Source organism: Cysteiniphilum marinum (assembly GCF_014857925.1).
In the GTDB taxonomy this organism is placed as follows: domain Bacteria; phylum Pseudomonadota; class Gammaproteobacteria; order Francisellales; family Francisellaceae; genus Caedibacter; species Caedibacter marinus.
The window spans coordinates 1-57,671 of sequence record NZ_JACYVZ010000005.1 but is presented as its reverse complement, the minus strand read 5'-3'; the positions used below and the strand labels follow the sequence as shown (position 1 = coordinate 57,671).

Annotated in this window: 51 protein-coding genes (1 of these 51 running past the window's edge); 19 read left to right on the top strand and 32 right to left on the bottom strand. The window is 39.5% G+C overall.

The features are described from left to right. The 5 genes from IE867_RS04350 to IE867_RS04330 form a co-directional block, all read right to left on the bottom strand. Nucleotides 1-1,496, bottom strand: the 5' portion of a protein-coding gene (locus IE867_RS04350) for an ABC-F family ATP-binding cassette domain-containing protein (RefSeq protein ID WP_192483555.1). It extends 460 nt beyond the left edge of the window; only the first 1,496 of its 1,956 coding nucleotides appear in the window; its start codon is at nucleotides 1,494-1,496; the stop codon falls past the left edge of the window. Beyond that, entirely contained in the window at nucleotides 1,493-4,711 is a 3,219-nt protein-coding gene (gene carB, locus IE867_RS04345) for a carbamoyl-phosphate synthase (glutamine-hydrolyzing) large subunit (protein ID WP_192483554.1), read from the bottom strand. The genes IE867_RS04350 and carB overlap by 4 nt, the downstream gene beginning before the upstream one ends. A gap of 184 nt (nucleotides 4,712-4,895) precedes the next feature. Next, nucleotides 4,896-6,086 carry an acetyl-CoA C-acyltransferase gene (locus IE867_RS04340; RefSeq protein WP_192483553.1) on the bottom strand — a complete coding sequence of 397 codons (1,191 nt, stop codon included), beginning with the start codon at nucleotides 6,084-6,086 and terminating at the stop codon, nucleotides 4,896-4,898. 17 nt (nucleotides 6,087-6,103) lie between these two features. After that, nucleotides 6,104-8,803: an acyl-CoA-binding protein gene (locus IE867_RS04335; RefSeq protein WP_192483552.1), complete on the bottom strand. Its 2,700-nt coding sequence runs from the start codon at nucleotides 8,801-8,803 to the stop codon at nucleotides 6,104-6,106. A 174-nt stretch (nucleotides 8,804-8,977) separates the two neighbouring features. Beyond that, a complete protein-coding gene (locus IE867_RS04330) occupies nucleotides 8,978-11,284 on the bottom strand; it encodes an acyl-CoA dehydrogenase (protein ID WP_192483551.1) in 2,307 nt (768 codons plus the stop codon). A 389-nt stretch (nucleotides 11,285-11,673) separates the two neighbouring features. On the opposite strand from IE867_RS04330, the gene IE867_RS04325 reads away from it, so the two are divergent. Beyond that, nucleotides 11,674-13,371, top strand: a complete 1,698-nt coding sequence (locus tag IE867_RS04325) for an AMP-binding protein (RefSeq protein WP_192483550.1) — start codon at nucleotides 11,674-11,676, stop codon at nucleotides 13,369-13,371. 16 nt (nucleotides 13,372-13,387) lie between these two features. On the opposite strand, the gene coq7 is transcribed toward IE867_RS04325, so the two are convergent. From coq7 to IE867_RS04310, 3 genes are all read right to left on the bottom strand, one after another. Next, nucleotides 13,388-14,026, bottom strand: coding sequence for a 2-polyprenyl-3-methyl-6-methoxy-1,4-benzoquinone monooxygenase (gene coq7, locus IE867_RS04320; protein ID WP_192483549.1), 639 nt, complete (start codon nucleotides 14,024-14,026; stop codon nucleotides 13,388-13,390). 324 nt (nucleotides 14,027-14,350) lie between these two features. Further along, on the bottom strand, nucleotides 14,351-15,229 hold the full coding sequence (locus tag IE867_RS04315; protein WP_192483548.1) for a LysR family transcriptional regulator: 879 nt from the start codon (nucleotides 15,227-15,229) through the stop codon (nucleotides 14,351-14,353). A 193-nt stretch (nucleotides 15,230-15,422) separates the two neighbouring features. Next, nucleotides 15,423-16,613: a thioester reductase domain-containing protein gene (locus IE867_RS04310; RefSeq protein WP_192483547.1), complete on the bottom strand. Its 1,191-nt coding sequence runs from the start codon at nucleotides 16,611-16,613 to the stop codon at nucleotides 15,423-15,425. A 571-nt stretch (nucleotides 16,614-17,184) separates the two neighbouring features. On the opposite strand from IE867_RS04310, the gene IE867_RS04305 reads away from it, so the two are divergent. The 4 genes from IE867_RS04305 to clpA all read left to right on the top strand — a co-directional run bounded on the left by IE867_RS04305 (nucleotide 17,185) and on the right by clpA (nucleotide 21,838). Further along, complete coding sequence (locus IE867_RS04305; protein WP_192483546.1) at nucleotides 17,185-17,823, top strand: alpha/beta hydrolase; 639 nt, start codon at nucleotides 17,185-17,187, stop codon at nucleotides 17,821-17,823. Continuing rightward, a complete protein-coding gene (gene hemF, locus IE867_RS04300; protein ID WP_225629957.1) occupies nucleotides 17,820-18,740 on the top strand; it encodes an oxygen-dependent coproporphyrinogen oxidase in 921 nt (306 codons plus the stop codon). The genes IE867_RS04305 and hemF overlap by 4 nt, the downstream gene beginning before the upstream one ends. Nucleotides 18,741-19,154: 414 nt before the next feature. Next, nucleotides 19,155-19,478, top strand: coding sequence for an ATP-dependent Clp protease adaptor ClpS (locus IE867_RS04295; RefSeq protein WP_192483545.1), 324 nt, complete (start codon nucleotides 19,155-19,157; stop codon nucleotides 19,476-19,478). 125 nt (nucleotides 19,479-19,603) lie between these two features. Continuing rightward, complete coding sequence (gene clpA, locus IE867_RS04290) at nucleotides 19,604-21,838, top strand: ATP-dependent Clp protease ATP-binding subunit ClpA (protein WP_192483544.1); 2,235 nt, start codon at nucleotides 19,604-19,606, stop codon at nucleotides 21,836-21,838. 59 nt (nucleotides 21,839-21,897) lie between these two features. Here the strand turns inward: clpA and cyoE are convergent, their stop codons facing one another. The 12 genes from cyoE to IE867_RS04230 all read right to left on the bottom strand — a co-directional run bounded on the left by cyoE (nucleotide 21,898) and on the right by IE867_RS04230 (nucleotide 34,839). After that, nucleotides 21,898-22,782 (bottom strand): heme o synthase, encoded by an 885-nt coding sequence (gene cyoE / locus IE867_RS04285; RefSeq protein ID WP_192483543.1) that lies wholly within the window; start codon nucleotides 22,780-22,782, stop codon nucleotides 21,898-21,900. After that, a complete protein-coding gene (gene cyoD / locus IE867_RS04280) occupies nucleotides 22,740-23,078 on the bottom strand; it encodes a cytochrome o ubiquinol oxidase subunit IV (protein ID WP_192483542.1) in 339 nt (112 codons plus the stop codon). The genes cyoE and cyoD overlap by 43 nt, the downstream gene beginning before the upstream one ends. A gap of 1 nt (nucleotide 23,079) precedes the next feature. Further along, on the bottom strand, nucleotides 23,080-23,685 hold the full coding sequence (gene cyoC / locus IE867_RS04275) for a cytochrome o ubiquinol oxidase subunit III (RefSeq protein WP_192483541.1): 606 nt from the start codon (nucleotides 23,683-23,685) through the stop codon (nucleotides 23,080-23,082). After that, nucleotides 23,682-25,712, bottom strand: coding sequence for a cytochrome o ubiquinol oxidase subunit I (cyoB, locus tag IE867_RS04270; protein ID WP_192483540.1), 2,031 nt, complete (start codon nucleotides 25,710-25,712; stop codon nucleotides 23,682-23,684). The genes cyoC and cyoB overlap by 4 nt, the downstream gene beginning before the upstream one ends. 23 nt (nucleotides 25,713-25,735) lie before the next feature. Continuing rightward, nucleotides 25,736-26,602: a ubiquinol oxidase subunit II gene (cyoA, locus tag IE867_RS04265; RefSeq protein WP_192483641.1), complete on the bottom strand. Its 867-nt coding sequence runs from the start codon at nucleotides 26,600-26,602 to the stop codon at nucleotides 25,736-25,738. A gap of 298 nt (nucleotides 26,603-26,900) precedes the next feature. Next, nucleotides 26,901-27,800: a LysR family transcriptional regulator gene (locus tag IE867_RS04260; protein WP_192483539.1), complete on the bottom strand. Its 900-nt coding sequence runs from the start codon at nucleotides 27,798-27,800 to the stop codon at nucleotides 26,901-26,903. A gap of 120 nt (nucleotides 27,801-27,920) precedes the next feature. Then, entirely contained in the window at nucleotides 27,921-28,838 is a 918-nt protein-coding gene (locus tag IE867_RS04255) for a LysR family transcriptional regulator (RefSeq protein ID WP_192483538.1), read from the bottom strand. Between the two features lie 99 nt (nucleotides 28,839-28,937). Then, nucleotides 28,938-30,071, bottom strand: coding sequence for a fimbrial protein (locus IE867_RS04250; RefSeq protein ID WP_192483537.1), 1,134 nt, complete (start codon nucleotides 30,069-30,071; stop codon nucleotides 28,938-28,940). Nucleotides 30,072-30,129: 58 nt separating this feature from the next. Continuing rightward, nucleotides 30,130-30,954: a fimbrial biogenesis chaperone gene (locus IE867_RS04245; protein WP_192483536.1), complete on the bottom strand. Its 825-nt coding sequence runs from the start codon at nucleotides 30,952-30,954 to the stop codon at nucleotides 30,130-30,132. Between the two features lie 103 nt (nucleotides 30,955-31,057). After that, nucleotides 31,058-31,684, bottom strand: a complete 627-nt coding sequence (locus IE867_RS04240; RefSeq protein WP_192483535.1) for a fimbrial protein — start codon at nucleotides 31,682-31,684, stop codon at nucleotides 31,058-31,060. 31 nt (nucleotides 31,685-31,715) lie between these two features. Further along, nucleotides 31,716-34,163 carry a fimbria/pilus outer membrane usher protein gene (locus IE867_RS04235; protein WP_192483534.1) on the bottom strand — a complete coding sequence of 816 codons (2,448 nt, stop codon included), beginning with the start codon at nucleotides 34,161-34,163 and terminating at the stop codon, nucleotides 31,716-31,718. 136 nt (nucleotides 34,164-34,299) lie between these two features. Continuing rightward, complete coding sequence (locus tag IE867_RS04230) at nucleotides 34,300-34,839, bottom strand: fimbrial protein (RefSeq protein WP_192483533.1); 540 nt, start codon at nucleotides 34,837-34,839, stop codon at nucleotides 34,300-34,302. Between the two features lie 447 nt (nucleotides 34,840-35,286). Here IE867_RS04230 and IE867_RS04225 point away from each other — a divergent pair, with 447 nt between their 5' ends. Beyond that, nucleotides 35,287-36,552 carry a hypothetical protein gene (locus tag IE867_RS04225; RefSeq protein WP_192483532.1) on the top strand — a complete coding sequence of 422 codons (1,266 nt, stop codon included), beginning with the start codon at nucleotides 35,287-35,289 and terminating at the stop codon, nucleotides 36,550-36,552. 176 nt (nucleotides 36,553-36,728) lie between these two features. Here IE867_RS04225 and IE867_RS04220 read toward each other — a convergent pair whose 3' ends face one another. The 5 genes from IE867_RS04220 to IE867_RS04200 all read right to left on the bottom strand — a co-directional run bounded on the left by IE867_RS04220 (nucleotide 36,729) and on the right by IE867_RS04200 (nucleotide 41,699). Beyond that, a complete protein-coding gene (locus tag IE867_RS04220) occupies nucleotides 36,729-37,202 on the bottom strand; it encodes an efflux RND transporter permease subunit (RefSeq protein WP_275403207.1) in 474 nt (157 codons plus the stop codon). A 70-nt stretch (nucleotides 37,203-37,272) separates the two neighbouring features. Next, nucleotides 37,273-38,532 carry a FlxA-like family protein gene (locus tag IE867_RS04215; RefSeq protein ID WP_192483531.1) on the bottom strand — a complete coding sequence of 420 codons (1,260 nt, stop codon included), beginning with the start codon at nucleotides 38,530-38,532 and terminating at the stop codon, nucleotides 37,273-37,275. A 591-nt stretch (nucleotides 38,533-39,123) separates the two neighbouring features. Then, nucleotides 39,124-40,764: a CTP synthase gene (locus IE867_RS04210; RefSeq protein ID WP_192483530.1), complete on the bottom strand. Its 1,641-nt coding sequence runs from the start codon at nucleotides 40,762-40,764 to the stop codon at nucleotides 39,124-39,126. 149 nt (nucleotides 40,765-40,913) lie between these two features. After that, nucleotides 40,914-41,129, bottom strand: coding sequence for a helix-turn-helix domain-containing protein (locus IE867_RS04205; protein ID WP_192483529.1), 216 nt, complete (start codon nucleotides 41,127-41,129; stop codon nucleotides 40,914-40,916). 9 nt (nucleotides 41,130-41,138) lie between these two features. Further along, on the bottom strand, nucleotides 41,139-41,699 hold the full coding sequence (locus IE867_RS04200; RefSeq protein ID WP_192483528.1) for a DUF2975 domain-containing protein: 561 nt from the start codon (nucleotides 41,697-41,699) through the stop codon (nucleotides 41,139-41,141). A gap of 407 nt (nucleotides 41,700-42,106) precedes the next feature. On the opposite strand from IE867_RS04200, the gene IE867_RS04195 reads away from it, so the two are divergent. After that, on the top strand, nucleotides 42,107-42,745 hold the full coding sequence (locus IE867_RS04195) for an outer membrane protein (protein WP_192483527.1): 639 nt from the start codon (nucleotides 42,107-42,109) through the stop codon (nucleotides 42,743-42,745). Nucleotides 42,746-43,018: 273 nt separating this feature from the next. Next, nucleotides 43,019-43,516 (top strand): DUF4442 domain-containing protein, encoded by a 498-nt coding sequence (locus IE867_RS04190; RefSeq protein ID WP_225629954.1) that lies wholly within the window; start codon nucleotides 43,019-43,021, stop codon nucleotides 43,514-43,516. Nucleotides 43,517-43,535: 19 nt separating this feature from the next. Here the strand turns inward: IE867_RS04190 and IE867_RS04185 are convergent, their stop codons facing one another. Then, nucleotides 43,536-44,021 (bottom strand): WbuC family cupin fold metalloprotein, encoded by a 486-nt coding sequence (locus IE867_RS04185; protein WP_192483526.1) that lies wholly within the window; start codon nucleotides 44,019-44,021, stop codon nucleotides 43,536-43,538. 29 nt (nucleotides 44,022-44,050) lie between these two features. Next, nucleotides 44,051-44,518 carry a peroxiredoxin gene (locus IE867_RS04180; protein ID WP_203249604.1) on the bottom strand — a complete coding sequence of 156 codons (468 nt, stop codon included), beginning with the start codon at nucleotides 44,516-44,518 and terminating at the stop codon, nucleotides 44,051-44,053. A gap of 71 nt (nucleotides 44,519-44,589) precedes the next feature. On the opposite strand from IE867_RS04180, the gene IE867_RS04175 reads away from it, so the two are divergent. From IE867_RS04175 to IE867_RS04145, 7 genes are all read left to right on the top strand, one after another. Then, nucleotides 44,590-45,123 carry a YceD family protein gene (locus IE867_RS04175; protein WP_192483525.1) on the top strand — a complete coding sequence of 178 codons (534 nt, stop codon included), beginning with the start codon at nucleotides 44,590-44,592 and terminating at the stop codon, nucleotides 45,121-45,123. A 30-nt stretch (nucleotides 45,124-45,153) separates the two neighbouring features. Further along, nucleotides 45,154-45,339 (top strand): 50S ribosomal protein L32, encoded by a 186-nt coding sequence (gene rpmF / locus IE867_RS04170; protein WP_117002212.1) that lies wholly within the window; start codon nucleotides 45,154-45,156, stop codon nucleotides 45,337-45,339. A gap of 48 nt (nucleotides 45,340-45,387) precedes the next feature. Beyond that, nucleotides 45,388-46,422 carry a phosphate acyltransferase PlsX gene (gene plsX, locus IE867_RS04165; RefSeq protein WP_192483637.1) on the top strand — a complete coding sequence of 345 codons (1,035 nt, stop codon included), beginning with the start codon at nucleotides 45,388-45,390 and terminating at the stop codon, nucleotides 46,420-46,422. Nucleotides 46,423-46,432: 10 nt separating this feature from the next. Then, a complete protein-coding gene (locus IE867_RS04160; protein ID WP_192483524.1) occupies nucleotides 46,433-47,398 on the top strand; it encodes a beta-ketoacyl-ACP synthase III in 966 nt (321 codons plus the stop codon). Beyond that, a complete protein-coding gene (locus IE867_RS04155; RefSeq protein ID WP_192483523.1) occupies nucleotides 47,385-47,819 on the top strand; it encodes a GFA family protein in 435 nt (144 codons plus the stop codon). The genes IE867_RS04160 and IE867_RS04155 overlap by 14 nt, the downstream gene beginning before the upstream one ends. Before the next feature lie 73 nt (nucleotides 47,820-47,892). Then, nucleotides 47,893-49,107 carry a signal recognition particle-docking protein FtsY gene (gene ftsY, locus IE867_RS04150; RefSeq protein ID WP_192483522.1) on the top strand — a complete coding sequence of 405 codons (1,215 nt, stop codon included), beginning with the start codon at nucleotides 47,893-47,895 and terminating at the stop codon, nucleotides 49,105-49,107. 56 nt (nucleotides 49,108-49,163) lie between these two features. Beyond that, nucleotides 49,164-49,907 (top strand): tRNA threonylcarbamoyladenosine dehydratase, encoded by a 744-nt coding sequence (locus tag IE867_RS04145; protein WP_192483521.1) that lies wholly within the window; start codon nucleotides 49,164-49,166, stop codon nucleotides 49,905-49,907. 170 nt (nucleotides 49,908-50,077) lie between these two features. Here IE867_RS04145 and pssA read toward each other — a convergent pair whose 3' ends face one another. The 3 genes from pssA to fkpB are packed head-to-tail and all read right to left on the bottom strand — an operon-like array spanning nucleotide 50,078 to nucleotide 52,312. Beyond that, nucleotides 50,078-50,842 carry a CDP-diacylglycerol--serine O-phosphatidyltransferase gene (gene pssA / locus IE867_RS04140; RefSeq protein WP_192483520.1) on the bottom strand — a complete coding sequence of 255 codons (765 nt, stop codon included), beginning with the start codon at nucleotides 50,840-50,842 and terminating at the stop codon, nucleotides 50,078-50,080. Between the two features lie 52 nt (nucleotides 50,843-50,894). Continuing rightward, nucleotides 50,895-51,869: a 4-hydroxy-3-methylbut-2-enyl diphosphate reductase gene (ispH, locus tag IE867_RS04135; RefSeq protein ID WP_192483519.1), complete on the bottom strand. Its 975-nt coding sequence runs from the start codon at nucleotides 51,867-51,869 to the stop codon at nucleotides 50,895-50,897. After that, a complete protein-coding gene (fkpB, locus tag IE867_RS04130; protein ID WP_192483518.1) occupies nucleotides 51,869-52,312 on the bottom strand; it encodes an FKBP-type peptidyl-prolyl cis-trans isomerase in 444 nt (147 codons plus the stop codon). Before fkpB ends, ispH begins: the two co-directional genes overlap by 1 nt. 102 nt (nucleotides 52,313-52,414) lie before the next feature. Here fkpB and IE867_RS04125 point away from each other — a divergent pair, with 102 nt between their 5' ends. The 4 genes from IE867_RS04125 (at nucleotide 52,415) to IE867_RS04110 (ending at nucleotide 56,607) form a co-directional block, all read left to right on the top strand. Next, nucleotides 52,415-53,215, top strand: a complete 801-nt coding sequence (locus IE867_RS04125; protein WP_192483517.1) for a hypothetical protein — start codon at nucleotides 52,415-52,417, stop codon at nucleotides 53,213-53,215. Continuing rightward, nucleotides 53,205-54,278: a DNA-processing protein DprA gene (gene dprA, locus IE867_RS04120; RefSeq protein WP_225629953.1), complete on the top strand. Its 1,074-nt coding sequence runs from the start codon at nucleotides 53,205-53,207 to the stop codon at nucleotides 54,276-54,278. The genes IE867_RS04125 and dprA overlap by 11 nt, the downstream gene beginning before the upstream one ends. Before the next feature lie 9 nt (nucleotides 54,279-54,287). Next, entirely contained in the window at nucleotides 54,288-54,770 is a 483-nt protein-coding gene (locus IE867_RS04115) for a DUF494 family protein (RefSeq protein WP_192483515.1), read from the top strand. Between the two features lie 124 nt (nucleotides 54,771-54,894). Next, nucleotides 54,895-56,607: an NAD-dependent malic enzyme gene (locus tag IE867_RS04110; protein WP_192483514.1), complete on the top strand. Its 1,713-nt coding sequence runs from the start codon at nucleotides 54,895-54,897 to the stop codon at nucleotides 56,605-56,607. 7 nt (nucleotides 56,608-56,614) lie between these two features. On the opposite strand, the gene IE867_RS04105 is transcribed toward IE867_RS04110, so the two are convergent. Together IE867_RS04105 and IE867_RS04100 are read right to left on the bottom strand one after the other, a co-directional pair. Beyond that, the gene (locus IE867_RS04105; protein WP_192483513.1) at nucleotides 56,615-57,472 is read right to left on the bottom strand and encodes a hypothetical protein; all 858 of its coding nucleotides are present in this window, start codon (nucleotides 57,470-57,472) and stop codon (nucleotides 56,615-56,617) included. Further along, the coding region (locus IE867_RS04100; protein WP_225629952.1) for a hypothetical protein at nucleotides 57,450-57,671 on the bottom strand (222 nt) is incomplete at its 5' end. The genes IE867_RS04100 and IE867_RS04105, both read right to left, overlap by 23 nt.

Here is a 57,671-nt window from a genome sequence, read left to right as displayed (position 1 = left end):
CAATACTCATCAACCGTGCTTTCTAGCAAATAACGATCATGCGATATTAACACTAAAGCACCATCAAAAGATTGTAATGCGAATGCCAAGGCTTCGCGCACTTCAATATCTAAATGGTTTGTTGGTTCATCTAGAAGTAGAAAGTTAGGCTTCTGATAAACGATTAATGCAAGTGCCAAGCGCGCCTTCTCACCACCTGAGAAACCACCGACTGCCGATAAAGCCATGTCATTACTAAAGTTAAATCGACCTAAAAATTTGCGTGCCTGCTCATCGGTAATTTTCGCATCCAAACGCTTCATGTGTGTTAAAGCAGAGGCTGTAAAATCAAGCGCATCTAACGAATGCTGCGCAAAGTAGCCGATCTTGAGATCTGGGTGTTTTTTGCTCTGCCCTTGTAATAATGCTAAATCGCCGACTAAGCCTTTAACAAAGGTTGATTTACCGGCGCCATTTTTACCCAAAAGCCCAATACGCATCTCTGGCAAAATCATGGTATTAAGATCACTTAAAATAACCTTATCGCCATAGCCTAACACGCCGTTTTCAAGTGTTAACAAACTACCTGTGGGCATTTTGACATTCTCAGCAAAACTAAAACTAAAGCTTTGCTTATCATGTACCGCTTCAATACGCTGCATTTTCTCAAGCATTTTAACGCGCGATTGCGCTTGCTTTGCTTTGGATGCTTTGGCTTTAAAGCGATTAACAAAACTTTCCAAATGGGCAATTTTCTGCTGTTGTTTAACATGTGCTTTTTGTTGCAACAAGCGTTTTTCATGATATTGCTTTTCAAAAGATGAATAGTTACCTGTGTAACTATCAATGCCTTTATTTTCAATATACAACACTCGCTCAACGACATTATCGAGAAATATTCGATCGTGTGAGATAAGGACAATCGCACCTTGGTAATTTTGTAAATAACGCTCAAGCCACATTACCGCATCTAAATCTAAATGGTTTGTGGGCTCATCTAGCAGCAATATTTCAGCTTGTTGTAATAAAGCTTGCGCTAAATTCAAGCGAATACGCCAACCACCTGAGAGCGATTTCACTGGTTCATGCAACTGCTTTGGTTCAAAGCCTAAGCCATCTAACAATTGCGCGGCTTGTGACTCCAGTTGATAACCACCTAATGCTTCAAAATCAGCATGCAATCGCGCATGCTCTTCATAAGCCTCATCAGCGAGCGCTTGCTCCATTGCCACCGTTAATCGATGTAACTCGGCATTGCCTTGCATAACATAGCGCACAACCGAAGCCTCTAAATCATCGACTTCTTGTTTGACCGTCACAATACGCGTGCCCTTAGCAATCTCAAGTTCACCTTGATCAGCCTGCAAGCCTTGAGCTAAGAGCATAAATAATGAGGTCTTGCCAGCACCATTCGCACCAACAAGACCGATTTTTTGCTTATCATAAATTGCGAAGCTCACATCATTAAATAATGTCTTTAAGCCACGCTGTAATGAGATATTTTGTAATGTAATCAAGCACGAGTCTCCATAAACTCTCGCCACGATTTCACGTGAATTGGCGCATCATGCAATTCAGCCAATGAACGCAACGTTAACTCAGCAATCTGCAAATTAGTAATCAATGGGATATGGTGATCAACTGCAAGACGGCGAATCTTAAAGCCATCAGATACATTATCATCACTGACATGTTGCTGGCGGCGTGGAATATTGATAATCAAATCAACACAATGATCAGCAATTACCGTTTCAACATTAGGCGCTTCTGATTCACTGATTTTATGCGTCAATTTCGTTTCAATACCCAAATCACTTAAATATTGATGTGTCCCGGTTGTGGTATAAATTTCCCAACCTTGCTCATGCAAACGCTTGATCTCAGGCATAAGTTTAACCTTCTTATCACCACCGATTGATAGAAGTATTTTCTTGCGTTTAACAAACATCTCTGTCGCTTGCCATGACTTATAAAATGCATCTAATAGATCATAACCAATGCAACCAACTTCGCCTGTGGATGACATCTCAACGTGAGCAACAGGATTCGCACCCTTTAAGCGGTTATACGAAAACTGCGATGTTTTAACACCAACATAGTCAAGATCGAGCGTGTTATAACGCTTTTTCTTATATTTACCGATAATCACTTCCGTTGCGATTTCAATAAAGTTATGTCCTGTGACTTTCGAGACAAACGGGAAAGATCTTGAAGCGCGTAGATTACACTCAATCACTTTAAGGTTATTATCTTTAGCGATAAATTGAATATTAAAAGGTCCTGAGATATTTAATGCTTTAACAATCTTCTTGGTAATACGTTTAGCTCGACGAATCGTCTCAAGATATAGATTTTGTGGTGGCAGCACAATCGTGGCATCACCTGAGTGAACGCCGGCATTCTCAACGTGCTCAGAAATCGCATAAATGACAATTTCGCCATTCTCAGCCACACCATCCATTTCAAGCTCTTTGGCATTATTGATAAAATCTGAAATAACCACAGGATGCTCAGGTGATACAGAGGTTGCCTCTGCCAAGTATTGCTCAAGCGCATCTTCTGAGTAGATTACATTCATCGCCGCCCCTGATAATACATACGATGGGCGCACCAAAATGGGATAACCGACTTTATCTGAGAACTCTTTGGCTTTCTCCAGAGTTGTTACTGATTGCCATTCTGGTTGATCAATACCTAAATCATTCAACATCGTTGAGAAAATCGCACGATTCTCTGCTTTGTTAATATTCTGCGGTGAAGTGCCCAAGATTGGATAACCTGCTCTTGCCAATGGTACGACCAAGTTATTGGCAATTTGCCCACCTACAGAGACAACGATGCCTTTTAGATTTTCAAAATCAGCAATATCTTGTACACGTTCAAAGGTTAATTGCTCAAAGTACAAACGATCAGACTCATCATAATCAGTGGAGACCGTTTCAGGGTTTGAATTAATAATAATTGGCGACTCACCGAGTTTCTTTAAAGTATGAGCAGTCGTCACACCACACCAGTCAAACTCAACCGATGAACCGATACTATAAGGACCCGAGCCAATAATTAAGCTTGCCTCAATCTCAGACGGTTTAACATCATGCTCAATCCCATGATACGTCATGTATAGATAATTAGTCTCCGCTTCAAACTCGCCTGCTAAAGTATCAATTTGTTTAACATAAGGCACAATACCTTGTGAGATACGCCAAGCACGTAAAGCCTGTACATCCATCTCACGGAAACGCGCGATTGATTTATCAGAAAATCCAAGTTTCTTGGCTTCTTTTAACAATTCTTTGGTTAACGGATTGTTTAAATTCTTTAAGCGGTTTTCCATCTCAGCAATCGTATGCATATGGTTTAAGAACCACTTATCAATCTTTGATAGCTGGTAGGCTTTCTCAATATCACCACCTTGCACAAAAAAACGATGCAGCGCAAAGATCCTACGATCAGTGGCGCGTTCAATTTCAAGCTCAAGATCAGGAATCTCAAAAGGATAATCCGATAAATCTGCCGCACCAATGTTAAGCATGCCTACAGCCTTTTGTAAGCCTTCTGGGAAGGATCGACCAATTGCCATCACCTCGCCTACTGACTTCATCTCAGTCCCGATAAAGCGCTCAGCTTTTTTAAGCTTATGCGTATCCCAGCGTGGAATCTTAACAACGATATAATCAAGGGCTGGTTCAAAATACGCACATGTTTTCTTGGTTACTGCATTTTGTAATTCATGCAGGTTATAGCCTAAAATTAACTTCGCCGCGATAAAGGCGAGTGGATAACCCGTGGCTTTTGACGCCAAAGCTGATGAACGTGACAGGCGTGGGTTAATCTCAATCACACGATAATCTGAAGTCTCGAGATTAAACGCATATTGAATATTACACTCACCGATAATCTCAAAGTGATTAGCCACATCAATCGCAATCTTACGTAAGCGATGATACTCTTCATTGTTAAGGGACTGTGAAGGTGAAACAACGATACTTTCACCGGTATGAATCCCCATCGGATCAAAGTTTTCCATATTGCACACCGTGAGCACATTGCCTGCCATATCGCGCACGATTTCATACTCAAACTCATTCCATCCTAGTAGACATTCTTCAATCAATACTTGTGAGGTAGCATTTAATACTTCAGTAACTCGATGCTTAAGCTCGCTTTCCGTTCTAACAATCCCCGAGCCCAAGCCACCTAATGAGAAACCTGAGCGCATCATTAATGGAAAGCCAATTTCCTTTGCTGCGACCAAAGATTCTTCTAACGTTGTCGCAACAAAACTCTTCGCGGTTTTAACATTAATCTCATCTAACTTATCTTTGAAAAGTCCACGATCTTCAGCTTCTTTGATCGTTTGCACTGAACTACCTAGCACTTTGACATTATGCAGTGCTAAAATACCCTTTTCTTCGAGTTTCAGACCCAAGTTTAATGCCGTTTGCCCACCAAAGCTTAGCATGATCGCATCAGGCTTTTCTTTCTCAATAATTTTGGTCACATGTGCTAAATCTAGAGGTTCAAAATATACTTCATCCGCCATGCCAGGATCGGTTTGAATGGTGGCAATATTGGGGTTAACTAAGATAACTTTGATGCCTTCTTCTTTTAACGCCTTAATAGCTTGCGATCCGGAATAATCAAATTCACCTGCTTGCGAGATGCGGATTCCGCCAGAACCTAATAGTAAAACTTTTTGAATATGCTTGAATTGCTCGCGATGATTAATCATTGAAATTTCACGTTGTCCGAGGTTACCTTATTCTAAAGAATTTTTTGTGAAAGGCAATTGACGATTTTTATTTTTATACCGCTCGTAAATCATTCTACGGTGTTCAATGGCGAAGAAGTTTTTGAGTCTTTTGAGCAATTGTATTGCAGGCAATAGTTAGGACATATCAAGTGCTTCCCTTTTCTTAACACGCCTCAATAATGCCAGCGGCCCCCATGCCTGTGCCAATACACATGGTAACCATGCCGTATTTCTTGCCGGTTCTTCTTAAACCATGCAATGCTTTAACTGTCAGCACTGTACCTGTCGCACCTAAGGGATGCCCTAAAGCAATCGCACCACCACAAGGGTTTACTTTAGTCTCATCAAGCTTTAACTCATTGATCACAGCTAACGATTGCGCGGCAAATGCTTCATTTAACTCAAACCAATCGATATCTTCTAATTGCAAATTAGTTTGCTCAAGTACTTTTGGAATCGCCTTAATCGGTCCAATCCCCATAATGCGCGCTGGCACACCGGCAACTGCAAATCCTAGGAATTTCCCAAGAGGTGTCAGATTATGTTTTTTCAAATAAGATTCACTTACCAATACTACAGCACCTGCACCATCAGACACTTGTGAGCTATTACCCGCAGTGACTGAACCACCCGTTGCAAACACGGGTTTAAGTTTAGCTAGCGCCTCAATCGATGTATCTTTACGCGCACCTTCATCGATCTTAATCATTTTTTCGTTATCAACGATCTCGGCTTTCGCTTCATCAGGCTTACGATGATGTACCTTAACGGGGATAATCTCATCATTGAAATAGCCATTTTCAATCGCATGCGTTGCTTTTTGATGACTTTTTAATGAAAACTCATCCTGCATTTGACGTGTAATATTCCAATCTTTAGCAACATTCTCAGCAGTAATTCCCATGCCATAAGCAATCGCGACATTTTCATCTTTAGTAAAAATCTCACTACTAAACGAGATGTTATGCCCACCAAATGGAATCATACTCATTGACTCAATCCCACCAGCAACTGCCACCTCCATATTGCCTTTAGCAATTTCATTGGCGGCAATCGCAATTGATTGCAATCCTGAGCTGCAATAGCGATTAATGGTAAAAGCAGGTACCGAATCAGGCAACCCTGCTAAAAGTGTTGAGATACGTGCGACATTCATACCCTGCTCACCTTCAGGCATCGCGCACCCTATGACGATATCACCGATGTCCTCAGGGTTTACACCTGATTCTTTAACGGTTTCTTTTAAAATATCCGCTAACAAATCATCCGGACGCTTCTTGGCAAAACCACCACGCTTGCCCTTAGTAACAGCTGATCTTTTCGCTGCAACAATATATACTGCTTGTTCAGTCATTTTCTAAAAACTCCTTATTAATTTCTCAATGGTTTACCCGTTTCTAACATATGCTGCATTCTTGCCGCACTTTTCTCAGAAAGCGCCAATTCAACAAAGTTCTCAAGTTCGCGTTTAAGTAGCCAATCTTCTGAAACATAGGTATCTTTCTCAATCTCGCCTCCACACATGGCATCCGCTAAATTTGTCGCGATTTTGTAGTCATGCGCTGAGATTTGATTGCCATCACGCATATTAACTAAAAGTCCTTTAACGGTCGCAATACCAGCCTCACCAAAGACTTTGATTTTTTGCTTTAATGGTGGTTGATAACTAGAGTACGCTAAGAATCGTGCTTTTTCGATTGCAACACTTAAGATTTCTTTGCTATTCATCACCACGGTATCACTCTCACGTAAGAAGCCCATCTCAATGGCTTCATACGCGCTTGTTGCCACTTGTGCCATCGCCAAGTTCTTATAGCGCTTTTCAAAGTCTTTCCATGGATCTTGGGCAGTCGAGGCGCGTTTTGCCATCTCTTTTGAACCACCCCAACCAGGGATAATACCAACACCCGCTTCAACAAGACCGATATAACTCTCGTGTGCGGCAACCACCGCATCACAATGCATCAATGTTTCACAACCGCCACCAAAGGCAAAGCCTTTAACTGCTGCAACCACAGGGATTTTGCTATAACGAAGCTCTTGCGTGATCACTTGATGTCCTTTTTGAATGACATCATAAACAGCTTCTTTACCATGCATCATGAATTTAAAACCAAACTCTTCAAGATTCGCACCTGCAGAGAAAATATCCTGCTCCTGCCAGATAACCATCCCTTTAAGTTTGCTTTCAGCGATCTTAATCGCCTCAGAGATACCTGCTAATACCGCATCACCAATGGAGCACATCTTGCTCTTAAAGCTTAAAATACCGATTTCATCATCAATACTCCATAAGCGCACACCTTCATTTTCATACAAGGTTACACTTGGCATTGTGCTATGCTCACCTAACACATAATCTTTGTGTAGTTGACGTTTGTACACAGGTAATTCTTGACGAGTAACCAGTGCATTATCAGTGAAACTAAAGGATTTATTATCACCATAAACACCTTCTTTAAGTTCATATACCCATTGAGGAAGCGCCTTACTTGAAAGCGTTTTGCCAGATTTAATATCTTCATCAATCCAGCTTGCTACTTGCTGCCAACCAGCTTGTTGCCATGTTTCAAAAATCCCTTCTTTCCAGCCAAAGCCCCAACGAATCGCTAAATCCATATCTTTTGGATAATTAGAAATATCACCAACTAAACATGCTGCATAGTGGAAGCTATCTCTAAAGCACGACCATAAAAATTGTGCTTGCGGATGATCCATGTTTTTTAATTTTTCCAACTTCACTGACCAGTCTTTTTCACTTAGGATCTCAGTGACTGCTTTATCAGGTTTCTGATCAGATAATCGATACGTTTGGCTTTGCAAATCAAGCACTTTAAGACCGTCTTTCTCTTTAACATAAAGACCTTTTTTCGTCTTTTGTCCAAAGGCGCCTTGCTCGATCAATGCGTGGATCCAGTTGGGTAATTGATAGACCTTCTCCCAACCATCTGTGAGCGAGTTTTTCATCGTATCAACAACATGGGCGAAAGTATCCAAGCCCACCACATCTGCCGTGCGATAGGTTGCACTCTTAGCGCGTCCAAGCTTCTTACCTGTTAAGCCATCGACAACTTCCAATGGAATATTAAACTTCTCGGTGTAATAGCATGTTGCCAACATTGAGAAAACACCCAAGCGATTGGCAATAAAGTTTGGTGTATCTTTGGCACGAATAATGCTTTTACCCAATTTTTGCACCAAGAAAGTTTCCAACTGATCCAACACGTCTGGTTTAGTCCCACCATGTGCGATAAGTTCAACTAAAGGCATATAGCGCGGTGGATTAAAGAAATGCACGCCACAGAAATGTGCATGTAAATGCGTTGGTAAACTTTCAGTTAATGACTCAATGCTTAAACCTGAGGTATTGGATGCAATAATCGCGTGTTTTGCCACGTATGGCGCAATGTTGTGATACAGATCTTTTTTCCAATCCATACGCTCAGCAATCGCCTCAATAATCAAATCACAGTCTTTTAACAACTCAAGATTATCTTCATAATTTGCCGCAGTAATATAATTGATTGCTTGTGCTGAACCAAAAGGTTTCGGATTGAGTTTAGTAAGCTTTTTTAACGCGCCATCAATTAACGCATTTGGCGCACCTTCTTTGGCTTTCAAATCAAAAAGTACTACAGGGATGCGCGCATTAGCAAAGTGTGCAGCAATTTGCGCACCCATCACACCAGCGCCAAGGACTGCAACTTTCTCAATGCCTACATGTTGGCGTTTAGAGGGTTCAGGCTTAACCGCCGCTTGAATATCAGCTGACGACTTAGGTGCTTCAGATTCAACAAGCTCATGTCCAAAAACTGCCAAATAACCACGCATTGCCTGATCTTTTGATTGACCTTTAATAGAGTCCCATGCCATCCATTTAGCACGTTCGACCATTTTCAAAACTGATGGGCATTTACCTTCAACATCACCAACCGTTGCTTGCTTATAAAAAGCATATAACTTTAGTTTTTGGTTATTATCAGGCTTAAAATCAATGGTCGCATCGCGTACCGCTTGCACCATTTCGTTAAACTTCTGCTCTAACTTACTTAGTTGTTCCAGTTCACTCATCTAAAAGGTCTCCTTATTTTGACTTTCTTATTTCTTACTTACTGGAATTACGCACTTTCTCTATTTCAACACCCCGCCTCGCAAGCTCATCACCTCTCTTGCAAAGAAGGATGGCAACCACAGGCTAACAGGGTGTTTATGAAATCACAGTTTCTCTAAAATGCGTTACGCCATTTATATGCTCTCAGCTGTTGTTTTTTCTCTGTCACCTTTTTCAGACATCTTATGCATTGCCTCATAGGCTTCACGCCACTCTGGGTGCGCATTTTTAGGCCCCAAGGCATAAGGTGAGAATTCATCGGTTTGAATCACATCATTAACACGCTTCATCACATCTTTAAGTAACGTCACCTCATCATCACTAATGACATTATGTTGACGTGCCTTATCAATGGAATTACTCCAACTGGCTTTTGGTATCGTACCGGCTTTAATCGCCTCTTTGATTTTCTTTTGCACAGGAATTGCAGCAAGTACTGCTTGATAAGCAAGCTCGACACGCCCTACTGGATCCTTGTCATCCTCAGGCACATAACACATTGATTTCATGCGTTGACGTGTTTTATCGTCTTTCAATAACGCTTGCGCCAGCTTATGATCTAAACGGTCATCTGGCTTTTTAAATGGTTTACCATAAGGGAATGCCATGAAACGTAACGTGCCTGCCAACGCCTTATTTGGAAAGTTGGCAAAAATTTCATATAACGCATTTTGCGCTTCATATAGACAATGCTGCAAGCTCCAGCTAACAAATACATCATCAGCGGCAACCTCGCCATTATCTTTATAATATTTCAATACCGCACACGCCATATATAAGTAACTCATCACATCACCCAAACGTGCTGATAAGCGCTCTTTACGCTTAAGCGCACCACCTAAACTCACCAGTGCGATATCATTGACACAGGCATAAACCGTACTTAAACGGGTAATACGTTTGTAATATTTATTGAACTTAGATGAATAACCTTTTGCTGTTGCACCACAGGTAACGCCATACCAAAAAGTGCGCGCTGTATTTTTAACCATATAACCGATGTGCTTTTTCATCAGTTTTGAGAATTGTTCAAAGCCTGCTTTCTCATCTTTATTCATTAAGCTTTCAGACTCATCGCGCACATATGGGTGACAACGCATCGCCCCCTGTCCAAAGATCATCAAATTACGCGTCATGATGTTGGCACCCTCAACGGTAATGCCAACGGGTGTCGCTTGATAACCTCGCGCTAAATAGTTGTTTGGTCCCATAATGACGGCACGTCCGGCATGAATGTCCATTGCATTATTAAGCACATCTCTACCCATTTCAGTTAAATGGTATTTAGAAATAGCCGATGCTACTGAAGGTTTAATGCCCGCATCAACTGCTGCGACGGTAAACTGTCTTGTGGCATTAGCAAGATAGGCAAGACCACCCATTTGTGCAATTTTCTCTTCAACACCTTCAAAGTAACCAATTGGTGATTTAAACTGCTCTCTGACCATACTGTATGCAGATGTTGCAACACTTGATAATAACGTATTAGCCGTGCCACATGCAGGCAATGATATCGCACGTCCAATTGATAAGCACTCAACCAGCATACGCCAGCCTTCCCCTGCCATTTTTTGCCCACCAATAATCCAATCTATTGGGATAAACAAGTTTTTGCCGCGAATGGTACCATTCATAAAGGCTTGTGATAACGGATAAGCACGATTACCAATTTCAAGCCCTGGATGATCATGTGGTAATAGTGCACAGGTAATACCCTCTTTACCTGTATCTCCTAGTAATTGATCAGGGTCATGTAACTGAAATGCCAAGCCAACCAAGGTAGCAATCGGTGCTAAGGTAATATAACGTTTATTGATATTCTCCAAGCGTATGCCCAAAACTTCACGCCCATTATACTCACCCTTGCAAACAACGCCTTTATCTGGCAAAGAGGTAGCATCTGAACCCGCTGTAGGACCTGTTAATGCAAAACATGGTATATCAATACCTGCTGCTAATTTTGGCAAAAACATATCTTTTTGCTCATCCGTACCATAGTGATGCAATAACTCTCCAGGCCCTAATGAATTAGGCACCATCACCGTCACTGCAGCTGAAACACTTTTGGTTGCAATCTTCATCACAATCTCAGAATGCGCGGCAGCCGAGAATCCTTTACCGCCATATTCCTTGCGAATGACCAATCCAAAAAAACCTTTTTCACGAATAAAATCCCACACAGCAACCGGTAGATCGCGATCAACATGTGTCACTTGCCAGTCATCAATCATTGAGCAAAGCGTATTAGTCTCATTATCTAAAAACTCTAACTCTTCATCATTTAATTGAAACTTCTGCAAACGATGCAACTCATCAAAGTCTGGCAAACCTTGGAAAACTTGCTTTTCATACCAACAATCTCCTGCATCTAATGCAACTTGCTCAGTGACCGAAATAGGTGGCATCGATTTCTTACTTGATTTATAGATTTTCTTGATCATCCGCATTTCCTTACTCTTAACTTACTTAATCCAGCATTCTAAAGATCAACGTTAGCTAACCTTTGCCGCAAACAGTCCTAACGGTGACGTTTTTCATGATGCTACAAAGTTATCCCTAAACTTATTGATCCCTTTCATTTCTTTAGCAATATAACAGCGATTTTGTAAAAAATTAAGCAACACCAACCAAAATATTCCCTAAATCATGCAAAAAATATTGCAAAGCAACATAATTAAAGCAATTCGCAGTGAATTTATTTACAACACGCAAGGTAGACGTCTAGAATGTGGCTAAGCTTATTTATTGGTATATTTGCTTATTTAGCTTTTTAGCTTAGCTTGATTATTTTTGCTTTTTTGATTTTATGAAAAAACGGAGAGAAGACACTATGTCAGAAAAACCATGGATTAAACACTACCCAAATGGCGTACCTAGCGAAATTCCAACTTCAACGGAAACATTAACATCAATGCTAAAACAAGCCGCATTGAAGTTCCCCAAAAACGTGGCACTTTCTTGTCATGATCATGACATGACCTACGAACAAGTTGATCATTACAGTAACAAAGTCGCTGCATTCCTGCATTATGAGTTGGGCTTTAAGCAAGGTGATAAGATCGCGATTATGCTACCAAACTTACTGCAATTTCCAATTGTGCTTATTAGCATTCTTAAAATAGGCGCAAGCTTCGTTAATATCAATCCACTATATACCGCGCATGAGATCAAAGAAATCATGGAGGACTCGGGTGCCACCGGCATTTTTGTGCTAAGCACATTTGCTCATTTAGTGCAAGAAGCAAAAAAAGATTTGCCACATGTTAAACACATGATCGCAACGGATCTTGTCGATCTTTATGACTTTCCTAAAAAACAAATTATTCATTTTGTCGCAACCCATTTAAAAGGCATGAAAAGCAAGCATGACCGTTCACAGTTCCACAAGCTAAGTACAGCACTTAATTACCATCTTGCATTTGATGAACAGAGTGTCACCATCTCTTGTGATGACATGGCATGCTTACAATACTCAAGTGGCACTACTGGCAAGCCGAAGGGTACCATATTATTACATCGCAATATTGTTGCTAACATTCAACAAGTATGGCTTTGGATTGGTAAACAAGTTGAGCTAGATAAACAAATCCTTATTGGCGCATTACCGCTATATCATATCTTTGCATTAACGGCTAACTTCTTTACCTTTTATCTCGCTGGTTCTAAACATGTACTTATCCCTAACCCACGCGATATCAAATCCCTTGTTAAAACCATGCAAAAAACACCATTTACCATCTTTAACAGTATTAATACTTTATATGCCGCCCTTTTACACAATGACACATTCCGCCAATCAACATTCCCACACTTCAAATATACATTAAGTGGCGGCATGTCCACAGTTAAACGCATTGCGGATGATTGGAAAGCAGTGACAGGTGTGACCATTCATGAGGCATATGGTCTATCTGAGATGTCACCTGCCGTTACCATTAATCGTTTTGATGATGATGTATTTAATGGCACCGTAGGCTATCCTCTACCTAGTACAGATATATCCATTCGTGACGATGACGGCAATGATTTACCTGCCAATGAGAATGGTGAGATCTGGGTCAAGGGTCCGCAGCAATCTCCAGGCTTTTGGCATTTAGACAAAGTGACCAAAGAGCACTTCACTGGTGATGGCTGGCTTAAAACCGGAGACATTGGATTCTTGGATGACATGGGCCGCTTAACGATTTCAGGACGCTCCAAAAACATGCTCATCGTCTCAGGATTTAACGTCTTTCCAAAAGAAATTGAAAACACTATTTTGCAAATTTCTGCTATTAAGGATGTTGCCGTTGTCGGTGCGCCATCGCACTCAAGTGGAGAGAAACCGTTTGCTTTTGTGGTACTTGAGGATGATAATCAATCGATTACTGCCAAAGAGATTACCGAGTTCTGCTATACGCGCCTTGCCCATTATAAAACACCGAAAGACATTATGTTCTTGGATGAGTTACCTAAGAATCCAGTGGGTAAAATATTAAAACAAGAGCTTAAAGAAAAATATATTTTGAACCCCAAAGAGCATCATTGATTACTGATCACATTCTCTAAATACGATAAGCCAGCCTTGTCATCACTTTTGACTGGGCTTTCATAATCAGCTTCGCCCACAGTGGAAACTCAACACCGCCGGCAAGGGCTGCCTCATCGGCATGTGATTGCTCATCCTTATACATTTGCATCAAAATCACACGTGATTTCTCATCTTGGGTGGGTAATTCATTTAAATGTGCTTCTAAATGGCGCATCACTTGCTTTTCGGTTTCAATCACAAAACCATAGCTTACCTTATCACTAATAAGTCCGGCGATAGCACCAATAGAAAAGGAGCCGACATACCATAAGGGATTAAGTAAACTCTTTCTCGCATCCAAATCATCTAAGCGCGTTTCACACCACGACAAATGATTATACTCCTCCTCAGCGGCATGATGTAAATGCGCGCGTGTTTCATGCTCTTTCGCCACAAATGCCTGCCCTCTGTAGAGCGCTTGCGCACAGATCTCACCAGTGTGATCAACACGCATGAGCCCTGCCACATGTTTTGACTCAGTCGCATCAAGCTCTGGCTCATTCATATCAAGTGCTGGTGTCACTGACATTGGATTTGTTGCGGGCAAAACAACCGACTTCACAAAATGTTGAAGCTCACCTAAACATTGGTCTAAAAATGAATGACGACGCATTGATATGGTTACTCTTTAATTTATTGTAAAACTCATGCTCTGCATATTATACCCATCACAAAACATTTTACAGTATTTTTGCTATTGAATTTCTCGCGCTTTTGAGTGATTGAATTTTGCCAATAGCGAATGCGTTAAGAAACAATGAATAGTTTCATTGTTTTAGCAAATGAGCGCCCAAAGACTCTGTCAAGGGCAGCTATTACTTGCAATTCAATCACCCAAAATCATCAAAAACTTCTTCAGCATTAAGCACCGCGAAATGATTTACGATGGGTATATACCGATCACAAAACATTTTAAATGTCTGGCGGCATGTTTTAGCTAAATCATTTCCTTAACCAATTCAACAAAGGTTTTAATCTTTGGCTGAACATACTGCTGCTTTTGATAGTACATATTGATATTGACCTGAGGTGACGTAAAATCTGGCATTTTGATCTCAACTAAAGCACCACTTTTTAACTCCTCCGCAAGCATATAACGATGCGCTTGGATAATACCTAGCCCATCTATGGCAAAACGTTTCATACAGCTAATGCTATTAACACTTAAGCGCGACTGACACTGTGCGTTTAATTGTGAATCACCTAATATGATCGCATCACGCCCACTGTGCGCTATAACATCATGCGCCCCCAATTGCGCGATGTTTTTAGGTAACCCTTTACGCTCTAAATATTCAGATGAGGCGCACAAAACATAGTCTGTACTACTTAAGCGATAAGCAACCACATCATCCGGTGGCGTCCAGTTAACCCCAAATACAATATCGATATTTTCCTGATATAACTCTGGCATACGCTCCTCAACAGTCAGTTTAACTTCCATACTTGGATATAACTGTAAATAGCGCTTGATAATGGGTGCTAAACTTTCCTCAACGAAATAATAATTACTATTAATGCACAGCACACCTTCTGGATGCTCATCAAAGCTATTAATCAACTGTCCAATGCCAAACCATTCACTTTCCAAGCGCTGACATTGCATCAATAGTTTATGACCTTCTCGAGTGAGTTCAACCTTACGTGTTGTGCGGATTAGCAAATCGGCCTTTGCCAATGACTCCAGTTGTTTAATATTCTGACTAATTGCAGATTTCGTAATCCCCAAAGCATCAGCCGCCTTAGTAAAGCTCATGTGTTTAGCAACTGCCAAAAATGACGCTAATTGTACTAATGAAAAATCGCCTTGAAACATATCATTACCTGTAGTTCATTTGTCCATCTATCTAACTGAGCTTACACACTTTTTCTATTTCAACACCCCACCTCGCAAGCTCAGCACCCCCCTCACCCGTGTAGTTTAAGCTACACGACCTCTCCCTCAAGGGGAGAGATACTAGCGGATGCAACTTATGCTTGATTCATCACATAGCCACTTAAAATAGAGGTTAACGTCGTAAACTCGAGAACTCTAATGATTGCCAATAATCTAGGTACCTTGCAAACAACGCATGATAATCCTCGGTAATATTAACACCCAAGTGCTTTAAAGCACTCATCGTTTTGCTATTTTCTGTGGTAATAAAAGGGATTGTTTCCTCATTATCATAGTAATCAATTAACGGAAAAAGCGGGTTACTTTTGGCAATTTCTCTTAGCTTACTGCGCCATTGATCTGAAGCAATAATCTCAACTGGATGACCTAAATCATTGATAATGCCAAAGATATCAGCATGGGTTATTTGTACGTTATTAACAATATTCCAACCATTGGCTTGTGTATACGGCAATTGTGATAAAGCGACAATACTTTGTGCAACTTGATCAACGGGAATCATCTCATGTTGCGAGCACAGATCAGGTGCCACCCCCATCTCAATACAGCCTAGAATAAAGCGTGTTAAATTATTCTTTTCATAATTGCTTTTTGCGGTGGTTGATTGCCCAGTAATTTGCCCTAAGCGATAAATATCAACTGCAACACCATGTTCTTGCGCCTTCCATAACAACCATTCCGCTGCCCATTTAGTAACGGTATAGCCAAAGCTAATATCAGGGTGAATGGGTGCGATTGGTGGCATGCCTTCACGCGCAATGCTTGAAACACAATTAACTGCTGCATATTTTGTTGAGATAAAGTGAATACGCTTTGGCTTAATATGACAAGCTAACTTAATAATCTCAGCCGTGCTGCCAACATTGGTTGGCGCCATACGCTCATAGCTTTGCAAATGGTGAACATAAGCACCATTATGATAAATCGCATCAAGCTGTTCACTTAATGATTTCCAATCATCATCACCTAAGCCAAGCTTGGTTTCAGCGAGGTTAACGATAACAATTTTAAGCCGTAGATGATCGATATGCGCATCAAATCCATATCGCTTAAGATTAGCATCAAGCTTAGCTTTAGCAGCTGAAAGTGAATCACCACGAATCGCACAATGAATCACTGCCTTGGTATGTCTCATCAGCTCATCAATCAAATGCACACCAAGGTAACCATTGGCACCAGTAACAAGGACTTGAGCATACTCCTTTGGCAACATTTGTGTATTTATATTCATAGGTGGAATATAGCGCTCGATATCACTTAACGCCATTAACAGATTATTGTTTAGTCTTATTTCAGCGGACATTGAAACTCCATGTCAATCAGATATAAACCACATTGTAGAGTTAAACACGCGCTGTTGCCAGTAGTGCATGCTTTAAGTACCTAAAACAATAGTTCCTTGGTAATAATGGATATTCGGGTCAAGCCTAAATATTACCACTTGCGGTCATTCTCGGACTTGATCTGTGAATCTAAAAAACACCTGATAATAGTTGCATAGGGACTTATCATAGCAAAAGCGTTAAAAATAAGTTGAGACATCTATTACCTCTCCCCTTGTGGGAGAGGTCGTGCAGCCTAAGCTGCACGGGTGAGGGGGTAATCAAGGGTCCACTTATTTTGATTAGTTGCTCTAATAGCCTTAGCACTTTGATATACCCATCGTAAATCATTTTGCGGTGTTTAATTGCAAGGCAATTCGTGGAGGTTTTGACAAGTTGGATTGCAGGTAATAGCAAGACTATTACCAAAATTCAACTTGGTAAAAGCACGGGAAGTGTGAAGCAAGAAATTCTGTAAAATGGTTTGTGATGGGTATACATGCTTTGTTAAAATCAAGCGTAATATAATTATTTTTAAATATCATACTCAATATGCAACAATTCTTTATTCAAGGTGAGTCTGGTGTTATTGAAACAGTCGTTGACACACCTAAAGAGAACTTACATCCCACAATAACTGCAGTTATTTGCCACCCACACCCTTTATTTCAAGGCACCATGAACAACAAAGTCATCACCACTATTGCCAAAGCATTTAATAACCTTGGCATTGAGGCTGTGCGCTTTAATTATCGTGGTGTTGGGCAAAGTCAAGGTGAGTATGCTGATGGTATCGGTGAGCTTAAAGACACATTATCTGTAATTAATAATGTCCTTGAGAGAAAACCCAATCAGCAAATCATCCTTGCTGGCTTTTCTTTTGGCGGCTCTGTTGCTTATAAAGCAGCAGCACATTGTGAGAATAGCATTAACTCTTTATTAACCATCGCACCTGCGGTTGTTAACTTCCCACTAGAAGAGCAGCCTGAGCCTAAAATGCCGTGGTGTCTTATCCAAGGCATTGATGATGAAGTAGTAAGTTACACGGCAGTCAGTGAATTTTTTATCCAAAAAACCACAGTGGATGCGACATTTATTCGATTAAATCACGTTGGACATTTCTTTCATGGACAACTGGTTAAATTGAGAAGACATCTTGAACAACATTATCAAAGTGAGATCAAATCATGATAACAACAGACGACATTACACGCATAAAAAACTATCTATTGGCATTACAAGATGATATTTGCGCCAAGCTAGAAAAAATTGATGGCAAGTGTTTTCAGGAAGATAATTGGCAATATCAAAATGGCCAAGGCGGCGGGCGCACCCGCGTATTGGAAAATGGCAATGTCATTGAAAAAGGTGGGGTAAACTTCTCACATATTGAAGGTAGCGAACTACCTAAAGCTATTTTAGCAATGAAGCCTGAGTTGACAGGATTTTCATTTCAAGCAATGGGTGTATCATTAGTTATTCACCCACAAAATCCTTACGCGCCAACCTCACACATGAATGTGCGATTTTTTATTGCTGAAAAAGAAGGGCAAACACCTTTTTGGTGGTTTGGTGGCGGTTTTGACTTAACTCCTTTTTACGGCTTTGAAGAAGACTGTATCCACTGGCATACCATGGCATATAAGTCTTGTAAAGATTTTGGTGATGATGCCTATGCCAAATATAAAAAACAATGTGATGAGTACTTTTATTTACCACATAGACAGGAATGCCGTGGCATTGGCGGGCTATTCTTTGATTACTTAAATGATTGGGATTTTGAAAAATGCTTCTTATTTACCCAATCAGTGGGGGACCATTATATCAAAGCTTATGCACCGATTTTAGATAAGCGCAAAGATACTGTCTATGGTGAACGTGAACGAGAATTTCAGCTTTATCGTCGTGGGCGCTATGTTGAATTTAACCTTGTGATTGATCGCGGCACTCATTTTGGTTTGCAATCCTCAGGACGCACTGAATCTATTTTGATGTCTTTACCTCCTTTGGTTAAATGGGTTTATAACTATCACCCAGAAGCTGGATCTCAAGAGGAGAAACTCTATACCGATTTCCTACCGGTTCGCGATTGGTTAGCCAGTAATTAATGAATCAAGAATAAGTTGCGTTTCACCCCTCACCCGTGCAGCTTAAACTGCACGACCTCTCCCCCAAGGGGAGAGGTGCTAGCTGGAGCAACTTATTTTGGTGAATTCTCTAAATGACACAATGCAACATCTTTGAATATTTATAATTAGATATCAAAACCACCTAAAGATAAGCCTTTACACGTCATCATAAAAATTGGTTGCACATTAACCAGAGATTCACTTGCATTTTTAAAAACTTTTTGCTGTAATACTGCCAGCGGTTAAAACGCGATCAGCTCTTTTTGCGTTTTGATCCGAGAGCCCACTTGATTGCATAGCAAACAAATTATAAGAAACAATTGAGTAAAGATAAATTTAACCCATCCATCAACATGCAAATCAGGTGATTTTGTTGAACATAAGGAGTTAACCATGTTAGATCTTGATATTGAACTAACTCAACATACAAAAACCGCCTTTCAACAGCCAATGACTGAGCAAAGTGATGCGCTGATGCGCAACGTCTATGTTCTCAATGATGATTTTACACCCATGGAATTTGTTCTTGAACTAATGCAAAGCATTTTTAAACTCCATGCTCAAAAGGCTGAGAAGGTTACAATGGAAGCCCACTACAAAGGCCGAGCACTTTGTGGCAGATACGCTAAGGACTTAGCTGAAACAATGGCTTGCAAAGCAATGGAAATTGCACAAAAAGCTGGACATCCACTAATGCTTATCACGAGTAAGGCATAACGCATTTATTCGTCCTGATTAATTTTTTTCTTAAAAACAACTCGATTTAGTAGTTTCGAGTTTTTTTGTGCCTGCAATTCGTCTATTATAAAACGTAAGGATTACAAAACTATCGCAGGTGTCGTATGCTAAGTAAGGAACTAGAACAAACATTAAATCAAGCATTTCAGCATGCAAGAGACCTAAAACATGAATATTTAACTGTTGAGCACTTATTAAGTGCGTTGGTCGATAATGCTGATGCCAAGAAAGTATTAAAAGCTTGTGGAGCGAACCTTCCTGAGCTTAAAAATGTTTTAAACACATTTATCGATCAATCTACACCAAAGATTACCGAAGACGGCAAAGACACTCAGCCAACACTTGGCTTTCAGCGTGTTTTGCAACGTGCCGTTTTTCACGTGCAATCTTCTGGACGCGGTGAAGTGCAAGGATCTAATGTATTGGTTGCCATTTTCAGTGAACAAGATAGTCAAGCAGTAAGCTTTCTTAAGCAACAAAATGTTACACGCTTAGATGTTGTGAATTATCTTTCACATGGTGTTTCAAACAACAATAATACCAATCAAAGCACTCAGCAAACTATTTCCAATGCCCCAACTGAAGAGCAAAAAGAGAAAACACCACTTGAGCTATACGCCGTTAATCTTAACCAACGCGCTAAAGATGGTAAAATTGACCGCTTAATTGGTCGTGATTATGAAGTTGAACGCGTCACTCAAGTGTTATGTCGCCGTCGTAAGAACAATCCCTTGCTTGTTGGTGAGGCAGGTGTTGGTAAGACGGCTATTGCTGAAGGCTTAGCTAAAAAAATTGTTGATAAGCAAGTGCCTGATGTTTTAGCAAATGGCGTCATCTACTCTCTAGATATGGGCACATTACTTGCTGGCACTAAATATCGTGGTGATTTTGAAAAGCGCTTCAAAGAAGTTTTAAAACAGCTTCAAGAAGAAGAAGGTGCGATTTTATTTATTGATGAAATCCATACTATCGTGGGTGCCGGAGCCGCATCAGGAGGTGTTATGGATGCATCAAACTTAATTAAACCCGCCCTTGCTTCAGGTGATTTAAAATGTGTAGGATCCACCACTTACCAAGAATATCGTACAATTTTTGAAAAAGATCATGCACTAGCACGACGCTTCCAAAAAGTCGATGTCGAAGAGCCAACAATTGATCAAACATTTGAGATATTAAAGGGACTAAAACCTTACTTTGAAGATCATCATAATATCAAATATACATTACCTGCATTACAAGCTGCCGCTGAGCTATCCGCTAAGTATATTACTGAGCGCTTTTTACCTGATAAAGCCATCGATGTTATTGACGAGCTTGGCGCTTATCAACGCACAAGTGTTAATGCTAAGAAAAAGAAACTCATCAATGTCACTGATGTTGAAAACATGGTTGCACGCTTGGCACGAATCCCTGCTAAAACGGTTTCAGCTTCGGATAAAAGCTCGATGGCAAATCTTGGCAAAGATCTTAAGATGCTTGTTTATGGACAAGATAAAGCGATTGAAGCGATGGTTGATACAATCAAACTAGCCAGAGCTGGTTTAAGAGACCCTAATAAGCCTTGGGGATCATTTTTGTTTGCAGGTCCCACTGGTGTTGGTAAAACAGAAGTAACACAACAACTTGCTAACTTACTCGGAGTTGAACTTTTACGCTTTGATATGTCTGAATATATGGAAAGACATACTGTATCACGTCTGATTGGTTCTCCTCCTGGTTATGTTGGTTATGAAGAAGGCGGACTGTTAACCGAAGCCGTAACTAAACATCCTTATGCCGTTGTACTCTTAGATGAGATTGAAAAAGCACACCCTGATGTTTATAACTTATTACTACAGGTTATGGATCACGGGACATTAACGGATAATAACGGGCGCAAGGCTGACTTTAGAAATATCATTTTGATTATGACAACAAATGCTGGCGCTTTTGAGTCACAGAAAAATTCAATTGGCTTTGCCAAACAAGACAGCGCACCTGATAGCATGGATGCACTTAAGCGTGTCTTCACACCTGAGTTTAGAAATCGCTTGGATGCTGTGATTCAATTTGCTCGACTTTCTAAAGAGGATGTTACCTCTGTGGTTGATAAATTCTTGGCTCAACTTCAAGGGCAACTTGATCAACGTGGTGTCTCACTTGAGGTTGATGATAAAGCTAAAGATTGGTTAGCAGAGCATGGTTACGATGAGAAGATGGGTGCCAGACCAATGGCGCGCTTAATCCAAGAATCCATTAAAAAACCATTAGCTGAAGAAATTCTCTTTGGCAAGCTTGCTAATGGCGGTCGCGCTGAATTGACAATCAAAAACAATAAATTGGTGTTTAAATATAGCTAATTTAAAATTATCCGTAGGGGCACAAATTCATGAATTGCCCCTACCCATGAGAATTGCCCCTACACCGCCATAAATATACTAAGCAATGTAATACTAACAATAGAGAATATAAACATCTTGCGCGCCCAATGTGCTTTATCTTCAGCATTAAATCCTTTAATACTCAATGCAATCCATGCAACGCCTAAGATAAAGGCAACAGCTAAATACAATAAATGAACCTGTGCAACCACTGCTAACATTAAGGTAGCAATAACATATAACACAACAAAAATAAGTGCATTCACTTGGGTGTATAACATACTGCGCTTAAGTGGCAACACCGGAATATTTGCTGCGGCATAATCATCTTTACGATAAATGGCAATAGCAAAGAAATGCGGCATTTGCCAACAGACCAAAATAATAAACAACGTCAATGCGACAGCATCAAATCGATTGGTCACCGCTGTATAACCTATGACTGGCGGTACCGCACCAGAGATAGCGCCAACAACCGTACCAAAGATTGAGCTGCGCTTAAACCATAATGTATAAGCCACAACATAGGCAAATAAGCCAATAGCCGCAATAATGACAGTTAAAGTATTTGTTCCAAGATATAAGGCGACAAAGCCAATAATACCTAAGATAAACGCATAACTTAAAGCAAAACGCAACGATACTAATCCACAAGCTGACGGACGCTTTTGTGTGCGCTTCATCAGCTGATCAATATCGCGATCAATATAGTTATTCAAAACACAACCACAGGCAATGACAAATGCCATACCAATGAGCGCACTTAAAAAAATAATCCAAGAAAAATCACCTTGTACCGCAACAAAAAAGCCACCGCACAAGGTAACGATATTACCGAAAATAATTCCGGGTTTGATGAGTTTAATGAGTTTCATTAACGTTACATGACCATCATCATGCTGTAAAGATTGAACATAATCCATAACGTACCGATAACCAGAATTAATACAACAATCACTGCAAATATGAAGCTGATCATATTCCAGCGTGCTTTTGAGTCTGTACTTAAGTGCAAGAAGAATACTAACTGCACATACAACTGGATAAGCGCCAAAATTGCGACAGAGATATACAGCCCAACTGGAGAAAAGACTTTAAATCCAACTAAGCTAAAAGCAATAACGGTGATAATGATCGATAATACAAAACCAGTGATATAAGTTTTGTATGTGCCATATGCCGCACCCGTTTCATGATCGTATAAATGTTCGCCTGCCATATTAGATTGCTCCCATTAAGTAGACAACTGAGAATACGAAAATCCACACGATATCCAAAAAGTGCCAGAACAAACCTAAGTAGGTTAGCTTTGTTTTGCTCATTGGCGTGATACCATGCTTACGGATTTGGAAAATCATACTCACAATCCAGATTAAACCAATGCTTACGTGCAATCCATGCGTTCCCACCAAGGTAAAGAACGAGGATAAAAATGCACTTTGCGCCCAAGTATGACCTTCCATATATAGGTGATGGAATTCATAGACTTCCATGATGATGAAACCTAACCCTAAGATAAAGGTCACCCATAACCAACCTGTAATAAGCTTAATATTACCTGAATTGCGCGACAACATTGCCAAACCAAAGGTAAAGCTACTCATTAAAAGTAACATGGTTTCAATAAATACAAATGGCAAGCTAAACAATTCTTTAGCACTCGGACCGCCAAATGTATGGGTATGGAATACCGCATATACTGCGAACAATGTCGCAAATAATACGCAGTCACTCATAATATAAATCCAAAAACCAAATACGCTTTTGGAACCATCGTAATGGTGGTGATGTTCACCGTGATGGCTTTCTACTGCTGTAGTACTCATGCGCCCACCTTCTTCATTTTTTCAATTTCAGCTTCAGTTTCTTCAACTTCTTTGGCTTTCACATAATAATCAATGTCGTAATTGAATGAACGTGAAATCACGGAAGCAAGAATACCCAGCAAACCAACACCTGCTAACCACCAGATATGCCAAACAGCGGCAAATCCAAAGGCTAAAGCAAATGCGCCAATCACAAAAGCAACGCCTGTGTTTCTTGGCATATGAATATCTTCATATGGGCGCTTCTCAGCAAGTGGGCGATTTTCAATATTTAGCCCTTTTTTCTTGTGCTCCCAAAAGCCATCCAATGAATCAACTACAGGATCATGCGCAAAGTTATAAAAAGGTGCAGGAGACGCTGTTGCCCACTCTAGTGTATGTCCATCCCAAGGATCGCCTGTTAAATCACGGTTTTTATGACGATCTTTGATACTTACAATAATTTGAATGATTTGCAACAATACACCAATAGCAATCAACATTGAACCAACCCAAGCCACAATTAACCATGGTTGGAAGCCAGTTGACGCATCATAATGATATAAGCGGCGAGTCATGCCAATAGCACCTAAATAATAAAGCGGCATAAAGGCAACAAAGAAGCCGACAATCCAGAACCAAAATGACCATTTACCTAAGCGCTCGTTAAGCTTAAAGCCAAACATCTTAGGAAACCAATAGATCAGTCCGGCAAAGTAACCAAATACCACACCACCAATGATCACATTATGGAAATGTGCGATCAAAAACACACTGTTATGCATCTGGAAATCAACGCCTGGCACAGACAATAACACACCGGTCATACCACCGATAGTAAATGTGACCAAAAAGCCCATTAACCAGTACATTGGCGTAGTAAAGGTGATACGTCCACGGAACATAGTAAACAGCCAGTTAAAGATTTTAACCCCTGTTGGAATTGCAATAATCATCGTCATAATACCGAAGAAGGCATTCACGTTGGCGCCTGCACCCATTGTAAAGAAGTGATGCAGCCATACCGAGAATGCAAGAATCGTAATAACAATACTAGCCCAAACCATTGTTGCATAACCAAATAGCTTCTTTTTAGAGAACACAGAAACAACTTCTGAAAAAATACCAAAGGCTGGCAGAATCAAGATATAAACTTCAGGGTGCCCCCAAATCCAGATCAAATTAACATACATCATTTGATCACCGCCACCACTGACAGTAAAGAAATTTGTACCTATATAACGATCTAAAGTTAACAATGCTAATGTCACTGTTAAAACTGGAAATGCAGCAATAACCAAAACAACAGAACAAAGTGACGTCCACGTAAATACCGGCATCTTCATTAATGTCATGCCTTTACAACGCATTTTAATGATGGTGACAAAGAAGTTAATACCCGTCATCAAGGAGCCTATACCGGATATCTGCAGTGCCCATATCCAGTAATCAACCCCGACCCCGGGGCTAAAAGCGGTCTCCGAATACGGTGGATAAGCCAACCAACCTGTATGCGCAAAATCACCGATTAATAGCGACATATTAACCAAAACCACACCAACTACAAAAAGCCAGAAGCTTAATGAATTAAGGTATGGAAAGGCAACATCGCGCGCGCCAATTTGCAATGGAATCGCAATATTCATCAAACCAAACATCAACGGCATTGCCACAAAGAAAATCATGATCACACCGTGAGCGGTAAAGATCTGATCAAAATGCTGCGGAATCAAATAACCAGTACTGTCGCCTGATGCTAGGGCTTGCTGTGTACGCATCATTGCCGCATCGACAAAACCACGAAACAGCATAACCAGTGCGACAATAATATACATAATACCGATTTTTTTATGGTCTACTGTCGTGAACCATTCACGCCATAAATAGCCCCATTTTTTGAAGTAGGTCAAACCACCTACCAATAACAACCCACCAACAACAATAAAGATAAACATCCCAAGAATGATCAACTGTTGGCTTACGGGTTCCCACAAATACGGGAAAGCTGTGTGCGGATCACTCAACCTTCCAATCAATGCTTCTAACATATTCGTTCCCTATTTATTCACACTTAATGGCTCATTTCTGACATATGATGCATATGTCCCATCATGCCAGGTTTGTAGTTTGGCATCATGTAGTACATAACAATGTCATTAAATAAATTTTTATCAACTTGACCATAATATGTCACTGGGTTATCAATTGATTGTTTTGCCAAATGATCCCAGAAAAAGTCCCAAGTTAGGGCTTTCTTCGATGTTTTAGCCTCACTTACCCATTTATTAAAGTCAGCCTCAGACGTGGCATCTGCGTAGAACTGCATATGTGCAAAACCTTCGCCTGTGTAGTTAGCTGAAAAGCCACGATACTCACCTGGGTTACTTGCCAATAAATGAAGCTTAGTGATCATACCAGTCATTGCATAAATTTGCCCACCTAGTTGCGGAATAAAGAACGAGTTCATAGGTGCTGCTGATGTGATTCTAAAGTTAATCGGATGACCAACAGGGATAACAATCTTATTCACTGTTGCAATATCATATTGCGGATAAATAAACATCCATTTCCAGTCTAATGCGACCACCTCAATCTCAACAGGCGGCTTATCAGACTCTAATGGTTTGTATGGGTTAAGTGAATGTGTTGTCACCCAAGTTACAATCCCTAAAATCAAGATAATCACACATGGAATCGCCCACCAGACGATCTCAAGTGCTGTGCTGTGTGACCACTCAGGGCGATATTTTGAATTAGTTGCAGAGTCGCGATAGCGCCATGCAAACCAAAACGTCAAGAAAATCACCGGGATCACCACGATTAACATTAATAAAACAGCAAATATCAATAGTCTAAGCTCGTGATGTGCAATAGGTCCCTGCGGATCTAAAACACCTGAGGAGCACCCCCCAAGTAACATTGCTGGCAGTAACACCATCAATGCAACAAATGGCTTAGCTAAAGGCTTTTTGCGCTTTGATTTCCTGCCTCCAACATCTGAGAAAGTCAATGGCTTAGCCATCCTTTTCAGTGCGGACACAAAAAAGTACAAGTACTTGATCATATCGATTTCCTTAGTTCCTTTATATCTAGCTAAGTTATTGGAAAATAACTTAGCGCATAGTATAACTATTTTTTTCCTAATTAAAACTGGGATGATTGGGTTTATGGTGAAAAGGTGCTTATCGCATCAGGCATCTGGGCAATTATCAATCAAAAATAGTGGGTATACTCTATTACTCTCCTTGCAACGCCTGCGTAATTAAATCTAGCATTCTTTGCACTTTAGGTTGTGTGTAATTATGTTTTTGATAATACACATATAATAATCTAGGCATTTTGATCTCTGGCAAGATATGGATAAGCTCGCCAGATTGCAGCTCTCTTTTTACAACATAGTCATGCACTTGACTAATTCCCATCCCCACTAAAACAGCTTGCTTAATGGCTAGTATCGAATCCATCTGCAATGATTGATTAATATACTCTGGATATTCAGACCGTATTGGCATTGAACGTTTATTTATATGACCAATAAAGGCAAATCGCTTTAAGTCCTCGACAACTTGTGGCATACCTCCTTGTCTGGCGATATATTCGGGTGTGGCACACAAGACATGATCAGAATCAAATGCTTTTTTCAAGACGATTTCATCTGGCGCCTCCAAGTTGCGTCCAATAACGATATCAATCTCGTTGGCATACATATCAACATTATCCTCTTGATAAAGCACCTCTAATACCACTTTTGGAAAGAGCTGTTGATACTTGGCAATAATCGGTACAACTAAGCTTTTCATTAATGATGGGTTGACCGATAATTTAAGCTTACCTGTTGGTTCATTATGCATCGCCTTAATAACCGATTGGGTGCGCTGCATTGCTGCTTTGAGATTAAGGCAATGTTGGTAAAACACACTACCCTCAGGCGTTAATTCCAAGTATCGCGCATTACGCAAAAACAAAGGCAACTCAAAGGTAGTCTCCAACTGCTTAATGGATTTACTGATGGCTGATTTAGTCAAATGCAACTCTTCAGCTGCCAGACTAAAAGATTTCGTTTCAACGGCTTGCATAAACGCCTCTAAATTAGAAAGATCTTTATATATACTTCTTTTTTTAATTTCAATGCTCACCTGCTTTCTCCCTCTGACAATCAAAACTATTTGAATTTAACGCTCTCAGCTGATCATTATACCGCCAACAAACAACCAGATAATTGGAATTTTAAGAAACGCTTGTTTCAATACACGCACTTATGCATCTGTTTTCTGTAACACGTCTAAAAAACGACTTACTTTGATCGGAGCCACGCCATTATATATCGCATAATATGCATATAACTGATGATGCGTATTTAACTGTGGCATAATTGGTACGACAAGTCCTTGTTCTAATTCGTTTTCAATAATCGACTGTGGTAGCTCCGATATGCCAAGCCCCGCAATAACACAATCCTTAATAGCATTGGTTGAATTGATCTCAAGCTGAGAGCGAAAACCTATGTTTTCTTTTTTAAGCTTCTCAGGGATTGACTTAATGAGTGTGTTTTGCTGCTTATGAATAATAAAATAATGATCGGCTAAATCCATTAAACTTTGCGGCATCCCATGGCTTTTAATATAACCAGGTGAAGCACACAGCATACTGACTGTGCTTAGCACTTCTTCTCTTTGAATGTAATCCGGTAGATTATCTTGATATGGCGCAATATAAATATCAATGCCACCATGAATATCACCCGTAAACTTATTACCTCCCATAATCAAATCAACATGCATTTTCGAGCATGTTTCTTGAAATATAGTGATCGTATCTAGAAAGTGCTGACATAATAGACTTCTAACAACATTGATCGTCAGCACACCCTCTGGCTCTGTTTGCATATCTTCAATATGCGCAGATATATTTAAAATTTCACGTTCAACTTTTATACATTCACGATAAAAATTCTCGCCCTCTGGGGTGAGTTTGAAGTTTTTATGACTGCGCGAAAACAGTGGTAATTCAATCGCATCTTCCAATAATCTAATCGCTTTACTAACCGTTGATTTTGAAACATCAAGCACTTCAGCAACCTTGGTTAATGACTTAAGTTCCACCGCGCGCATAAAAAGATTGATATTGTTTAGCTGATGATAGCTTAACCTTTTATTAATCATCTTATCTAACATTGACATCCTGACATCTTATTCCTATTAACAATCTATGATTGTATATCATAGTCTTAATTGACTTTGATGTCAGGGGTTATGTACAACACCAAGTAAAATCTATTGCAACATTACTTTCAAATTAACTACACCCGTTATATTACTGCCTATATAAGACTTATAATCGCTAATGCATGATGCTCCACAACTATTATTTTTTTGCATTACTGCTGTCATAGCGTAGTTAAGGCTCATCACTCTAGAGGTAACCTCTTTTTCACCATACAATGTACAGCTTGGACTACCATCACATAATGTATTTATTGAAGTTCCATTTAGCTTCAACTTAATTGCAACACCAGTCTTCTTACCTGAAATATATGTACTAATCGTGGCGTCATTATTTAAAGTTGGATTGGCAGCCTTATCAACAACGATACCAACAGAATCATTATAATGAGTGTAATTATCATCTGTACAGGATATGCCGATAGAAAAATCCTTCGATAAAAAAGAGGATCCTGCCGTAATACTATCTAATTTACTCACATCTAACTGTCCAAAATCCACTGTTGGCTGACTGGTTATAAAATTACAACTTCTATGTATATCGGGCATAGTTAGCTCAAAGTAAGTGGGAGAAAGCATAATTGGAGTTTGTTGTATATCAGAATTGTAATCAAAAGCTCCCCCTAGTGAAAATGTTAGCGAGGTTTGTTTAAATTTATCTGATGAGATGGTCGCCTTATAAGGATTATATTCAATCTCTATCTTAACGGGGAAATTAATAACACATGCTGTTCCAGCTACTGTTCCTGTGAGAAAACTACTTACATATCCCACAGACCAAGAAGATTTTACAGCAAGAGAAGGATTATTAGTAAAGTCCATATTACCCCAGGTAACAGACGACCCATCAGTAACACAGGGATGATTGAATGTTGGCATACCGTTTATATATACAATTTTCAGATAATAATGCATACCTAAATCATATTCATAGCTAGAGGAGAATTTTATTGGACTACCTAGATTGGAAGTATTTGGCTTATTCCAAAATAATGCATTTGTATAGTTACTGACTTTCGTAAATGAAAGTCCAGTATTACCAGATATCACATTAATTCCGGTTGAAATGTATAGATTAATACCTTGATTAAAGATCGTCAATGACTCTCCAGGCTTAAGTTGTAATAATTGCGTCTTAAAGTTATTAAGATCTACATTTTCTTTAGTTACTGGTTCATCCGCCATAGAAATATGAAAAAAGCACAAGAAAATGAGTAGAGTAACCGCTCTATAACACCTCATATCAATGTTCTCCTGACAGTATGCTCAAATAAACCTCACCACCATAATCATTAATATAAATCAAATACAGTGGCTTCTTATCGACCAATAGTTTCTTGAACGTGGCTACTTCTGCCGGTGTTGGCTTTAGCGTGGTTTTTTTAAACGGCAATAAAATCTGGGCTTTTTGCATTACAATTGGCTTTGCTTTAGTCACCTTGCTATCGCTATCAGTTGTTTGATCAGGGATTTGATCTGTAAGCCCTAATGAGTTAATAATATATGGACTGTTATTATCCAACACAATGTCATTACCATGGCGCTTGAAGCTAATCTTATCTTTAATCTCGCTATTATTAAGCTCAGGAAGGTCTTTCGGGCGATACATCATCTTGATCTGTGTGTGAATCGCAATTTGCAGTCCACTTTGTAAGTGCCCTTTCTCTGAAGCATTGTCCGTAAGATCCAGCTTAGGTGGTGCTTCTTGAAACTCTAAATAAAATAGACTCTCACGATCTTTCGGCAAATTCGTACTGGGAAGCTTAATAATATGCAGAACAACCTGCTCATTTTTAGGTGGCACGACTGTAAATTTTGGCGAAATCAAAAAATCATGATCAATTGCCCCCTTAACTGTTTGCGCTGGATTATTAGGATCACTTGTAACCACCCAACTTTCCAAACCATACGCATTATCTGGATCATTGTTCTGAACATTAACCGCTGTAAACTTATCTCCCTCATGATAAATAACACGTGTTGGCACGGGGGTAACGTGCGCAAAAGACTGTGAAAAAAACAAACTGGCAATAGCAACCCATTTAACTGTTTTCAAAAAACTTAACATAACTTGTCCTTAGCATTTTTATTTATCTTTTTTGCATCTAGATTTAGCCAACTATAGTCTAAATACTAGCATTTGTTCAATGCCGATCATTATCAATTACCCTTTATGAATAATTTAAATTAAGAACAGCTTTAGCGCTTAGCGTAGTCGCGCTCGACCACAATCCAGTAAGCTTATTAGCGTCTGTTGCCTTACTTGTGTATGTTAACTCCGGCATAAGGTCTATTTCATACTGATCTGTCCCTGCTGCTTTTGTTGTAATTGCTCCTGGTAATGACGTTGTTTTCGTAAAATCAAGGTATGCAGGTTGTGGGCTTGCATTTTTATCATCTAAACGAATTCCTAATGGCGTAGTAGTGCTGCTGCTAGCATTTACTAACATCAATACATCATGATACGTTGGGTCCACATTAGCTGTGCTATCTGCTGCATAATTCACAGTCGGGGTCGTACCTCCACTGCATTTTATAATTTCTTTGATTTCTGTCAGCGGCTTACTCATTCCAATATCTGCAAGATTAACTTTTTTCCCTGCACTCGCATCACTCGCATTGTATAAGTATAATTCACCCATATCCTCCTTTACAGTTTTCCCACTACCCGAGCTAATTGAGCATGTACTTGCTGTCACTTGAGCAGTAAAATTTACGGTTACTTGATCAGAGGCATATCCTAAGCTTACGGTTAAAGCTGCCAAGGCTGTTGTTATTGTTGCTATATATTTTTTCATCTTAATTCTCCTGCTGTGTTGTTTTGTATTTTTAAATGGTTATTTGGTTATGATCTAGCTTGCTGATCGTTATCGTATTAACAAGCTTATTCGTTGTAGTGTCTAGTTGCATATGATCGCCCTCTTTGACAGTGTTGAAATAATATAAATTGCCATAAACATGCTCAGCAATTTCCCCGGTACGTGTATCAATCAGCTTACTTACATCGGCATGCTTGCTCTGATCGAGCTTAATAAAGAGTGGTTGACCTACTTTTGCTTTGAATTTGCGATATAAGATTGCTCCTTGCACCGGTACCGCATACGCTTCATGTGTTTCTAACACGCCATTTTGGTGCTGTGTATCGCTTAACAAAATATCATTATAATAGTAAGGCATTAGGCTGTTGTATAAACCATAGCCATTATGATTGGTCTCAGTTAAGCCATCAACGTTAACACCCGATACACCATCCGTATCGATCACCGCAAAGGTATCATTGGCATATTGCATAAACTGCAATCCTGTATAGCGCGTGTAAACCACACCGCCTGACATACTGGCTGATGCTGAATAATTACGCAAACTCTGCATATTGCCATTAACATTAATGTTGGCAACATTAGTCTGTTGAGATACGCCAAAATTAACACTGTTGTTTTGATTACCTGCTTGCTGTAATTGTCTACTGTAGCTATAGCCGATATTAGCTGATGTTTTACCCGAGTCTGAACTTATACCATAACTAACATTATCGTTAAGCGCTTGAGACGCCATATCATAACCTGTACTGTTATTTAAGCTACCGCCATGCTCACCAAAATTAAAGCTGATATTTAAACTAATGCTGCGATTTAACTGACCTTTATTCACACCGTTAAGCACTTTTGACTGATCATAAGAAATACCATAGTTAAAAACTTGAAAGGACTGATTTAAGCTAATATCTGCCGTTAATTCATTGTCATTTGACCACTGTTGACTGTATGAAACATTGGCATTTAAAGACATATTCCAAAATAGGCTTTGTGAGATATTGAGACTAAAATTATTTTTCTGCCCTGAATTGCCATCTGCTGAAAAAGCCCTTTGTGAAAAGGCTTGATCTATACCGACATAATGACGTGTTTGATAAAAATAGCCAACGACATCAAAACTACTACCCATATTAACAAAGCTTTTATCATAACTAACTTGCGCACGCAGACCACTGTATAACTTACGCGCTCCCTGAGTAGTTTTTGCATTGAACATCGAACCTGAAGTCACGAGATTAAGCGCACCATATTGACCGAGGTTAATCGAAGTACCAACACCCTCTGCAACATAATCAGGGTTGACGAACACACCAACATAAGGCGAGAGATAATTGCTAAGACCATAGTGCACTTCAGCCTCTAAAAACTCCGCTTCCATATTAGTGTGATACTGCATTAAGCCCATATTGGCATCATACATCACCACGCCTGGATAAAGCGCACTTGAAACGTATTGAAATGGGATGGTTGATTGCGTCTTATTCCCACTATTATCTGTGACGATCTCAGTAATATCACCAAGGCCTGCAACGGCGTTATAGTCATTGATTTTATAAGGGCCTGGGTTTAAATGTGTTTTATAAATCAACTTATTATTTTGATATAATTCAATAGTAATTGGCGTACTTGCAACCCCTTGTACAACCGGCTTAAACTGTTGTTCATCTTGTGGCAGCATTGCAGTGTCATTATTAAGGGTTGCCCCATAAAAACTATTACCACTAAAAATATTACTTTGAATATTGTTATACCCCAACATTAAGCGACTACGCCAACTTGGAATCACCGTTGTTGCATAGGTATAGGTAATATTTGAATTATTTTGCGTTTGAGATGTCGCATTTGATTTATTATAACTTGTCCCTGCACTCATATTAGAATACAGCTGCCAACGTCCTAGGTTGTAGTGCAGCTGTGCTGAGCCAAAAATACTCGCATTATCGTTATCAAAATCATGGTTAAGCGAAGTATCAATATCATAGTTCATTACACCGCCTGAGATGCCAAACTCCCATAACGCAGGTGGAGCTGTTACACCGGACTTCACATCATAGACATAAGATTGTGGTACTGAAATATTAATAGTTTGTGTCATATGATCATAGGTATAACTCACATACTGAATGCTCGCTTTGCTCAGCTGATATTTTTCGCGTTTGAATGCTTTGAGTAATATTGATTTGGCGTGCATTTTATTGAGCATTTCACCATTTAACTGAATTGATAGCTCATTTGTTTTAGGATTTTGCATGACATTAACGCTATATTGCCCCAAAGATTTATCATTAAGTCGAAAATTCAACACTTGAAAACCAGGGACTAATTGACCTGATAACATCTTGGCATCTTGCGCTGAGAAATCATTAAAAAAACTGGTATCGAAGCCTAGGTCTTTGCCTTGCGCCAAGCTCACGCCTGCACACGCCGAAAGTATACAAATAGATATTATTTTTTCTTTCATAGCATAAGACCTCATTATTGCAGTGACTCCCCAAAAATAAATAATCACTTAGCTCTACTGATAATTTTTAAATCTAAATTTAAAATTTTTTTTCATCGATTCGCTGATGATAAAATATGATTACAATTACTTGAATCTAAACACTTCTCACTTCAAAAGGCACCGATGCGTATAAATGATTTACGGGCATAATATAACCATCTCTATCGGCAACGATGGCAACACGATAGGTGAGGCTTGTTTCCGCCGCACCTATGTGTTTTATACGGTACGGTTGTACCGGCTCCCCCCCTATGGCTTTTTGATTATTCTTACCTAGTATCTCTAGCGCAACACCTTTGTGTGCATTATCACCAACATAAGCTAAACTTCTTGATCGCCCATAATCAAACACCGTTGATATCTCATGAGATAAATACTCTGGACAATTCTTTAAACGTATATCAAAGGATTTAATTTGACCATCAATAATATCACCATACTGGTAAGGCTTATAGCTCATGAATTCATCAAAATGAAGATCGCTTGAACCGCTATTATTATGATCATAATCAACGTCAATCTGGCAAAAAGTCTGCTTGATTGTCGCTGAGAACTGTATCACTGTAGTTGCATGCTTTTCTTGCGCATAACCACACTGCGATATCACAAATAATACAGCAATTAATTTCCTCATTTTGACTCCCTAATCATATTTAAACACCACCCAATAAGATGGATATCAATCAAATTTAGATCAATATTGAAATCAACATCAATCTCTTGAGGGTATTATTCAAGCAATAACCATTTATTGCAAACAACTATTAGGAAACACTTGTTTCCATATCAAACAATAAGCATTGAACTTCAAAAACAAACAACCATTAGTGAATTAGCGTTGACTTTTTTTCGCTGGAGATGGTTTCAGATATATGAAATTATAGCTCTGGGGAGATGATATAGTTTTGCTATTTCATATCACTTTACAATTAAGTCTCTTTGACTTAAACATTAGATATCTTCGTTAGGTGCCCTTTGCAAATAATTTGCAGATGACATTGCGAGATATTTTAAATATCAAGTTCAAGATAAAGTCTTTAAGTATTTTGAAGATTTTAAAGTATAAATTAATGGGGAAATTATGAAGAAAATCAAGTATCTATTTGCCATGCAAGTTGCCATATTGTCTAGCCTGTCAACTGCTTATGCATCAAGTGACGTTAGCCAAAAGCTTAAAATCTATAACACGGGATATAGCTCTTCCGGAATTGAATTAGGTCAGTCCTCCGGAGATCTTCCTGATGGAAACTACCATGTATACAAAGGCTCATATAATGATTTTCAGCCCACATGGCTTAACTCTACTTCAGAAAATAACATGGCTTTTCTTGCAAGATATAGCGCATATGGTATGGATGCAAATGGAGTATCTCCTTTAGAAGACGGTAACATGGGGCAAGGCTTTTACAAAAGTGATGCAAGAAGCTTGGTTTCAAGAAATGCCACATATCCTTATGGTGAAATTGTTACCGCAGACAAAGGAAAGTATGTGTACTATGTTGAATTCAATGTTCCAGACAAACCTGAGCAAGATCAATATAGCTATAGCATAGCAAGCTCTAAGCTAGGCTTTGATATTAACTCAATAGATCCTAGTGTTACAGTAAGATTAACTAAGGTTGTTCCAGAGGCCACTAAAGACGGTCAAAACACATACAGCTTAGCATCTCCACTTAAAACAATTCCATTAACGATTACTTCATCTGATAGGAGTACTGGTGTTGGCGCACATGTCGATTTAGATAATATTATCAAATACTCAGGAACTTACATCCTATCCTTTGAAGTGGATCACCAGTTTAGTCATTTTTGGCCATGGACAGGCATAACTCGCAAGCCAATAGGCATTTATGTTGACAAGATGGCTGGTTCTGTCACTTATCACCGAGGATATGTCACACCTAGCAATGATGTGACAGTGGAAATAGTTAACAATACACGTAGAACAATTCATCCTTTAATTGGTCAATTTTATGGTGCTCATGGGCATTTGCCAAATTATCTTGGCCCAACAGTAACAGTAAATGCTCATAGCACAAAAGATTTCACTTTTTATAGGCATGGTCCAAGAGGGAAAATGACGCATTCTTTATTCCAAGGAACTTGGTTACAAAACTGTGGCATAAGCCCTAACTCTGTGCCTACCTATCTGGATGGAAAGTTATCTGGTAAAGTTACCGGTCTCATCAGTAAAAGATATGTTTGTGCAATTGGCTCAACATACCATTTCAAAAAACCAAATGATGTTAAGAAAATCATATACACCATGAGTGAAGGAATGTGGGGTGGCATTGGTCATTCAGGAGATCATGTATCAAGAATTGATGAGATCTCAACAAACCCGTAGGTTTTGGAATATATCACTCCTCATATTTTAAACAATAGCATGATGCTCATTTAATATTAACCCTCAGCTAGAAGATGCGGGGGGAATATAAACTAATGGCACTACCTTAAGCGCCGTCATTACATAGAAACATATTTTAGAGCAGTAATTTCTTGAAGTCAGCAACCACATGTAACCTAGTCTAACTCTTTAATTTCAATGGCTTGTTGCTGCTTTTTTAAAAATAACTTTTGCTTATTCTGCGCCAGAAAAATATACATAACAGGGACAACAAACAAGGTAAAAATAGTACCTACTAACATACCAAAACAAATAACCATCCCCATAGATTGTCTACCAACTGCACCGGCACCTGAGGCAAATACCAATGGTAAAACACCAACAACCATTGCAGCCGTTGTCATTAAAATGGGGCGAACTCTTAACCTTGCAGAAGATAATATAGCAGCAATTTTATTTTTACCTTTTAATTGCTCGTGATTGGCAAACTCTACTAATAAAATGCCATGCTTACTGATTAGACCAATTAACGTAATAAGCCCTACTTGTGAATAAATATTTAATGATGCAAAACCGACATGAGAGCCTTTGCCGATATAAAGCGGTAATAAAGCGCCAAATATTGACATCGGCACAGTAAGAATCCCCATAAATGATGTAATGAAAAAACAGGAAAGGTAAATACGCATCACCTATGGGAAACTTAATAAGCTTAATCGCTTAGAAGAAAGTTGTAATATCCAAGGTTAATGCATTTGTATGTTTATGGTCGTAGGTATCCATATAAGCATACTCAAGGCTCACTAAATTATTTTTAGACAATACTGGGCGTGTGATATAGGCCACATACTCACTTTTAGCACCAAACATTTCTGGTCCCTTGGAAGCATCCCCAGCAATTGGGTATGGAATATTTTGTGTATTATAAGCTTGCTGATAACCAAATGAGAATTGAGTTGACTCACCCAAAATATTTGGCGATGCTGTTGCTTGCAAATACCACGCGCCAAGCACTGAATTATTGCTATAATCTTCCTTGTTTGTCGTGGTTGTAGCACCACCATTTAATGTGTAAATATCATAACCAAAATAGCCTTCCAAGTTAACAACACCGTTTCTGTTATCATTCACTTGCTTCCCTGGTGTGCCGTCTGCGTTGTAGACGGCTTTGTTAACATTGCTTGATGCGCCCATCACACCTAGCCAATTATACATATAACCGATTGTGCCGCCATAGATAAACTTCTGATAGTGACCATCATAAAAACCACTTAACATAAAGTCACCACTTTGTTTATTTGCCTGAAAGTATGCAGCATTTAGGTTGATACCATCTTTATAGAAACCTAAATTAGCAGAAACCACGTTATGATTTGGCCTAAAGAAGCCTTGTGTGAAGCCTGCTGCCCACGGCGCACCATTTGCAAATGAACCAAAGGTTAAGCGATTCTTACCCACCGTTAAGTAAAATGGCGTATCTTTTAAATTACCAAATGTGACAAAGGCGTCTAATATTGTTGGTGTTGAATAACTTGTTCCTGTAATGGTTAAATCTGTTTGAATGTAGTGGCTAAGATTACCTACAAAGTAAACATCCCCCTCATTTAGATATAGCCCTCTCCCTGATTGATATCCATTGGTGAACCCTGGCTTATAATCATTATAGTTACCAGCAACAGTAATTTTATTGCCCCACCACTGCGTGGCATCCCATTCCATTTTACCACCAAGCGCTAGTGATTGATCAGGCATTTCAGCTCGATCTTTTAAGTAAGTCAGCGGAACTTTAGATGAAGATCCTGCTCCAAATGGTGTCATTAAATTATCGTCCCAGAAGAAATATTTACCCGTATCGAATCCTGTAACAGACTTAGCCGCTTTATCCTGAGTCTCAGCTTTTTTTTGAGCATCTTTCTGCATTTGTGCGATCTGTTCAATCTGAGCCTGCAATGATTTAATTTGTGACTGTAAATTAGACATATTCTCTTTAAAAAAATTAAATAAAAGATGCCAGAAATCATACAAATATTACTTCTTAGAAGGGGTTAATTTAGTGAACAACAAGACAAAGACTCAAAATAAAAATCTAAACTCTACGATTTGGCTAAAACTTACTACACTCACTTTGTTGATGGTTAGCAGTCACAGCACACTAGCAAAAGGATTATTACCATCAGTCGTTTACTACCCAACATATGTCTCGAACATACTAATTCCTCGTCTATCTTCCTCAATGGTGACTTACAATAATCAGTTAAATATTTATTCACTAAACAAGGAACATTCCCTATATTTCAAGCTAGGCATACATGATATACGCAGTACAATTTATGAAATTCAAGGAAAAGGACTCGACGCTAACACAAGCTCTGCTGAACCAATTAATCTATTGCAAAAAAAATATCGCATTTGGCCCTGGTTACAACCCAATAAAAACGACCAATGTAACGCTTAGTATCGACCTATTTCTCTAGCTGTGTCCGATTAAAATGGGGAAATAAACCACCCTGTCTACTTTCATTATTTGGAATAAACCAATAAATAACGATTAATCAAATCTTCCCACTACAACTAAAAACACGCCTTAACAAATCCTTCAAATAAGCGATGTCCATCGCGTGGCGTTGAGGTAAACTCTGGATGAAATTGACAAGCAATAAACCATGGGTGTGTTGGAATCTCAACCATCTCAACAAGTTTCTTATCTTGTGATTTGCCACTAATAACAAGTCCTGCATTCTCCAATGCTTCAACATAATTATTATTAACTTCATAACGATGGCGATGACGCTCTTTAATGCTATCTGCAGCATAGACCTTGTGCGCTAAGCTGTCCTTTTGCAAATGACATAATTGCGCACCTAAGCGCATCGTGCCACCCATATCAGACTGCGATGTGCGCATTTCCTTATCCCCTGTTGCCGTTTGCCACTCAGTGATTAAGCCAATTAAAATATCTTGGGCTTTTGGATCAAACTCCGTACTATTGGCATGTTTTAATCCCAATACATTACGCGCATATTCAATCACGGCAACCTGCATTCCTAAGCAAATCCCTAAAAATGGAATTTTGTTTTCACGTGCGTATTGCACTGCTTTGATCTTGCCTTCAACACCACGTAATCCAAAACCACCTGGGACTAAAATGCCATCGACTTTCCCGATAACTTTTTTAACATCACCTTTTTCGATATCCTCTGAGTCAATAAATTTAATATTAACCTTAACATGATTGTGAATTCCGGCATGAAACAGTGCTTCATTTAATGACTTATAGGCTTCCGTTAGACTAACGTACTTACCAACCATAGCGATGGTGATTTCTTTTTGTGGATTGTTAATCTCATAAACCACCTGATCCCATTCGGACAGATCAGCTGAGCGCACATGAAGCCCAAGTTGACTGACAACACAAATATCTAACCCTTGATCATGGTATTTGCGTGGAATTTCATAAATACTTGATACGTCTTCCGCACTAAAAACAGCTGATTCGGCAACATTGGTAAACAAGGCAATTTTACGCTTTTCATCAGCGCTAAAGCTTTTCTCACAACGGCAAACTAAGATATCAGGTTGGATACCAATAGAGCGTAACTCCTTGACTGAATGTTGCGTTGGTTTGGTTTTTAGCTCACCTGCAGCTTTGATGTAAGGCAATAATGTCAAGTGCAAAAACAAACTGCGTGACTTACTCAACTCTTGCGCTAATTGGCGAATTGCCTCAAGAAACGGTAAAGATTCAATATCACCAACCGTGCCACCGACTTCAACAATGGCAACATCAACCTTATCATCAACACCTTGCAAGATTTTAAGTTTAATCTCATCGGTAATGTGTGGAATCACCTGAATCGTGCCACCAAGATAGTCACCGCGACGCTCTTTCTTTATCACATCTTGATAAACGCGTCCCGTGGTAAAGTTATTACGCTTAGTCATTTTGGTACGTATAAAACGCTCATAATGCCCTAAATCAAGGTCAGTTTCAGCTCCATCTTCGGTAACAAATACCTCACCATGCTGCAATGGGCTCATCGTACCAGGGTCAATATTAATATAAGGGTCAAGCTTCATTAAGGTAACATTTAAACCGCGACATTCTAATAAAGTTGCCAAAGAAGCAGCCGTGATCCCTTTACCAAGTGATGACACCACACCACCGGTAACAAAGACAAACTTAGTACGTTGATTTTCAATACGAGTTGACATAAAAGATAATACATTAAGCGCTGTTAATGTTGGCAAAGAATAGCAAAAAGCCCTTTGTGAAGCTAGCTAAATTTATAACATACCTATCACAAAATGATTTACGGTGGATATAAATGACTATGAAGACTTTAATTTGACTATACTAAAGGTTAATCCTCACTACGCTCACTATATATAAGTATATCGCCTGGCTGACAATCTAAGGCCTCACAAATGAGCGCCAAGGTTGAAAAACGTACTGCTTTGGCTTTGCCTGTTTTTAAAATTGATAAATTCTGCTCTGTAATACCAATTTTCTCTGCTAACTCTTTTGAGCGCATCTTACGCATCGCCATCATCACATCTAAATTTACAATAATTGCCATACTTATCTCCTAAATCGTCAAATGGCTTTCTTCTTCAAGCTTTTGCGCTTGCTGCATCACTTTGGCAATTAAGATAACAACCGCTCCGGTGATTAAACTCACAAAATCAATACCTGACAAACTCAATGTTAACACACGCTGCCCAGGTGGATTGGCAAAGCTTAATACCACTGAAATAAGTGCATCGTAAATAAGCCCGCCAATCACCCATGCAAACAGCGTATAACCGAGCTTTTTGTAAGCCAATGCATTGTGATATACAAATACGTTTCCTTGTGAATAGTTTTTAAACACGATGATCAATTGACTCAATCCATACATTACAATTCCTCCTGGAATCATTGATATTAAGAATGCCAACAGCTTTGTCCCAAGTGGCACTGTATCACCATGAATGTACTGCATCAAATCATTACCAATGCCAAGCTGCATAAATAAGCTTGACTGCCCACTAGTTGCTGAGCCCTTGCTAAAGCTTAACCAAAATAAAAAGGTAACAATGGGTATCAAATAAAAACATATTTGAAAAAACCAATAATAACGATAACTTGATTGTCGAAACTTAGACATATTTTCTCCTGAATGATTACTTTTACCACAAATAGGTACAAACAATATAACAACTTAAAACGCATTACTGCAATCATTTTTTTATTGTTTATCAATAATTAATTATTGCTTAGGCATGTGAATATATATTTTAAAACCATACCGCAACGCTAAAAAATATCGTTAATATAAAGCCTCGCTTCAATCTCACATTCACATAAATCTATGCATTAAAAAACACTACAAATATTTTCATAGTCCATTTTATATCGCTAAAATTTGATATTTTTTGATATTTTTCTGCATTTTTTATCCAAAATCATATGATCAAACTTGCATTTTTAACATGCTTTGACTAACGTTGACGGCGGTAATTGTGTTCAAGTTACTTTTGAAATCAAAATGGAAATAAAACAGGAGAGCAAATCATGAAGAAAATTATTGCAACAACTGTCGCTGCTGCAGCACTAATCAGTGGATCAGCATTTGCTGCTGGCGCGCAAACCGGCATGGTGATGGGTGCAAATTTAGGTCTTGCCACACCAACAGGCGCTCTAAAAGGTGATAATTGGATTAATCAATTTCAAGGCGTAAGCTCAACAACTCAAGATAACGGTAATATTGCTGGCGGATTGTTTATTGGCTATGATTATGCACTTAGCCCGATGATGGCCGTAGGTGTTGAGCTGGGTGGACAATATGCTTATGAAGTTACTAAACTCAAAGCATCTGATGCAACTGGTAGCGCATCCCTTAAAGCAAGTGTGATTAGCGTGCCATTATTCTTAACAGGCAAATTTTATATTCCTCATACAGGCGGCTTAAACATATTCGCCAAAGCAGGATATGCTTACAACAGAATTAATGAAACGCTTGAAGCAACTGGCGCTGCTAGCAAAGATAATCATGAAACCCTATGGCGTCCAGTCGTAGCTGGCGGTATTGGCTACCAGTTACAACAATTTAATATTTTCGCACAATATCAATACAACTGGCTGCCTTATAAAGGTCAGAACTCTGGGTTAGGTACGATTTCAGCAGGTGTTGCTTATACCCTTCCTATGTAACAACTATCTCTAATCATTCTTTATCTTAGGCGAGTTTCTGACTCGCCTTATTTTTGTGACCCAAACGCTCATCGTACTCTAAACGTCAGTCGAAGCGATGCACTGAGCATCAGTCGAAGTGGGTATACTTGCGCTATGGCTTCGACTAACGCTCAGCCAACGTAATGTGCAGGGAAGACGATTATTATCACCATATTCAACAGCCAATTTACGCTATGCTTAATGTGATGATAAGTATAAAATAGCCGTTATCTTTAAAAAATGGACTGTTGTATGCGGCATAAAGCACGTAAATTCTTAAGACAAATGCCAGTTGGCGCTGTTAAATTCATCCTTAATCGTTACCGCCCTTATCGCGGTGCGGGGATTAAAACATTACATATTGCTAAAGACTATCGCTATATCAAGGTTGCAATGCCACTAAAATGGCATAATCGTAATTATTTTGGCACACACTTTGGTGGCTCATTGTTTGCGATGACCGATGCTTTTTATCCATTGATGTTGAGTCATATCTTAGGAAATGACTATATTATTTGGGATAAGGAGTCTTCGATAAAGTATATCACTCCTGGCAAGTCAACAGTATACTGTGAGTTTCGCTTAAGTGATGACGATATCGACCAAATCAAGCAACAAACCAATACTAATGGCAAAATATATTTCCAGAAAGAAATTGAAATCCATGATCAAGATAAACAAATTATTGCCCGTGTTTTGCGCACTATTTACATCAAAGACAAGAGATTTGTTAAACCAGATGAAGCATAAGACCGCTTATAAGAGATCATTATTTATAATGCATACCCACTTGGGCAGATGCCTGCCACCGCATAAAATCAACCACTTCTTCTTTGTCTCCCTCTTTTGGCGCCCATGTAGCAAAATCACCTTCGTCAGTGGGCGTAAAAGGTCCTGGCTTTACTTCAAAAAATAAAGCATCTTGACTAATTGCATACAACGCATGCCATGTGTTGGGTGTCATCTCAAACCCCAAAGTGTCCCCATCTGCACCAAGGACAAATTTGTCAACAACAATACCTTGATCATCATAAATAAGCACACCTATTTGACCTTTAAGCGCTATGATCAACTCCCATTTATGCGACTCTGAATGTCTATGTGGGCGAATATAAGTACCCTTTTTAAGGTGAATAGCTAAGCGATTGACTGAGTCTGATAATTCAGGGTGGAAATTATGATGCGCGCGCAAACGCGGTGATTCTTTGGCATTTTGCGCCATAGCAGTCATTAATGCATGATCAATTTTTTTCATATAAATACATACCCTATTTCAAAAGCGTCTTACTTTAAACTTTTGATAAATGCTAACACTTCCTCAACATGCCCTGGCACTTTGACCTTACGCCATTCTTTGATAAGTTTGCCTTCCATGTCAATCACAAACGTGCTGCGCTCAATGCCCATATATTTTTTACCAAACATGCTTTTTTCTTTCAGCACAGCAAATGTTTCACAAAGCGCTTTTTCAGTATCTGCAATCAGCTCAAACGGCATATGGTATTTTGCTTTGAACTTCTCGTGTGAACTTAAGGTGTCTTTTGATACACCAAAGATCGTGGCATTAACTTTAGCAAAATCTTTATAATGATCGGTAAACCCAATACTTTCCGTCGTGCATCCTGGCGTGCTATCCTTTGGATAAAAGTAAATCACCACATACTTTCCACGGTAATCATCAAGTGTAAACATTTTGTTTGAGGTCATCGCCACCTGCGGCAAGCTTATTTTTTCACCCACTTGCAAAGTCATCTTGCATACTCCTTAACTTTCATTATCATAAACACCTGTGTACTTTAACAAAGATAATCTTGAGATAAAGCATGTTACAACAAAAACCTTTTATTTTAGATCCCATCAAAGCTGCCAAAGAAGGTATGGTGCTTAATCAAACCTTTAGTTTTTCACATCTAGCCTCCCTACACGAATGCATCGTCGATGGCACTTATGATTTTCAACTTAACCTTAAATTTCACTTTGAAAACAATAAGCCACTACTTGATGGGCAACTTACTGGCAAGGTGACACTCATTTGCCAAAGAACACTTGAACCTTTTGAATTTCACTTTGATGACTCTGTTAAACTTGGCTTTGTGACGGATGATCGTTTTTTTAAAAACTTCCCAGATACTTATGATCCATACATCTATAAAGACAATCAAATCAATCTTGTTGAGCTATTAGAAGAGGAAATCTTGCTTTCAATTCCGATGATCCCAAAAAAATCACTTAATGATTGTCAAGCTGAACAAAATACGTCATACTATGGCGTTTTTGAAACTAGCGACCCCGAAAAGCAGGACAAACCGAACCCGTTTTCTGCTTTAAAAGAGCTAAAACTTACAAAGAAAGATTAATATTAAAGTAGTGAAATAGGAGAATCAATAATGGCTGTACAGCAAAACAAAAAGAGTCGTTCAAGAAGAGACATGCGTCGTTCACATGATGCGTTAACTGCTTCAGCGCTTTCAACTGATAAAACAACAGGCGAAATGCATTTACGTCATCACGTGTCTGCAAACGGTTACTACAAAGGCAAGAAAGTAGTTGCTGTTGCTTCTGATGATGAATAGAATAACTGCACGATAAGGCAATTATTCTGTATTACTGTGACCAGTTCAATATCTTATAAAATATCTGTTGATGCCATGGGTGGTGACCATGGATTAAAAACCACCATTCCAGCCTGCCTATCTGCGCTGAAAAAATTCCCTGATTTACATATTTGTCTCGTTGGCATTGCCAAAGATATCGAGCAATTTCTAACCGCACACAAAACGCCATATGATACGACACGTCTATCAATTGTTAATGCAAATGAAATTGTCGAGATGGACGAATCTCCTGCATTAGCACTTCGCAATAAAAAAGACTCATCAATGCGCGTTGCCATTAATCTTGTTAAAAGCGACGATGTTGATGCATGCGTTAGCGCAGGCAATACCGGTGCTTTAATGGCAACGTCAAAGTTTGTGCTAAAAACACTCAATGAAATTGATCGCCCAGCAATCGTTTACGCGATTCCTTCGTTAGATCGCAAAACCAAGAAAATGAATCCTGTCTACATGCTTGATCTAGGCGCCAATGTCAACTGCTCATCAGAGCAGCTATTTCAATTTGGCATTATGGGCTCTGTATTAGCTGCAAATCTTAAGGGCACTGAGCGCCCACGCGTTGCCTTGCTTAATATCGGTGAAGAAGAAATGAAAGGCTTAGACAGCATCAAACAAGCTGCCAAGATGCTACAAAACTGTGACCATATCAACTATATCGGCTATGTCGAAGGCAATGATATTTTCTCGGCTAAAGCCGATGTCATTGTTTGCGATGGTTTTGCCGGTAATATCGCCCTTAAAACAATGGAAGGCACAGCTAAACTTATTGCTGATATGTTAAAAGATAGCTTTAACAACAGTATTTTCTCTAAGCTTGCGATGCTCATCAGCGCGCCAGTACTGACAGGACTTAAACGCAAACTTGACACCAACCAATATAATGGTGCGTCTTTGCTCGGTTTAAGAGGTATTGTGATTAAAAGCCATGGTAGTGCTTCAGCTGAAGCTTTTGAAACTGCCATTTACGAAGCAATCAAAGAAATTAAATACAATATCCCGCAAAAAACACAGGCGCAAATTGAGCGCATTATGCAGTCTTAAGGCTAGAACAATGTTTGCAAAGATCACGGGCACAGGCAGTTACTTACCCGCCAAAGTATTACATAACACCGATATTGCCAAAATGGTTGATACCTCTGATGAATGGATCACGCAACGCGTTGGTATCAAGCAACGCCATATTGCCAATGAATCAGAAACCACAGCACATATGGCAATTGAAGCTGCTAAAAATGCAATGGAACTAGCCAACATTCAAGCTCAAGATATTGACCTTATTATTGTTGCCACAGGAACAGCAGATTACATCATGCCATCAACTGCAAGCATTGTTCAAACACAAATAGGTGCACCTTGTTGCCCCGCCTTTGATATTAGTGCCGCATGCAGTGGCTTTGTTTATGCTGTTGATATTGCTAAACAGTATATTGAAAACGGCAGCGCCAAAAACGCCTTAGTTATTGCCTCTGAGCGCATGTCACGTACATTGGATTGGCAAGATCGCGCAACTTGTGTGCTATTTGGTGATGGAGCTGGTGCGATTATCCTAAGCCAAAGCGTTGAAGCAGGTATTATTGCCTCAACGCTTTATTGTGATGGTGAAGGCAAAGATATGTTAAATATCCCAGGGCTTTTAAGTAAAATACCATTTACCCAAGCCCAATATCATGCGATGTTACACATGGAAGGCAACAAGGTCTTTAAAAAGGCTGTTTCTAAGCTTAGTGATCTGGTATCTGATTTATTAACTAAAGCCAATATGTGTGACTCAGATATTGACTGGCTAGTACCTCATCAAGCCAACTACCGCATTCTTGAAGCCACTGCCAAGAAGCTTAATATGCCAATGTCACAGGTGATCATCACTCTTGAAAACCATGGCAACACGTCTGCGGCCTCCATTCCTTTGGCACTTGATCACGCCGTACGTAACAATCAAATAAAACCAGGACAGACAATACTGACCGAAGCCTTTGGCGCTGGTCTTGTTTGGGGTGGGTTTATTGCCAAGTTCTAATATGCCACAAAAAGTCAACTGTAGTTGCCTTTGTCAACGGATCCGTTTTAGCTGTGACGCTAGCAAAGTAGCAGCTTTCTGCCACTGTAGTATTTGCCAGAAATCACATGGCACACCTTTTGCTGCACAACTCTCCATTAAACCTCAAAGTCTGATGATTGAATATGGTGAACAATATTTAAAAAGCTATGCATCATCACATGATCTGCTGCGCATATTTTGTAGTCATTGCGGTAGTCGACTTTACAATATAAGCAAAGATAGACAATCCTATGCCAGCGTTGCCTTAAGCGCGATTGATAACAACAATGCTTTATTTAAAATTAAAGCGCACGTGTGCACTGACACTAAAGCAGAATATTTTCAAATCAATGATTCTATCAAACAATACCCAGATTTCTTCGGTATCAATCGCAAATAACAATAAAGCATACTTGAAAAGCCTTACTGCATCATGCAGAATGCATCTAGTTTAAATTTATACTTTGATCGACATGGGTTTATTTAACCGCTTTAAACGTAGTAATGAACAAAAAATCAAATCTCCTGATGCGCACACTATTCAAGAAGAGCAAATCCAACAAGATGTTGCAGAAGCAAAGCCTCAACAAGAAACTGTGAATGAAGTAAAAACATCAACTGTTTCAATACCCGTTGAAGCAGAAGCTGAATCTAAAGCAAACACTGATATTCAAACCCCTGAGTCATTAGCACCCGCTAGCACAGAGACGCCAGCAATAGACAATAAAGAAAAAAACATTACAGCTGAAACAGCTTACAATGATAAACGTGGATTATTTGCACGTTTAAAAGAGGGCTTGAAAAAAACACGCTCAAAACTCGGTGGTGGCATTGGTGATTTACTCTTGGGTAAAAAAGTCATTGATGATGAGCTAATCGATGATATTGAAATGCAGTTACTTACCGCAGATATTGGTGTTGAAGCAACACAAGAAATCATGGAAACAGTGCGTACTAAAGTCAGTCGCAATGAGCTACAAACTATTGAAGCACTTACCGATCTTATTAAAGAGAAGCTTAAAGAGATTATCACACCTTCTGAAAAACCATTAGTGATTGATAGCGCACATCAGCCATATGTTATTCTAATGATTGGCATTAATGGTGCCGGCAAAACCACAACAATTGGCAAACTTGCGCAGAAATACCAATCCGAAGGTAAGTCCATTATCTTAGCAGCAGGTGACACCTTTCGCGCAGCTGCGGTTGAGCAACTTCAAGTATGGGGTGAAAGAAATCATATCCCCGTCATTGCCCAACACACCGGCGCTGATAGCGCTTCAGTTATCTATGATGCAGTACAAGCAGCCAAATCAAGAAACATTGACATTGTCATTGCTGATACTGCAGGACGCCTGCATAACAAAGATAATCTAATGGAAGAGCTTAAGAAAGTCGCACGTGTCATGAAAAAGCTTGATGATACAGCACCGCATGAAGTCATGCTCGTACTGGATTCAGGTACTGGGCAAAACGCCATTATGCAGGCAGATGTATTTAATAAAATCCTATCAGTTACTGGCATTACGCTTACTAAAATGGATGGCACAGCCAAAGGTGGCGTTATTTTCGCAATTGCTAAAAAGCTTCAATTACCCATTCGCTTTATTGGTATTGGTGAGAAGATCGATGATCTTCGCCCATTTCATGCTGATGACTTTATTGATGCACTATTTAGTAAAGATTAATGCATCCATAGTATTTATCTGGCATACTACCGCAAAAAATAAATACTTAGTTTTCAATGAAACACACTGGACTTTTTGAACGCACAGCCATTCTTGTCAATGATGCTGGTATTGAACGACTAAAAGCATCACATGTACTACTTGCAGGTGTCGGTGGTGTTGGCTCCTTTGCTGCTGAAGCACTAGCGCGCGCTGGCATTGGTGAAATCACATTAGTTGATCATGATGTTGTCTCAGAATCTAACCTTAATCGCCAATTAGTCGCACTGAACTCAAATGTGGGAATGAAAAAAGCAAGAATCATGCGCGAGCGTATTTTGGATATTAACCCCAATTGCAAGGTTAATATTATCGATGGCTTCCTTCGCAAAGATGATATAGAGTTTATATTTAATAAATACTACGACTTTGTTATTGATGCGATTGATAGCCTTGTGTGCAAGGTTGCCTTTGTTGCTTATGCACATAAGCGTGGCCACAAGGTTATCTCAAGCATGGGCGCTGGTGGTAAAGTTGACCCAACACAGATTAAAGTCGCTGACATCTATCAAACAAGCATGTGTAAACTTGCCAAATTCGTACGCATTCGCTTGCGTCGCCTCAACGTCAAAAAGGGGATTCTTGCCGTTTACTCGACTGAGAGCTCATTACCGCCGCTTCCACCCGAGCCTGTTGGTGATGATAGTCGTGACCGTGCTGTTAATGGTACGATTAGCTATATGCCGGCATTGTTTGGGCTAACGATTGCCGGCATGGTGATAAAGCACCTTGTCGGTAAAAATCTACGCGCCAAGCAATAACATACCGCTCACAAACCATTTTACAATATTTCTGTCATCGAATTTCTTTCATTTTTGAGTGATTGTATTTTGCCAATAGTCCTAGCTATTACCTGCAACACAATCACACAAAAGCATTAAAAACTTCTTCGACACTGAACACCGCAAAATGATTTACGAGCGGTATAGCTCTATTTAACCTGCACTGTTTGTTTACCTTTGAATATTCGCGCAACACTCCCTGATAGCGCGTAAATCATGAATATCACAAATAAAGTAATCGATGGATCAATAAAGATAATCGCAATGATAAATACGACAAATACTGTTTGTGTAAAGACTACCTTACCCTTTAAGTCATAGTCTTTAAAGCTTCTAAACTTAATATTGCTCACCATCATCGCTGACAAGTAAAGCGTAATAATCGTTGCAAAAAATGTTACCCATCCTTCAGCAAAAGTGTGTCCAAGTGTGTTACAAAACCACACAAATCCTGCAATGGTTGCAGCAGATGCCGGACATGGTAACCCTGTAAAATAGCGTTTGCTCTCCGGAGTATTATCATCAAGCTGTGTATTAAAACGTGCTAAGCGTAAAGCAACGCATGCCAAATAAATAAATGCCACTGCCCAACCGAATTGCCCTAAATGGTTTACTGCCCAAAAATAGATTATTAAAGCAGGTGCCACACCAAAGGAGACAATATCAGCCAAAGAATCATATTCTGCACCAAATGCGCTTTGTGTATTGGTTAAGCGCGCAACACGTCCATCTAATGAGTCCATGATCGCAGCAATATAAATACATACCGACGCCAGTACAAAATGACTATTAAACGCAGCAATAATCGCATAAAACCCTGCAAACAAACTCGCTGAGGTAAATAAATTTGGCAAAACATAAATACTCTTACTGCGCTGCGTCACTTGCTTATCTAACGATTGATCATCTTTCATCGCATTATCCTTACACGTTACTTTTATTGTCTTTCACGACATTTCTAACCTATTAATCATTAATCTTAGCTTTTTTCACACTGCCAAGCTTCGTTTGTTTTAATAACTTTGGTAAAGGAAAAGTTACCTCTTCCTTAACACCTTCAAAGTCGACAACATAGGCATCGGCAAAGTGCGATTGCAAGAAGCTTACCACTTGCTGCACTAAATACTCAGGTGCCGAAGCCCCTGCGGTAACACCTGCATTGTGTTTACTGACAAACCATTCAAGTTTAATGTCATCTTTATTATCAATCAAATAGGCATCAACACCCTCTTTCTCAGCTAGCTCACGCAAGCGATTTGAGTTAGAGCTATTTTTCGAGCCAACTACTAATAAAATATCAACCTCTTTAGCTAATGCTCTTACTGCATTCTGACGGTTCTGTGTAGCGTAGCAAATATCTTCTTTCTTTGGCGAACTGACTTCAGGATATTTAGCCTTTAATGCAGCAATAATATCTTTTGTTTCATCGACCGATAAGGTGGTTTGGGTTGCAAAAATAAGCCTTGTTGGATCTTGCACATCTAGGCTTGCCACATCATCGACATTTTCAACCAAATAAATCTGACTGTACTCATTCTTATATTGCCCAAGTGTGCCCTCAACCTCAGGGTGCCCTTTGTGACCTATAAGCACACACTCAACACCAATATTACTTGCCTTTTGCACCTCTCGATGCACCTTTGTCACCAATGGGCAGGTCGCATCGTAAATTTTAAGCGCTTTATGCTTTGCCTCTTCCTCTACCGCTTGTGATACGCCATGTGCACTGAAAATACAAACAGCATGATCTGGTACTTCATGTAATTCTTTAACGAAAATTGCCCCTTTTTCTTTAAGGCTTTCAACCACCGCACGATTGTGCACCACTTCATGGCGCACATAGACAGGATGTGGCTCCAATGCAAGCACACGTTCAACAACATCAACAGCGCGTGAAACACCTGCGCAAAATCCCCGTGGGTTGGCTAAAATAATTTTCATTAGGCAAGTTCCTTATCTGAAATTTCTAAGATATCAACATCAAACAAAATTACTTGCCCTGATAATGGATGATTGAAATCAACCGTCACATCATGCTCGTGAATCTCAACGATCACACCAGGCAACTCTGTTCCATCTTTCTGTGAGAAAGCAACGATTAGGCCTTGCTCTAATTCCATCTCTTCTGGGAATCTTTTTCTTGGCACTTCATAAATCATTGCCGGATGTTTTTGACCAAAGGCATCTTCAGGCATCAACATCATTTTGCGATTCACACCCACCTCTAAACCAAGTAACTCATTCTCTACTTTTTCTGAAAACGTCCCCTTACCCATTTGGAATACATACGGGTGATCATAGTTACTTGTATCTTCAGCAATGGATCCATCTTTTAAACGGATTTTAAAATGCATCTTTACAAAGCTATCTCTTTGTATTTTCATGGAATTCCTTCGTTTTAGTTGTGCTTTTTTTGCTTTTCCCCAACATCTAGGCTAGAGTTTTAGCAGGTTACTAACGCGCACATTCTACGAGATTTATAAAAAATGCACAAATACTCCTTTGCACAACAAGCACCACTTAGCATCATTTCATATAAGTTACTGCTGCCTGTTACTTTTTTACTACTCTCCACGCTGCTCATCAAGCCTGTACAAGCCGAGTCTTTATATGAGAAATATCATACCTTTTTTAGTAATTTTTATTTATCTGACATTCCACTAAAGGATGCAGGCAAAATCATTGCTTCATCAAAAGGACAAGCACTTGTTAGCTCTGGCGATACTGTTTATGTTTCTAAAACCAATGAAACACCCTTTTACTACATTTTTTCGCACATCAATAGGATTCCTTACGCCAAGGGCAAGTATGACTATATTTTCAAACACCTTGGCAAAGCTAAATTTATTAGCAACTACCAAGGCACACTGGTCATGCGCATTATGAATATCACCCAAGAGATTAACATCGGTGATCATGCGCTGCCTTCTGATTTAGTACAAACAAAACTACCTAATGATGAAATTGTTGCTGATAGCAATATTAGCGGTGAAGTCACCCAACTAGAGGGTGAAGCTGATTTTGCCGGAACGTATCAGTCTGTCTTAATCAATACAGGACAAAGCGCAGGGCTTAAAATGGGGATGCGTGTTTATTTTGAATCACCTGCTAAAAAAGTTGATGGTTATGCCATCCCAGGGCAGTTTTTAGGACAAGGATTTGTCTATCGACTTGCTAGTCATCATGCCATAGCACTTGTAACTAATGCCAAACAAGAAGTCATGATTGGCAGCACAGTGTTAACTCAACTACCCAAACACCATGATCATGTCAAACATGAGCTTTAGTGTTTTACACACTATCCCTGGTTTTTCTTTTAAACACTATCAAAAACTTGTGAGCCTTCAAGTTAGCATTGATGACTTTCTTGCCAAACCACATAATTATCAACATGCATTAAATTTAAATCATGAAACGATTACTTTTATTCAAGAGCAAAAATTCACCTCATATCTCAAGAAACTTGAAACCTGGCTTCAATCTTCTGATAAACATCATTTAATTCATTTCATTGATACAGCATTCCCGCCACAATTAAAACAAATCAGCGATCCACCATTGAGCCTCTATGCCATTGGCGATATTGCCCTTTTAAACACACTGCAACTTGCTATTGTTGGCACGCGCCAAGCTAGTCTTTACGGCAATGAATGTATCAAAGCGCTTATTCCTAATCTGTTACACGCTAAGCTTACTATCAATAGCGGCATGGCGCTTGGCATTGATACGTTGACACATCAAGAAACACTTAATCAAAATGGCAAGACCATTGCCGTACTTGGCACTGGTGTTAATATCTGTTATCCGACACAAAACCGCAACCTCTATGCTCAAATTCAAAACCACGGTTTGGTTGTTTCTGAGTTTTTATTAGGACAAGCACCTAAGCGATTTCACTTTCCTAAAAGAAATCGACTGATCAGTGGCTTAAGCCTTGGTGTTGTTGTCATTGAAGCGGCGCACAAAAGTGGCTCACTGATCACGGCAATGCATGCTCTTGAGCAAAACCGCGATGTTTTTGCTATTCCTGGCAATATATTTCACAGCCAAAGCCATGGCTGCCATAAGCTCATTCAAATGGGTGCAAAGCTCGTTTGTTCAGCAGAGGATATTATTGATGAGCTAAATCTCACACAAACGCTCAACACATCGCAAACACCCTTTCAACAATCGTTATTACTCACCAACGAGCAACAGCTTGTTTTTGACAGTATTGGCTCAAGTTGCACCACGATTGACAAAATTATCGACACGACCAACTTAACATACGCAAAAATAACTGGCATACTGTTTGAGCTTGAGATGGAAGCGCTTATTGGCGCAGTTCCTGGCGGATATAAACGAATCTAATAAGGTAACATGAACAACAAAGCCCCTATACTACAAGTTCTCATGTCGCTGTTTAGCGATTTGCCCTACTTCGATGGTGATATGGTCAAATTGACAAACTCACAAGAGATATTGCATGAATTGCAAAAAGCAGGTCTTGCGCCACAGGCGATTGAGCAGGCAATTGCTTGGCTTGAGCGCTTTAGCAAATTCAATGACGAACCAAGAGCAGACTACCACCCTGAAACCGTACGTGTCTTCACACCACAAGAAAAGGCGATTATTCCGACAGAAAGCCTGCGATTCTTGCTTGAAGCATACTTAGCAGGTGATATTCAATCGCATGAGCTTGAATTTATTATTGAACAAATCATATCCCTTGGCACGCACACCATTACTGAAGATCAATTCTTATGGGTGTTTGAGATGACCATTGCCAACCAAGAAGATGAGCTTTTTGGTGGATTTATCCCTATCGAAGAAGTATTAACAAGATCTTTTCGTATTCACTAATCATTCCCCTGTTTTCCTTAACATTTTTTATTGCTTTATTTTAGCTATCTAACATTGCGCTTAGCATTTATAAACCTATACTCATAACTGTTACAGCATTATATCAACACAGCAAGGAGCTTATATGTTTAAGGTTATTACCAATAAAGACGGGCAAATACAAGAAATTCAAACCTCCCTTTCCGCCCATGGGCTGATGGACAATCCACTGTTAAACAAAGGTACCGCCTTTAGCAAAGAAGAGCGTGATGCGTTTGATTTACACGGTAAACTGCCAATTCAGGTTGAAAGCCTATCTTCACAACTGATGCGCGTCTATCGCCAGTTTCAAGAGAAAAATGACAGTATCCAGAAAAACATTTTTCTAAACACCCTACATGATAGCAATACAACGCTTTTTTATAAATTTTGCTCACAACATATCGATGAGGTATTACCGATTGTTTATACACCAACGGTTGGTGATGCCGTTGAGCAATACTCTAGCGAATTTAGGCGCCCTGCTGGCGTTTATCTTGCCTATGATGAACAAAAACAAATGGATAAAATCCTTGGCAATATCGCCAAAAAGCAACAGATTGATTTTATTATTGTTACCGACGGTGAGGCTGTACTTGGTATTGGCGATTGGGGCATCGGTGGCATGGATATTAGTATTGGCAAGTTAATGGTTTATATTATTTGTGCGGGTATCAATCCTGCCAATGTACTTCCGGTACAACTTGACGTTGGCACCAACAACCAAAAACTACTGGATGATCCGATGTATCTTGGCGCGCGCCATCCACGTATTATCGGCAAAAAATATGATCAATTTATCGAAAAATTTGTCATGAGTGTTAAAAAGCACTTCCCTAATGTCTATTTGCACTGGGAGGATTTCGGTCGAGATCATGCGCGTGCGATTTTAGAGACCTATCGCGATCAACTTTGTACATTCAATGATGATATGCAAGGCACAGGCATTGTTGCTACTGCTAATGTGATTTCAGCTATCAAAGCCACACAAACTAAATTTACGGATCACAAAGTGGTGATGTTTGGTGCAGGCACCGCAGGCTGCGGCATTATGGATCAAATTCTTGATGCCTTTATTGCCAGTGGCATGACAAGAAAACAAGCTTTGGATCGCTTTTATATTATTGATCGATTTGGTCTTGTCGTTGACGATATGCCTGATTTACCAGACTTTCAAAAGCCCTATGCTAAAGCAAGAAAACAACTCAAAAACTGGAATATTAATAATCAGGAGAACATTTCACTTCTTGAAGTCGTGCAAAATGCTAAAGCCACAATCTTAATCGGCTGTTCAACCGTTAAAGGTGCTTTTAACAAACCGATTGTCACTAGCATGGCACAAAATATTGAGCGCCCGATTATCATGCCATTATCAAATCCAAATTCACACTGTGAGGCAACACCTGAAGATCTCATCAATTGGACTAATGCCAAAGCCATTATTGCCGCAGGCAGTCCATTTGAACCTGTTGTTTATCAAGGAAAAACTTACCAGATATCCCAAGGCAACAATGCCTTTATCTTCCCAGGGCTTGGATTAGGTGCCATTGCCGTTAAAGCAACTAAGATGTCTGATGGCATGATTCGTGTTGCTAGCGAAACACTAGCGAGCTTCTCACCACTGCATCAATCCGTTGACAACCCCGTGTTGCCGCCCATTCACGATGCAACTATTGTCAGCAAAGCAGTCGCTATCGCTGTTGCTAAACAAGCGATTAAAGAAGGCTTATTAAGTATCAAAGCCAAAGAAACTGATGTCGAAAAACTCGTTAATAACGCACAATGGATACCTGATTACTATCCACTAAAAAAACAATAACAACGCCTTAACTCCCTGATTCACCTGCACTTGTTGCACTAATCTTAGTGGTGTTAGCTTGTGCATCAAACTCAATGCTATAGTTTGATTTTTCATTATTCTCACCTAAATCTATCCCCATATTAAGCTTTTGATTTTTACCTGCCTTATCACTACTTGCTTGGAGTGACATCTGTTGATCTGCGCCCCAAAACAAGGACTCAAGCTGAGTCGACGCTTCAATGGGCTTTATAATTTTCGTTGCAATAATACCATCAAGCATCACATATTCAGGATGACATTTCAGCATGATCCTCGTGCCTACTTTCAATGGCAAATGATATTGAGCATGCGTGATATAACCACTAACGGGAACCTGTATCAGTAGATTGCTAAACTCAGGCAATTTAACCCAATACCATGGCTCATCTATTGCTAATTGATCTAAGGTCACTCCGTCAATTGCGGGACTTTTATTTTTATCAACTACATATAAATATTGTGCTGATTTATTACTTTGCTGTTGATTTGCATCTGAGCTGCCGACAACCACACCCTCGGTCGTTATTATTAGCATATCTCTCACTTTGGGCGTAAATGCAAGATCTTGCTCTTTGAGATCAACAAATACATACTCTGAAACAAGCGTATGTGTTGCTGAATAATATCTTTTAAGGTCTGCGGCTTTCATCTTTCCAAGGCAAACACCCTCATTGTTTGCTTGATGAAGACTCATCATCAATTTAAATGAATGCAGTTGAGCAGATTTATCACCGAATAAATTTAAGCTTTCACCATCAGCTAACGGTAAATTCAAATCCATTTGATCAAGTGGAAATATTCGCCCTATAAAGCTTGGCACACTACAGGACACCGCCTGAGTCATTCAATGTAATCTTTAACGCTTTTGGTTTAAATACCATTCTGATCGAGCTAAGTATTTTACGTGGGTTAATGATGATCTCACTAATGGCTTTAATAATAAAATCTACTCCAATGCGCACAATAGAGTATTGAGGATAACCGTGTTTTTTAAGCTTTCTGGGTTGATCTTTTAGCAATATATCTCCTTGTCTATATGCCCA

Bases quoted from the DNA above. Each gene is read 5' to 3' on its own strand.
- carB (WP_192483554.1), bottom strand. From the start codon at position 4,711: ATGATTAATCATCGCGAGCAATTCAAGCATATTCAAAAAGTTTTACTA.
- IE867_RS04340 (WP_192483553.1), bottom strand. From the start codon at position 6,086: ATGACTGAACAAGCAGTATATATTGTTGCAGCGAAAAGATCAGCTGTT.
- IE867_RS04335 (WP_192483552.1), bottom strand. From the start codon at position 8,803: ATGAGTGAACTGGAACAACTAAGTAAGTTAGAGCAGAAGTTTAACGAA.
- IE867_RS04330 (WP_192483551.1), bottom strand. From the start codon at position 11,284: ATGATCAAGAAAATCTATAAATCAAGTAAGAAATCGATGCCACCTATT.
- IE867_RS04325 (WP_192483550.1), top strand. From the start codon at position 11,674: ATGTCAGAAAAACCATGGATTAAACACTACCCAAATGGCGTACCTAGC.
- coq7 (WP_192483549.1), bottom strand. From the start codon at position 14,026: ATGCGTCGTCATTCATTTTTAGACCAATGTTTAGGTGAGCTTCAACAT.
- IE867_RS04315 (WP_192483548.1), bottom strand. From the start codon at position 15,229: ATGTTTCAAGGCGATTTTTCATTAGTACAATTAGCGTCATTTTTGGCA.
- IE867_RS04310 (WP_192483547.1), bottom strand. From the start codon at position 16,613: ATGTCCGCTGAAATAAGACTAAACAATAATCTGTTAATGGCGTTAAGT.
- IE867_RS04305 (WP_192483546.1), top strand. From the start codon at position 17,185: ATGCAACAATTCTTTATTCAAGGTGAGTCTGGTGTTATTGAAACAGTC.
- hemF (WP_225629957.1), top strand. From the start codon at position 17,820: ATGATAACAACAGACGACATTACACGCATAAAAAACTATCTATTGGCA.
- IE867_RS04295 (WP_192483545.1), top strand. From the start codon at position 19,155: ATGTTAGATCTTGATATTGAACTAACTCAACATACAAAAACCGCCTTT.
- clpA (WP_192483544.1), top strand. From the start codon at position 19,604: ATGCTAAGTAAGGAACTAGAACAAACATTAAATCAAGCATTTCAGCAT.
- cyoE (WP_192483543.1), bottom strand. From the start codon at position 22,782: ATGGATTATGTTCAATCTTTACAGCATGATGATGGTCATGTAACGTTA.
- cyoD (WP_192483542.1), bottom strand. From the start codon at position 23,078: ATGGCAGGCGAACATTTATACGATCATGAAACGGGTGCGGCATATGGC.
- cyoC (WP_192483541.1), bottom strand. From the start codon at position 23,685: ATGAGTACTACAGCAGTAGAAAGCCATCACGGTGAACATCACCACCAT.
- cyoB (WP_192483540.1), bottom strand. From the start codon at position 25,712: ATGTTAGAAGCATTGATTGGAAGGTTGAGTGATCCGCACACAGCTTTC.
- cyoA (WP_192483641.1), bottom strand. From the start codon at position 26,602: ATGGTGTTACTGCCAGCAATGTTACTTGGGGGGTGCTCCTCAGGTGTT.
- IE867_RS04255 (WP_192483538.1), bottom strand. From the start codon at position 28,838: ATGTTAGATAAGATGATTAATAAAAGGTTAAGCTATCATCAGCTAAAC.
- IE867_RS04250 (WP_192483537.1), bottom strand. From the start codon at position 30,071: ATGGCGGATGAACCAGTAACTAAAGAAAATGTAGATCTTAATAACTTT.
- IE867_RS04245 (WP_192483536.1), bottom strand. From the start codon at position 30,954: ATGTTAAGTTTTTTGAAAACAGTTAAATGGGTTGCTATTGCCAGTTTG.
- IE867_RS04240 (WP_192483535.1), bottom strand. From the start codon at position 31,684: ATGAAAAAATATATAGCAACAATAACAACAGCCTTGGCAGCTTTAACC.
- IE867_RS04235 (WP_192483534.1), bottom strand. From the start codon at position 34,163: ATGAAAGAAAAAATAATATCTATTTGTATACTTTCGGCGTGTGCAGGC.
- IE867_RS04230 (WP_192483533.1), bottom strand. From the start codon at position 34,839: ATGAGGAAATTAATTGCTGTATTATTTGTGATATCGCAGTGTGGTTAT.
- IE867_RS04225 (WP_192483532.1), top strand. From the start codon at position 35,287: ATGAAGAAAATCAAGTATCTATTTGCCATGCAAGTTGCCATATTGTCT.
- IE867_RS04220 (WP_275403207.1), bottom strand. From the start codon at position 37,202: ATGGGGATTCTTACTGTGCCGATGTCAATATTTGGCGCTTTATTACCG.
- IE867_RS04215 (WP_192483531.1), bottom strand. From the start codon at position 38,532: ATGTCTAATTTACAGTCACAAATTAAATCATTGCAGGCTCAGATTGAA.
- IE867_RS04210 (WP_192483530.1), bottom strand. From the start codon at position 40,764: ATGTCAACTCGTATTGAAAATCAACGTACTAAGTTTGTCTTTGTTACC.
- IE867_RS04205 (WP_192483529.1), bottom strand. From the start codon at position 41,129: ATGGCAATTATTGTAAATTTAGATGTGATGATGGCGATGCGTAAGATG.
- IE867_RS04200 (WP_192483528.1), bottom strand. From the start codon at position 41,699: ATGTCTAAGTTTCGACAATCAAGTTATCGTTATTATTGGTTTTTTCAA.
- IE867_RS04195 (WP_192483527.1), top strand. From the start codon at position 42,107: ATGAAGAAAATTATTGCAACAACTGTCGCTGCTGCAGCACTAATCAGT.
- IE867_RS04190 (WP_225629954.1), top strand. From the start codon at position 43,019: ATGCGGCATAAAGCACGTAAATTCTTAAGACAAATGCCAGTTGGCGCT.
- IE867_RS04185 (WP_192483526.1), bottom strand. From the start codon at position 44,021: ATGAAAAAAATTGATCATGCATTAATGACTGCTATGGCGCAAAATGCC.
- IE867_RS04180 (WP_203249604.1), bottom strand. From the start codon at position 44,518: ATGACTTTGCAAGTGGGTGAAAAAATAAGCTTGCCGCAGGTGGCGATG.
- IE867_RS04175 (WP_192483525.1), top strand. From the start codon at position 44,590: ATGTTACAACAAAAACCTTTTATTTTAGATCCCATCAAAGCTGCCAAA.
- rpmF (WP_117002212.1), top strand. From the start codon at position 45,154: ATGGCTGTACAGCAAAACAAAAAGAGTCGTTCAAGAAGAGACATGCGT.
- IE867_RS04160 (WP_192483524.1), top strand. From the start codon at position 46,433: ATGTTTGCAAAGATCACGGGCACAGGCAGTTACTTACCCGCCAAAGTA.
- ftsY (WP_192483522.1), top strand. From the start codon at position 47,893: ATGGGTTTATTTAACCGCTTTAAACGTAGTAATGAACAAAAAATCAAA.
- IE867_RS04145 (WP_192483521.1), top strand. From the start codon at position 49,164: ATGAAACACACTGGACTTTTTGAACGCACAGCCATTCTTGTCAATGAT.
- pssA (WP_192483520.1), bottom strand. From the start codon at position 50,842: ATGAAAGATGATCAATCGTTAGATAAGCAAGTGACGCAGCGCAGTAAG.
- ispH (WP_192483519.1), bottom strand. From the start codon at position 51,869: ATGAAAATTATTTTAGCCAACCCACGGGGATTTTGCGCAGGTGTTTCA.
- fkpB (WP_192483518.1), bottom strand. From the start codon at position 52,312: ATGAAAATACAAAGAGATAGCTTTGTAAAGATGCATTTTAAAATCCGT.
- IE867_RS04125 (WP_192483517.1), top strand. From the start codon at position 52,415: ATGCACAAATACTCCTTTGCACAACAAGCACCACTTAGCATCATTTCA.
- dprA (WP_225629953.1), top strand. From the start codon at position 53,205: ATGAGCTTTAGTGTTTTACACACTATCCCTGGTTTTTCTTTTAAACAC.
- IE867_RS04115 (WP_192483515.1), top strand. From the start codon at position 54,288: ATGAACAACAAAGCCCCTATACTACAAGTTCTCATGTCGCTGTTTAGC.
- IE867_RS04110 (WP_192483514.1), top strand. From the start codon at position 54,895: ATGTTTAAGGTTATTACCAATAAAGACGGGCAAATACAAGAAATTCAA.
- IE867_RS04105 (WP_192483513.1), bottom strand. From the start codon at position 57,472: ATGACTCAGGCGGTGTCCTGTAGTGTGCCAAGCTTTATAGGGCGAATA.